Here is a 54,832-nt window from a genome sequence, read left to right on the forward strand (position 1 = left end):
AGATCGTCGACAACGGCGACGGCACGATCAGCGTCACCGTGCTGCTCACCGGAGGAGAGCGCCTCATCGGCAGCGACGGCAAGGTGCTCGCCAAGGGCGACGGCCAGGTCCGGCTGCTGCTCGTCATCGACGTCGCGACCGACCAGGTGCTGAGCGAGGAGGTCATCTTCGGCTCGACGGGCACGAACGACGACTTCTGCGCGGCGATGCTCGAGCACTGGGGCGTCTGACCGTCCGCCGGCACGACGAAGGCGGAGGCCCGGGGGCCTCCGCCTTCGGCTGCACCGCTGCGGCGCGGTCGACGTCCTAGCGGTCGACGACCTCGGCCTCGACGGTGTCGCCCTGCGTGCTCTGCTGCGAGCCGCCGATCGCGCCCTGCTGCGTGCCGCCGCCGACAGCCCGCTGCTGGTCGTGCTTGAGCGCGGCGAGGCGCGCCTCGATCTCGGTCTCGCGGCCGACGTCCTCGAGCGCCTCGAACTGCGCGTCGAGCGACGACGCGGCGAGCTCCTGCTGGCCGACGACCCGTGCCTCCTCGCGACGGATCTTCTCCTCGAAGCGGCCGATCTCGCTCGTCGGGTCCATGATGTCGATCGACTTCACGGCGTCGTGCACCTGCGTCTGCGCCTCCGCGACCTTCGCGCGGGCGATGAGCTCGGAGCGCTTCGACTTCAGCTGGTCGAGCTTGCCCTTCATGGTGTCGAGGCCGGTCTTCAGCTTGTCGACGACCTCGTTCTGCGACTGGATCGACGGCTCGGCGGCGCGTGCCTCCGACTCCGACTGCATCTGCTTGCCGATGGCGACCTTCGCGAGGTTGTCGAACTTCGCGGCGTCGGGGGAGCCGGTGGTGCGCAGCTCGTCGGCGCGCTGGCTGGCGGCGAGCGCCTTGCGGCCCCAGTCCTCGGCCGCGCGCACGTCCTCCTGGTAGTCCTGCTCCTGCAGGCGGAGGTTGCCGATCGTCTGCGCGATGGCCGACTCGGCCTCGGCGATCGAGTTCGTGTAGTCGCGAACCATCTGGTCGAGCATCTTCTGGGGGTCCTCGGCCTGGTCGAGGAGCGCGTTGATGTTGGCCTTCGCGAGCTGCGAGATGCGGCCGAGGATGGACTGCTTGGACATGGATGTTCCTTCCTGCTGTTGCCGCCGGAGCGGCCATGGGAATCGTGCTCTGGTCATGGGTCGGATGTCTACGTGTGAGTCGGTGGGATCGCTGGGCCGTGCACGGGTCGGGTCGTGTCAGTCGCCGAAGAATCCGCCTCCGCCGCCGAAGTCGCCGCCGCCGCCGGAGAAGCCGCCGCCGAAGAAGCCGCCGCCTCCTCCGCCGCCGAACGAGCCGCCGCCGCCGGAGAAGAGGTCACCGAGGCCGCCGCCGCCACCGCCGCCCTCGCCGCCGCCGCCGAAGGGGTCGGTGTAGCCGCCGGCGTGCCCGCCGATGCCGCCGCCGGGGCCGTTCAGCATGTCGCCGAGGATGTAGCCAAGCAGGCCACCGGTGAGCATGTCCTGCCCGCGCCCGCCGCCCATGCCGCCGCCGCGACCGCCGCGATAGTAGGGGTTCTGCGCCTGGCCGCCCCATCCGCCGACGTCGCCCGACGCGTCCTGCATCGCCTGCTCGGCGTGCTGCGACGCCGCCTGCGCGTACTGCGAGGCGGTGGCCGGGTCGGCCTCGCGCAGCCGCAGCGCCTGCGCGAGCTCCTGCTGCGCGGTGGCGAGCAGCTGCCGCGCGTGGGGGCCGACGCCCATGCGGCGGGTGCGGATGTAGTCCTCGGCGCGGTCGATGTTCGCCCGCGCGGAGTCGATCCAGCGGTCCAGGCCCACCTGCTGGCGCTGCAGCTGGGCGCCGCCCTCCCGCAGCTGCGCGGTCGCCTCGTCGAGGCGCTGGTTGGCGCGCTGCAGGTTGCTCAGCACCGTGAGCGTGTCGGTGGGTCGCTGCTGCGCGACCCGCACCTGCTCCTCGACGTGCTGGATGAGCGGCGCCAGGTCCACCGTGCTGGTGCTGCGCAGCGTCTTGGCGGCTGCGATGTCGCCGATCGAGTCCTGCACGAGCTCGTCGAGCTGCCTGCGGGAGGTGTCGAGGTCGCGCTCCGCGCGCTCGACCGCGGCGAGCAGGCCGGAGGCCTGCGCGAGCGCGGCCTCGGCGGCGTGCACGGCGAGCGCCGCGTTCGAGCCGTTGCCCTGCTGGCTCGCCTCGCGGCCGGCGGCGAGCGACTGGTCGATGTTCGGCAGCTGCCGCTCGGCACCCGCGATGTTCTCGCGGACCGGGTCGATGGATGCGCCGGCGTGCACGTCGTCGAGGCGGTCGAGGATCTGCCGCGCGTTCGCGATGCGCCCGTCGAGCTGCTGGCGGGACTGCACGAGCGACTCGAGCACCTGCGGCGCGGTGCGCTCGAGGTCGCGCAGCTGCTCGAACGAGGTCGCGTGGCTCGCGAGCTCGGTGCCCGCGCCGTTGGCGATCTGGAGGATGCGGCTCGACCACTCGTGCCGCTCCTGGTCGGAGTCGGGGAAGGCGTCGTCGAGCTGCTGCTGCAGCGCGAAGGCCTCGGTGAGGCCGGCCTTCGCCTTGTCGAGCGCCTCCCGGTAGGGCCGCACGGCCTCCTCGCCGAACTGCGCGTTCGCGAAGGCGAGCTCCTGCTCGCTCGCCTGCACGGTGTCGTCGAGCTGCACGAGCGCGATGTCGGCGCGCTGCTTGAGCTCCTCGAGGCTCAGCTGCTGCTGCTTGCGCTCGGCGACCTCGCCCTGCTTCTTGCGCCGCGAGCGCATGCCGCGGGTGACGAGGAACGCGCCCCCGCCGACCACCGCCGCGCCGCCGACGAGCAGCACGACCGGCCACGGGTCGATGTTGACCTCCGTGCCGCCCTCGGTGCCGCCCGTCGCGATCGCCTCGCCCACCGCGGTGGAGAAGCCCGTCACGCCGCCGGGGACGTCGCCGTTGTTGAGCGCCGGGAGCAGCGACTCCTGCGCGATCTGGTTGACCTCGGCCTCCGAGAGCGGGAAGCCCTGCGGGTAGCCGTAGCCCCACTGGCTGTCGTCCATCGCGATCGTGACGAGCAGGTCGTCCTGGCCGAGCCCGGAGGCCTCCGCCGACTGCACCGACCACTCGCCGCGGTCGATGCCGTCGTAGGAGTCGACCACGACGACGAACACGTCGCCGTCGGATGCGGCGTTCGCCTCCTCGAGCTGCGCCGTCACCTCGGCGTCGTCGGCCTGGTAGTCGCCGGTCGTGTCGACGAAGGGGTCGGTGCCGACGTCGACGGGATCCTCGGCGACGAGCGCTCCGGCCGAGAGCGCCAGCAGGCCTGCGGCCCACATCGCGACGACCGCGAACGGACGGACGATCCTGGCCTGCATCTGCGCTCCCCGCTGCCGGCACGTCTCGGGGGTGCCGACCTGGCGCGAGTCTAGCCAGCGGACGTGAGCGGGAGCCTGGGGGATGACCCCCGTCTGCGCCGCTCTCAGCGAACGCCCCAGGGGTCGCCGACGACGGTCGCGGTCGAGGTCTCGCCGTCGTGCACGAGCGTGACGAGCGCGAGCGGCGCGATGCCGACTGCCTCGCCGGCGACGCCGCAGTCCGAGCGCGGTCCCAGTTCGACCGGGGTCGATCCGGTGGCGCGAGCGACGAGGTCAAGGTGGAGCACCCGGCCCGCGTCCAGCGCCGCAGCCAGCGGGACGCCCTGCGCATCGACCGCGGCGCTGCCGGCCGCCTCGAGCGTGATGGTCGCACCGGCATCCAGGAGGCTCGAGACCGCGAGCTCCGACGCACCGTCGGCCGGGTCGTCGAGGAACCGCAGCTCGATGCCGAGGCCGGTCGCGGCGATGGCCGCGCACGCGTCGGCGAGCGCAGCGCCATCGGCGGGACCTGCCTCCGTGGCGCCGGTCTGCGACCCGGCGTCGCCGCCGCCGACCCCCTCCTCCTGCGCCGGCGCGCCGGCGTCCTCGGCCAGCCCCGGCGCGCTCGTCGGCTGGAACGACTGCAGCCCCGGTGCGACGAAGGGCGCGATGATGAGGATCCCCGCGCCCGCGGTGGCAGCGGTGACCGCTGCGACCTTCGGTCGCCGCGTGCGCCGCGCGCCCGCGAGCACCGCGTCCACGTCGATGCCCGACCGGGGGCCAGGGATGTCGTGCAGCCGCCGCCGCAGCTTGTCGTCGCTCATGTGCGCTCGCCCGTCGTCCGGTCCTGCTCCGCCGCGGTGCCGCCCGCCTCGCGGTCCGCCCGTCCCTGCTCCCGCTCGAGCATGCCGCGCAGCTTGCCGAGCGCGTCCGACAGGTACCGCTTCACGGCACCGGCGGAGATGCCGAGCTCGGTCGCGATCTGCTCGACGGTGCGGTCCTCGTCGTAGCGCAGCACGATGCAGGCGCGCTCGCGCGGGGAGAGCCGCTGCAGGCGGTGCGCCATGTCGAGCCGCTCGCCCGTGAGCGTCGCGCCCGAGTCGACGCCCTCGCGCTCGACGACGAGCGGGGCGATGCGGCGCCAGCGCTGGCCGCGGCGGGCGCGATCGAGGAACTTGTTCGCGATCGCCTTGCGCACGTAGGCCTCCGCCTGCTCGACCTCGAAGCCGTTGCGGAGTCGGCCGAACGTGGCCGCCAGGGCGTCCTGCACCATGTCGCGCGCCTCCTCCTCGTCGCCGCTCAGGAGCATCGCGTACCGCACGAGCGCCTCGCCCCGGTGGGCGACGAGCTCGGCGCAGACCTGCTCCCACCGGGCTGGCACGCGAGTCTCCTCCTACCCTCTAGGACGAACGAGCGACGTCGATGGTTGGGGCTCAGCCGGCGGCGCGCATGCGCGCGGCGAGTCGCGGGTGGGATGCCTCGAGCTGCGCGACCACGCTGGCGCGCGTCTCGGGCGACTTGTTCTGGCTCATCTTCGCCTTCGCGTCGAAGGCGCGGACGCGGAGGCGCAGGCCAACGGTGCCCATCGCCATGCCGCGGTTGCCCTCGTCGTCGATGTCGAGCCGGACGCCCCCATCCGACGCGTAGTGACCCTCGAAGTGCTCGACGAGGCGATGCAGCACGCGCAGGTTCTCGTCCGGGTCGAGCACCTCGACGTCGCACGTGAGCGTGGCCATCTCGAAGTTCCACGTGGGCACCTGCCCGCGGTCGTCGCCGAGGTACCAGCTGGGGGAGATGTAGCCGTGCTCGCCCTGCACCACGACGAGCATCTGCGGCGGCCCCTGCTCCGGCGTGCGCTCCGCGAGCAGGCCGTGGCTGCGCGCATCGGCGCGGCCGAGGTGCGTGACGAGCACGAGCCGGTCGTCCTGCGCGTCGGGGTGCTCGTCGTCGACGAGCACGGGCGACGGCGAGGCGACCATGCCGTCCGCCGGATGCGAGACGAGCAGCATCCAGGGCGCGCGCCGCGCGAGCGCGCGCACCTCGTCGATCCCGATGCGGTACTGCGGATTCGGCTGCATGCCCCCATCCTCCGCCGAACTTCCCTGAACCGCGGGATTTCGATCGCGAAACCCGCGGTTGAGAGAAGTTCGGCGAGGTCGCGCCGCGGCGGGTCAGGCGGCGACGGCCTGCTGCATGTGCTCGAGGCGCCACCGCACGTGGTTGAGCTGGCGCACGAGGCCGGTGGGCAGCGCGCGGCCGAACTGGCCGAAGAACGCCTCGACGTCGACCAGCTCGGTGAGCCACGCCTTCGCGTCGATCTCGAACAGCTCCTCCATCACGGCCGGGTCGATGTCGAGGCCGTCGAGGTTGAGCGCGTCGTCGGCCGGCATGACGCCGATCGCGGTGTCGACGCCACTCGCGGTGCCGGCGACGCGGCCCGCGATCCACTCGAGCACGCGGGCGTTCTCGCCGAACCCGGGCCACAGGAATCCGCCCTCGTCGTCGCGGCGGAACCAGTTGACCGAGAAGATCTTCGGCGCGCCGCGGCCGAGCCGGTGGCCCATGTCGATCCAGTGCGTGAAGTAGTCGCCCATGTTGTAGCCGCAGAACGGCAGCATCGCGAACGGGTCGCGGCGGATCTCGCCGACCGGGCCCTCCGCGGCAGCGGTCTGCTGGCTCGAGACGGTCGCGCCGACGTAGACGCCGTGCTCCCAGTCGCGCGCCTGCATCACGAGCGGCACCTGCGAGGGACGACGGCCGCCGAAGATGATGGCGTCGAGCGGCACGCCCGTCGGGGCATCCCAGTCGGGCGCGATCGACGGCGCCTGCTCGGCGCGCACCGTGAAGCGGGCGTTGGGGTGCGCGGCCGGGCCGTTGGCCGGGTCGTAGGGGCGACCCTGCCAGTCGATGAGGCCCTCGGGCGCCTCCTTCGTCATCCCCTCCCACCAGACGTCGCCGTCGGCGGTGAGCGCCACGTTCGTGAAGATCGTGTCGTGGTCCATCATCGCCATCGCGGTCGCGTTGGTCTTCTCGCTCGTGCCGGGGGCGACGCCGAAGAAGCCGTTCTCGGGGTTGATCGCCCACAGCCGGCCGTCGGGGCCGGGCCGCATCCAGACGATGTCGTCGCCGAGCGTCTCGACCGTCCAGCCGGGGATCGTCGGCTGCAGCATCGCGAGGTTCGTCTTGCCGCACGCCGACGGGAAGGCGCCCGCGAGGTGCAGCTGGCGGCCGTCCTCGTGCTTCATGCGCAGCAGCAGCATGTGCTCGGCGAGCCAGCCCTCGTCTCGCGCCTGCACCGACGCGATGCGGAGCGCGAAGCACTTCTTCGCCAGCAGCGCGTTGCCGCCGTAGGCCGAGCCGAACGACCAGATCTCGCGCGTCTCCGGGAAGTGCGAGATGTAGCGGGTCGGGTTGCACGGCCAGGCGACGTCCTGCTCGCCCTCGGCGAGCGGCGCGCCGACCGAGTGCACCGCGGGCACCCAGTCGTCGGTGCCGTGCATCGCCTCGAGGGCGGCGGTGCCGACGCGGGTCATGAAGTGCATGGATGCGACGACGTACGGCGAGTCGGTCAGCTCGATGCCCAGCTTCGAGATCGGGCCGCCGACCGGTCCCATCGAGAAGGGGATGACGTACATCGTGCGGCCGGCCATGGCGCCGTCGAAGAGGCCGCCGAGCACCTGCCGCATCGCCTGCGGGTCGCGCCAGTTGTTCGTGGGGCCGGCGTCGTCCGCGTCCTCCGCGCAGATGAACGTGCGGTCCTCCATGCGGGCGACGTCGCCGGGGTGGGAGCGGGCGAGGTAGCTGCCCGGTCGCGCGGGGACGGGCACGATCGTGCCGGCCTCGAGCATCACGTCGGTGACGCGCTGCAGCTCCTCGGCGGAGCCGTCGCACCAGACGATGTCACGGGGCTCGAGCAGGTTCGCGACGCTCGCGACCCAGGCGACGACGCCGGGGTCGGCGCCCTCGGGCGCGTGCACGGCCTTCGCCCGCACGGGCTTGGCAGCGGAGCGGGACGGAGCAGCGGGGAGGATCGTCATGCTCCGAGTCTGCGCGCCGTTCACGCTCTGAAGCCGTGTCGTCGAGGGAAGATTCGCTGTTTCCTTCGCAGCGGTGAAGCGACGCCGGGGTCGATGGTGGCCCAGTCGCCCGGAATCGAGCCATCGGCGGTCGCCGTCGGAGCGATCCGGGTACGCCACCGCGCTAGACCTTCATGGCGTGACCGGAGGGGAGACGCATGGCGGAAGGATCCGCAGAAGTTTCGTACACTGATGCCATGGTCGACGCAGCAATCCTCGGGCACCGCATCCGGCACTTCCGCACGACCGCCGGGCTGACGCTCGATGCGCTGGGGGAGCGGATCGGCCTGGCCGGCAGTCAGCTCTCGCTCATCGAGAACGGCCACCGCGAGCCGAAGCTCAGCCACCTGCAGGCCATCGCCGAGGTGCTCGGCGTCGGCACCGCCCAGCTGCTCGACCCCGAGCCCCCGAGCGAGCGCTCCCGCATGGAGCTCGACCTGCAGCGACTGCAGGAGGGCGCGAGCTACCGTCGCCTCGGGCTGCCGACCGTGCGCCCGACGCGCTCGATGGGCGACGACCTGCTCGCGGCCCTCGTCGGCATGCACCGCGAGCTCGATCGCCGGGCGCGCGAGGCCATCGCGACCCCCGAGCAGGCGCGCCGCGACGCCACCGCGCTGCGGCACCGGATGCGGGAGCAGTCGAACGCGCTGCCAGAGATCGAGGACCTCGCCGAGGAGCAGCTGCGCGCCGTCGGCTACGAGGGCGGCAGCCTCACGCACCGCACCGTCAGCGAGATGGCGGCGCGGCTGGGCTTCGAGCTCGTCTACGTCACCGACCTGCCGCACTCGACGCGCTCGGTCACCGACCTCGAGAACGGCCGCATCTACCTGCCGCCGGCGTCGATCCCCGGCGGTCACGGCCTCCGCTCGATGTCGCTGCAGGCGCTCGCGCACCGGCTGCTCGGCCACCACGAGCCGCAGGACTACAGCGAGTTCCTCCAGCAGCGGCTCGAGATCAACTACTTCGCCGCCGCGACGCTCATGCCGCGCTCGCGGGCCGTCGAGTACCTGCGGAAGGCGAAGAAGGAGCGCAACCTCGCGGTCGAGGACTTCCGCGACGCGTTCGGCGTGACGCACGAGACCGCGGCCATGCGCTTCACGAACCTCGCGACCACGCACCTCGACCTGCGCGTGCACTTCCTGCGGGTGCAGGAGGACGGCGCGCTGTCGCGCGTGTACGAGAACGACGGCATCCCCATCCCGGTCGACGCGTCCGGTCATGCGGAGGGCCAGCTCGTCTGCCGCAAGTTCGCCGCCCGCAGCGCGTTCGAGCGCACCTCGCGGACGACGGAGTTCTACCAGTACACCGACACCCCGAACGGGACGTACTGGTGCTCGACGCAGACCGGCTCCGGTGCCGACGGCGAGTTCTCGATCTCCTTCGGCGTGCGCTTCGACGACGCGAAGTACTTCCGCGGCGCCCAGACGGCGTTCCGCGAGGTCTCGACGTGCCCCGACGAGCGCTGCTGCGCCCGCCCGGACGGCGCGCTCGTGGAGCGCTGGCGCCGCAAGTCGTGGGCGTCTGCCCGCATGCACCAGCACACGCTCGCGCCGCTGCCGTCGGGCACCTACCCCGGCGTCGACGACGCCGAGCTCTACGGCTTCCTCGAGCGCCACGCGCCCGCGCTCTGACGCTTGGCTGGCGGTCCGCGCGCCCGTAGCCTGGATGCGCGGGGTGGACCGAAGGAGCCGACATGATCGAGTCCGACCAGGGCGGCAGCTCGCCGGATGCGGTGCTGCGCAGCGGCGCGAAGCGCCTCGCCGCGCGCCATCCCGACCTCGATCCGCAGCTCGTCGAGCGCGTGGTCTTCGAGTCGCACGCGACGCTCGCGCGCGGCGCGCGCGTCCGCGCGCACCTGCCGCCGCTCGCGCTGCAGTTCGCGGCGGATCGGCTGCAGGCGCTCGATCGTCGCGGCACCCGGGCCGAGGGCGCGCCGCTGCGCGTGCTCGTCGAGTCGATCCGCAACGACGGCATCTCGCAGATGGCCGCCGCCTACCTCAACGTGTTGGGGGAGGGCAGGATCGCGGCGCTCTCGGGGGCGCTCAACCCGGCCGACCAGGTGCTGCGCACCGTCGGCGACGTGATGGCGGAGGACGGCGTGCCGCTCTCCGACAGCTTCCCGAAGCCCGTCACCGACGACCTCGCGCGGGCCGCCGACGTCATCATCACCATGCTCATCGAGCACCCCTTCGACCTCGTCGACGGCCAGCGCATCGAGGTGTGGGACTTCGACGACCCGGCCGGGCTCAGCACCGACGAGGTGCGGCGCATCCGCGACCGCGTGCGCCGGCAGGTGACGGCGTTCGTCGAGGCCCTGCCCGGCTGAGCCCGCATCGGCGATGATGGGCCGATGGTCGACCTCGACGAGCTGCGCCGCCTCCGTCGCGCACGCGACCGGATGGACCGCGAGTTCGCGCGGCCGCTCGACGTCGCCGCGCTCGCGCGCACCGCGCTGATGTCGAGCGCGCACTTCAGCCGCCGCTTCCGCGACACCTACGGCGAGACGCCCTACGCCTACCTCATGACCCGGCGCATCGAGCGCGCCGCGGCGCTGCTGCGCGGCGGCGAGGTGAGCGTCACGGATGCGTGCATGCAGGTCGGGTGTACGAGCCTCGGCTCGTTCTCGGCGAGCTTCACGAAGCTGATGGGAGAGACCCCCAGCGCCTACCGGGCCCGCGACCACGAGGCGCTCGACGGCATGCCGGGCTGCCTGGCGATGGTGCTGACGCGACCGCGGAAGGGCGATCCGTCGGGCAGTTTCCGAGAAGCGCGACGGGCGGTGCCCGCCTAGTGTCGTGCGCATGAGCATCTCCATCAGCGCAGTGCATGTCATCGTCGACGACCCGGATGCCGCGGTCGCCTTCTACCGCGACGTCCTCGGGATGTCGGTGACGAGCGAGGTCGAGAACGAGGGGTTCCGCTGGGTGACCCTGTCGCCGCCGTCGCAGCCCGGCATCCAGCTCGTGCTGTCGCATCCGCGCGCAGGCCGGTCGGAGCAGGACGGCGAGGCGATCGCCGCGCTGCTCGCGAAGGGCGAGCTCGGGAGCGTCAACCTCCGGGCCGGCGACCTCGACGCGGTGTTCGAGCGCGCGACGAGCGCCGAGGGCGTCGAGATCGTGCAGGAGCCGACCGACCAGTTCTGGGGCGTGCGCGACATCGCGCTGCGCGATCCGGCGGGCAACCTCGTGCGGATCGAGCAGGCCGCGTAGCGCGCTGCCCGCGCCGCGTCGCCACCAGCGGCTAGGGGATGTCGGGCGCCGCTGCCGCGAGTGCGTCGGCGTACGCCCGCATGCCGCGGCTGTCGATGTGGAACCCGCGGTCGACCGTGGCGGTGCCCGAGATGACCCGGCTGATCCATGGGCTGCCCGAGTCGCAGAGGCCGTGGCCGTCGAAGGTCGCGGTGACGTCGACGTACGAGACGCCCTCGTCGCCGGTCGCGCTCATGTACCCGACGAGCCCGCCGAGGATCGCGGCGTTCACGAGCTCGATGCCGGCGTTGACGAACTTCGTGTCCGCGGCGCTGAAGACGACGTGCGTGCCCCGGTAGGTGCCGGCCCTGCAGACGCCGCTGGCGAGATCGCCGAACAGCAGCGGATAGCCGGTGACGAGGATCTGCGCGTTCGGCGCCTGGCTGCGCACGGCTGCCAGCATCTGCGCGATGTCGGTGGGCAGCGCGGCGATGGCGGCGAACGCGTCGGCCTTCGCCTGGCCGCAGGCCAGCGGATCGCCCCCGGCGCGGCACTCGAGCAGCACCCGCTGCCACGCCACGTTGTTGACGCCCGCGGTGATCGTGACGAGCCTCGTGCCGAAGCCGAGGTCGCCGAGCTGGCTCGTGATCACGTCCCGGGTGGTCGCGCCCGCGCACGCGCTCGAGGCGACCCCGGTGCCCAGCATCGATCCGAGCTGTGCCGGGTACGCCCTCCGCGAGCGCAGGCAGTCGCTGTCGACGTAGGGCAGGTTGCCCGTGCCGGCGGCCTCGGAGTCACCGAGGGCGACGTAGACGGCGCCGTCCGGCGGATCCGCCGCGGAGGCGGGGGTGGCCACGGCGAGGGCGGAGGCGCCCACGACCATGGCGGCGAGGATGGCGATCGAGCGACGCTGCATGATGACCCCTGACGACGGGATCCGAGCGCCGTGACCGCGGGGATCGGCACTGACACTAGACCCGCCCGGCGCCGTCCGCCAGGGGGCGCCCGAGCGTGGAGGTGCCGGCCCATGCGGCACCACGAGCAGAGCGCCGGCCCCCGAGGGGACCGGCGCTCGCGATGCTTCGGGTCGGCGCTGGGCTCAGCGCTCGGCTCAGGCCTCGACGAGCGTGTAGCCCGCCTCGCTGACGGCGGCGCGCACGTCATCGAGGCGCAGCGGTGCGTCGGCCGAGACGGTGACCGTGGAGCGGCCGCCGGCCACGAGCTGGACGTCGACGCCCTCGACGCCCGCGAGCCCGGAGAGCTCCTCGGTGACCGACGAGACGCAGTGGCCGCACGTCATGCCGTCGACCTCGAACGTCTGCGCGGTGGCAGACGGGGTCGCAGCCGACGAGACGCCACACGCGCCGCCGCCGCAGCAGCCGCCGGCCTGGGCCTGCGCGTCGGCCTGTGCCTCGGCGGGGGTGGACAGGATCTCGATGTTCTGGAGCATGGTGGTGCCTTCCTCGTGCGAATGGCTTGCGGGATCGATCAGGAGCGGACGAGGCGCGCGATCGCGGCGCTCGCCTCTGCGAGCTTCGCCTGCGCGACGGGGCCGCCGGACTCGGCCGCCTCGGCGACGCAGTGCGCGAGGTGGTCCTCGAGCAGCTGCAGCGCGACGGTCTCGAGCGCCTTCGTGGCGGCGGAGACCTGCGTCAGGATGTCGATGCAGTACGCATCCTCGTCGACCATCCGCGCGACGCCGCGCACCTGGCCCTCAGCGCGGCGCAGGCGCTTGAGGAGGGCGTCCTTGTCGGCGGTGTAGCCGTGCGTGGGGGCGGCGGTGGCGATGCTCATGATGCGTCCAGGATACCCCTGAGGGGTATGGGTGGCAATGCCTCAGGCGGCGACCGCGTCGACGTGCTCCGGCGTGGCCCAGCTGCGCCAGATGGCGGCCAGCTGCGCGTCGAAGAGCGCGTCCGCCTGCTCGGCGGGATACAGGCCGAGCAGCTCGAGCGTGATGAAGCCGTGGAGGCCCGCGAAGATCGTTCGGGTCGAGGTCTCGGGGTCGCCGTGCAGCACGCCCTGCTCGACCGCGGACCGGACAGCGCGCAGCAGCGGCTCGGTGGTGCTGTCGCGGGCCTCGTCGACCGCAGGGGTCGACTCGCCGCGACCGAAGACCACCTGGAACATCGACGCGTTGTCGGCCGCCCACTGGCGCCATGCGTGCGCGAGGCCAAGGATGCGCTGCACCGGGTCATCGACGTCTGCCTCGTTCTGCGCGTCGACGAGCGAGCTCGCGGCGCGGAGCGTGATCGCCTCCAGCAGCTCGCCGCGCGAGCCGAAGAGCGAGTAGACCGCCGACGTCGACGTGCCGATCGACGCGACGAGCGGGCGCAGCGAGAAGTCGGGCCCCTCGGTGGCCATCAGCTCCGTCGCGGCCTCGAGGAGGCGCTGGCGGAGGTGCTCGTCATGCAGGCGTGGTCTTCCCATGATGCAGAGCGTACGCGGTCACGGACGCTGTTTCGGGCGCAGGCGCGATCGATCCGCGTGTCGTGTACCCCAACGCCCTCTCGCATGTGCGTTGCGCACAACCGGGCGGCCATCGCCCGGGCAACGCTGTTATCATACGCGCGTCGGCAGACCGCGCGGCGCGTCCGGTCCGGCGCCACGGACAGGCGGGCTCATGTGGACACATCGGCAGGCGCGGCGTGTGAAGGCCTGGCTGATGCTGGGACTCGGCCTCGCGATCCTCGCGCTCGTCATCCCGCTCGTGCTGCGGGTCTACCAGCAGCGCTGGCCCGATCAGGGCACGCGGCCGCTCATCGTGGTCGCGACGCAGGGCGACGGTCGGCCGTACACGGTGCAGGTGCGCTCCGAGATCGACGACGCCGGCGAGTACCGCTTCCGCTTCGCGGTGGAGCTGGCTGAGAAGTCCGACTCGGGCGCCGAGCGGGCGCCCATCGACTTCCAGCTGACCCTCGTCGGTCGAGGCCTCGAGGGGGCCGTGTCGTGCGGCACCGACGCGGTCGCGCCGTCCGCGGTCGCCGCTGCCGAGCTCGATCCGTCGACGAGGCGGGCCTACGACATCGACCGCAGCTCCGACCTGCTCTCCGCGACCGGCGCGGACGTCGAGGAGTCGGAGCTCGCGTTCCTGCGGATCGAGGGCCAGCTGTCGACGATCTACGCAGGCGACGCCGTGCCGGCGCTCGATGCGAGCGACGGGGGCAGGCCGCTCGCGCACGGGTGCACGATCGCGTCGACGGTGCTGTGGGCCACGGGCGGCGGCAGCCCCATGGCGGCTGTTCGATCCACGCTCTTCGCGCCCCAGTACAACGCGACCACGATCGAGGGCGGCGACGACGAGCTGACCGGCCTGCAGGCGTACCTCTGGGTCGAGCGGGCGACCAGCGCGACGATCGAGGACTCGTATCCCGTCGCATCGCCAGATTCGACCGGGTGGAGCACCTGGTACACCCCGCGCTGGTTCGCGAGCGACTTCCTCTACACCGATCAGCCGACCTGGTTGTTCGAGAACCGCGATCAGGCGCGCTTCGAGCAGGCGCTGCTGCTGTTCGGCGGCATCCTGCTCGGCCTCGGGCTGTCGCTGTTCCAGGGAGGAATGAGCGACCTCATCGAGGCGCATGCACGGGAGGAGAGCGCGGAGCAGCGTGCGGGGGAGCGCGGGGGCTGAACGGCCGTCGTGCGTCGAGGCCGACACGGCCACGACGGGGCGCCGACGTCAGAGGAGCGAGAGCGGCTCAAGCGCGTCCGTCACTCAGGCCAGGACGGGCCGACGGGGCACGGACGTCGTTGCGACCGTCAGGCGGCGGGGGCTAGTCGCGGAACGACGCGCACATAGATCGCCATGCCGATCAGCTCCACCACGGTCTGCGTGACGATGGCGGCGGCGGCGAGGTGGAGCTCGGGCGGCAGCGCGAGCGCCAGAGGCAGCACGACGAGGGAATTGCGGGTTGCAACGCTGAAGATCAGCGCTCGGCTCTGCGGCACGTCGAGGCGTGCCAGACGGGCGACCACCAGTCCTGCGAAGGGCATGATGCAGAGGAACGCGATGTACAGCGGCACGACAGCCAGCAATGCCAGCGCTTGCAGCGCCACCGTCGGTGTCTGAGAGGCGACGACGACGAAGAGCACGAGCACCATGAGGGGCACCATCGCCGCGCTCGACCGCGAGGCGAAGGTCGCTACCCCTCGTTGCCGACGCGCGGCCCACTGGGTCGCGGCGGCCGCAGCGAGAGGAAGAAGGATGAGGACGACGAGTGCCTCGACGAACGGACCGGGATCCACGCTGGCGGCGGCTGCCTCTCCGGCGAAGAGGAGCAGGTAGAGCGGCAGCAAGAGCAGCTGCGCGATCATCAGCAACGGCGCGGCCGCAAGGAGGCGCTCGTGAGCACCGCCAGCGGCCGCAGCGAAGACGATCACGTAGTCGATGCACGGAGTCAGGAGCACGAGGAGCACGCCGACGAGCAGCGCGTCGTCCGTCGCGACGAAGCGTGAGAGCAAGAACGCGACCGCCGGCGCGACGAGGAAGTTCGCTCCGAGCAGCGCGACCAGGAAGCGCACGTCGCGAAAGCTGCGGCCGATCTCCACGAAGGGCACGCCGAGGAAGGTCACGTACAGGAGCAGCGCGATGGCAGGGTTGATCGCCACATGCAGATGTTCGACATCGGGCGCGAGCAGACCGACCACGACGCCCAGTGCGACGGTGGCCAGGTAGAGCGGGACTTGGTGGCGCTCCAGTCGCCGCACCGCGGAGGTCACCGTCGAGGCGACAGGGCTTCGAGGCCGGTCAGCTCTTCGAGCATCTCCAGGCCCGCGGGCGGGGTCCCGATCGTGAGATCGAAGGTCGCGCCGTGCAGCGAGATGTCGAACGAGAAGAACGGGCAGCAATCCTGCTCCGCGACCGCGAGTCGGACGACAGCGCTCGCGTCGTGGACCGGCAGCACGTAGCGCACGGCGTTCTCGAGACGCTGCACCGCGGCATCCTGCAAGACCTCCCGCCATCCCGCGATCTGCTCGCCGCGGTCGCTCCCGAGCGAGCAAGCGACCGGCGGAGCGTCACGCGAGAGTGGCATGCGTCGAGGGTAGACCGTCCGGTCCCGCGGCGTGGGCCGCTCCAGGGGAGCGGGGACGACGCAGCTCCTTGGCAACACCGAAGGCACGGTGAGGCACCGAGTAGGTACCAGCGGCGCGAGCACTGCCGACGAACCCGCTCAAGCACCGGTGCCCCCAGCAGGATTCGAACCTGCGGCCTTCTGCTCCGGAGGCAGACGCTCTATCCCCTGAGCTATGGGGGCCGGGCTGCCGAGGCAGCAGCGCCCAATCTAGCACCGGCGCCGACGGGGCGACGACCGCCTCGACGCGGCCCTGGGCTACGCGTCGGGGATGAGTCCTGCCTCGAGGTCGTGGAAGCCGTGCTCGACGAGCTCCGAGATGGCACGGCGGTCGCCGTCGGTGTTGACCCACACGCGGATCGCCGTCTTCACGACCGCGGTCGCGGCGCCGGCGATCAGCCGGGGGAACGGTGCGGTCTCGGGGTCGACGCCGCTGCGCTCGGCGATCACCTCGCGGATCGCGTCCTCCAGCTCGTCGTACTGCGCCATCCGGTACGGCAGCAGGGCGTGGAACCGCTCGACGAGCAGCTCCTTCTCGCGGATCGCGTGCAGCTGCTCGGGCGTCCATGCCCGCACGTTGGCCGCGAGCACCTCGCGCAGGGAGACGAGCGGCGGCTCGTCGGCCGGCCGGTCGGCGAGACCCTCGAGCAGCACGATCGGGGGCGTGTCGCCCGATGCGACGACGGCCGCCTCCTTGGACGAGAAGTAGTTCGAGACGGTGCGGGGCGAGACGAAGGCGCGGTCGGCGATCTGGTCGACCGTCACGTCGTCGAGGCCGCGGTCGAGCGCGAGCTCGAAGGCCGCGTCGGCGATCGTCTTGTGCGTGAGCGCCTTCTTGCGCTCGCGCAGGCCTGTCGGCGCGTGGAAGCCAGCGCCGTCGTGGTCAGTCATGGTCGAGCACCGACGTCCGGTCGGTAGGGGATGCGTGCATGGTGAGCGCCCTGTCGGATGGTGGGACGAGTCCCGAATCGTATGCCGCGGAGCCGCGGCGACCTGCTGCAAGTGTGCCCGATAACAGCGTTACTTCTACGGGACGGTGCACTTCCCTGCGAAATGCTGAGGAAGCATCCCCGCGCCTGAGTCAAACTTGAGTTCTGGAATTGTTGCGCAGTCGGTAACGGCGTGTGACACTCAACTCTTGTCGGGCCAAGCAGGTCCGACGACACGCTCAGCTCCGGAGTCCCCAGCCCCGGCCCTGTCACGAAGGACCCACTCCATGCTCGCACTCCACTGTGCGGTCGATGCGCCCTGCGCCGACCGCGCGCGGCGATAGAGGAAGCAGCCGCCATGGCATCGCTCACCTCTCTGCTGGTGCGCCAGGGGAACCTCTCCATGTCCCGTCGGGACGAGCTGCTCGCGGCCGGCGTCGACGACGACGCGGCCGTCCGCACCCTCATCGACGAGGGCGTCATCACGAACACCCAGGCGGCGCAGGTGCGCGCCGCGCAGGCCGGCGTGCCGTTCGTCGTCCTCACCGAGCTCGCCGTCGACCACGCCGCGGTCGCGAGAGTGCCGAGCTCCACCGCCCGCCGGCACACGGTCCTGCCGATCGCGATCGAGGGCCGCTACCTCGTCGTCGCGATGACCGACCCCGCCGACGTGCTCGCCATCGACGACGTGCGCCAGGCATCCGGCATGGCCGTGCAGCCCGTCGTCGCCGAGCGCCCCGACCTGCTGAACGCCATCGACCGGTTCCACCGCGCCGACAGCGAGCTCAACGACATCACGTCGGTCGTCGAGGAGGAGGAGCGCGCCGTCGAGGCGAGCACCTTCGGCATGGCCGACGCGGCCGACGAGGACGCGCCGATCGTGCGCTTCGTCAACCTGCTCGTCAGCCAGGCCGTGCAGGACCGTGCGAGCGACATCCACATCGAGCCGGGGGAGCGCTCGGTGCGCGTGCGCTTCCGCGTCGACGGCGTGCTGCACGAGATGACCGGCGCCCCGAAGGGCATGCAGCAGGGCATCATCTCGCGCCTCAAGATCATGAGCGACATCGACATCGCCGAGCGTCGCCGCCCGCAGGACGGCCGCATGTCGGTCATGCACGACGGCCGCAAGATCGACCTCCGCGTCGCGACGCTGCCGACGGTGTGGGGCGAGAAGATCGTCATGCGCATCCTCGACTCGGGCGGCACGAAGCTCGACCTCGCCGACCTGGGCCTGCTGCAGCACAACTTCGAGCGCTACGAGGCCTCCTACCGCAAGCCCTACGGCATGATCCTCGTCACGGGCCCCACGGGCTCGGGCAAGTCGACCACGCTCTACACGACGCTCCACGCCGTCTCCCGCGCCGAGGTCAACGTGATCACGGTCGAGGACCCGGTGGAGTACCGGATGCCCGGCGTCAACCAGGTGCAGGTGCACCCGAAGGCCGGCCTCACGTTCGCCGCCGCGCTGCGCTCGATCCTCCGATCCGACCCCGACGTCGTGCTCATCGGTGAGATCCGCGACCACGAGACGGCGCAGATCGCCATCGAGGCGTCGCTCACCGGCCACCTCGTGCTCTCGACGCTGCACACGAACGACGCGCCGAGCGCGATCACCCGACTGACGGAGATGGGCATCGAGCCCTTCCTCGTCGGCTCCGCGCTCGACTGCGTGGTCGCCCAGCGACTGGCGCGGCGCCTCTGCGACCGCTGCAAGCAGCCCGACACCCGCGAGACGCACCACTTCCAGGCGCTCGGCTTCGACACGTCGACCGCCGGCGGCGTGCACCGCGCGGTCGGCTGCACCCACTGCTCGGGCACCGGCTACCGCGGGCGCATCGCGATCCACGAGGTCATGACCGTCACCGAGGAGATCGAGCGGATGACCGTGGCACGCGAGTCGACCTCCGAGATCGCGCGCGTCGCGGCCTCGCAGGGCATGCGCACGCTGCGCCAGGACGCCTGGCTCAAGGCGTGCGCCGGCCTCACGTCGGTCGACGAGATCGTGCGGGTGATCGTATGAGCGGCATCTCGATGACCGGCGTCCTCGGCGAGCCGCAGGGGCTGTCGACGCGGGCGAGCCTGCGGCAGCGCGCGCAGTCGGTGGAGCCGGAGGCGGCCGCCCCCGCGCAGATCATGCCGCGCGGCGACGACAGCGACCTGCTGCTCGCGCTCGAGTGGGTCGTCCGGGTCGGCGCCTCCGACCTCCACGTGACTGCCGACACGGCGCCGACGATGCGCCTCGACGGCATGCTCGTGCCGCTCGAGGAGTTCGGCATCTGGTCGACCGCGCGCGTCGCGTCGGCGCTCAGCTCGATCATGACGGCGGACCACCGCGAGACGTTCGAGCGCGAGCTCGAGCTCGACTTCGCCTACCAGCTGTCGGAGGCCGCGCGCTTCCGCGTGAACATCTACCAGCAGCGCTCCGCGCAGGGCGCGGCGTTCCGCCTCATCCCCACGCGCATCCGCACGATCGACGAGCTCGACCTGCCGCCGGCCATCACCCGCTTCGCCACCCTCCCGCGCGGCCTCGTGCTCGTGACCGGACCGACGGGCTCCGGCAAGTCGACGACGCTCGCGGCGCTCATCGACCTGATCAACCGCACCCGCGCGGAGCACATCGTGACGGTCGAGGACCCGATCGAGTTCATGCACCCGCGCAAGAAGGCGGTCATCAACCAGCGCGAGGTCGGCCACGACACGCACAGCTTCTCGAAGGCGCTCAAGCACGTGCTGCGCCAGGACCCCGACGTCATCCTCGTCGGCGAGATGCGCGACCTCGAGACGATCTCGGTCGCCCTCACCGCCGCCGAGACCGGCCACCTCGTCTTCGCGACGCTCCACACGCAGAGCGCCGCGCAGACCATCGACCGCATCATCGACGTCTACCCGCCCTACCAGCAGAGCCAGGTGCGCGCGCAGCTCGCGGCGACGCTGCAGGGCGTCGTCTGCCAGACCCTCGTGCCCCGCGCGGGCGGCCGCGGCCGCATCGCCGCGAGCGAGGTGCTCGTGGCGACCTCGGCCATCTCGAACCTCATCCGGGAGGGCCAGACCCACCAGATCGCGAGCGCGCTGCAGTCCGGCGCGTCGCAGGGCATGCGCACGCTCGACCAGCACCTCGCCGAGCTCGTGAACCGCGGTCTCATCCGCGAGGACGCGGCCCGCGACAAGGCGCAGAACGTCGATGACTTCCGCGGCATGCTCGCCACCTCCGGCGGCCCCAAGCTCGATGCCGGCGTCGACTTCGGCGACACCTTCTCGAAGGGTCAGCGCGCATGACGAGCACGAAGACGTGGCAGTACAAGGGCCGTGACACGACCGGCAAGGTCGTCAAGGGCAAGCTCGACGCCGCAAGCCAGGTCGCCGTCGTCTCGCGGATGCGCGAGCTGGGGCTCTCTCCGGTGAGCGTCGCCGAGACCGGCACCGGCACGGGCCTGCAGCGCGAGATCGAGCTGCCCTTCAACAAGGGCGTGAAGCTCAAGGACCTCGCGGTGATGAGCCGCCAGATGGCGACGATGATCGGCGCCGGCCTCTCGATCCTGCGCACGCTCAAGATCCTCGCGGAGCAGACCGAGAACTCGACGCTGCGCAAGACGCTCGACGAGGTGCGCATCGAGATCGAGGGCGGCGGATCGCTCTCGAGCTCGTTCGGCCGCCACACGACGGTCTTCCCGCCGCTCATGATCCACCTCATCGGTGCGGGCGAGACCGGCGGCTTCCTCGACGGTGCGCTCAACGCGGTCGCCGACTCCTTCGAGAAGGAGGTCAAGCTGCGCGGCACCGTGCAGTCGGCGATGGCCTACCCCGTCGTGGTGGTCGGCATGGCACTGCTCGCCGTCGTGGGCATGGTGTGGTTCATCGTCCCGATCTTCGAGGGGATGTTCGCCGACCTCGGCGGCGAGCTGCCGCTGGCGACGCAGATCCTCGTGACCCTCTCGGGCAACATGGTCTGGCTCGGCCCGCTGCTCATCGTCGCGGCCGTGGTGTTCTCGGTGTGGTGGCGACGCAACAAGAACGCGCCAGAGGTGCGCGCCTTCCTCGACCCGCTGCTGCTCAAGCTCCCGGTGTTCGGCGAGCTCATCGGCAAGATCGCACTCGCGCGCTTCACCCGCAACTTCGCGGCACTGCTCGGCGCGGGCGTGCCCATCGTGCTCGCGCTCAACGTCGTGGGCGAGGTCTCGGGCAACAGCGTGATCCAGCAGGCGAGCGCCCGCATCGCGACCGCGGTCCGCGAGGGACGCCCGGTCGCCGAGCAGCTCGCGCACGAGCCTGTGTTCCCGCCGATGGTCGTGCAGATGATCGCGGTCGGAGAGGACGCCGGCTCGATGGAGACGATGCTCGCGAAGATCGCCGACGCGTACGACAACGAGGTCGAGGCGACGACCGCACAGATGACCTCGATCATCGAGCCGATCCTCATCGCCGGCGTCGGCGCGCTCATCGGCGCGATGATCGTCGCCCTCTACATGCCGGTCTTCACCATCTTCGAGCAGATCAACTGATCGCTCGTTTCCACACGTACCCCTTGCCCCAACCCCAACCCCAGAAGGACAGAACCATGCAGAACCTCCTCCGCGCTCTCGGCGACCGCCGCATCGCGCTCAAGGACGGCAAGCAGTCGCAGCGAGGCTTCACCCTCGTCGAGCTGCTCGTCGTGGTCATCATCATCGGCATCCTCGCCGGCATCGCCATCCCGGTCTTCCTCAACCAGCGGGAGAGCGCCTGGCGTGCCGAGGTCGAGTCCGACCTCAAGAACGCCGCGCTCGCAGCGGAGACTGTCGCCGTGTCCAACGGCGGCAGCTACGCCACCGTCACGGACGCGACGCTCACCGCGGAGGGCTTCCAGGAGTCGAGCGCCGCTTCGACGCTGGTGGTCACCTCGGCAGACGTCGATGGCTTCGTCCTCACCATCACGAACACGGACCTCGGTCAGAGCCTGGCCTACAACAGCGAGGCCGGCGGCATCCAGACGTGGTCGGCAGTGACTCCGTAGTTCCCGCACTCGGACGTGGCCGCGGCGGTTCCCCGCCGCGGCCACATCCCGTCAGAGCAGAGAGGAGAACATCATGCGCAGCATTCGCGCGCGACTTCGCGTCGCCAGCGGCGACGAGGGCATGACGCTCATCGAGGTCATGGTCGCGATGTTCGTGTTCGCGATCCTCTCGACCATGGTGCTCTCCTCCATGCTCCAGATCATCACCGTCAACCGCAGCTCCGAGGCGCAGCACGTCGCCGCGAACCTCGCGGCCGCCGAGGTCGAGCTGGCGCACGACAGCCCCGACCTCTTCACCCTCCTCGACGGCTCGCGGACTGTGGCCGTCAACGGCACGACGTTCACCGTCACGCGCGACACCGGCTGGGTCAGCGACGCCGCCGACGCCACCGCGTGCGGCACGGGCGGTGGCAGCCTCCGCTTCAAGCGCGTGAACGTCACCGTGACGTGGAGCGGGATGCCCGCGACCATGGACCCCGTGCGCGCCGACACCCTCGTCGACCCCGCCCAGCGGCTCAACGACCCGGCCAAGGGCACGGTGCTCGTCTCGATCCGAGACGCCCAGGGCAACGGTGTCGCAGGCGCCACGGTCGCCCTCACGCCGACGGCCGAGGGGGCGGCGACGCCCAGCAGGACCACCGACGCCGAGGGCTGCGCGTACTTCCTGCAGGTGACGCGCGGCACCTACGAGGTCAGCGTCTCGAAGACCAACTACATCGGCGTCACCCTCGACCCCACGCCCCGGCAGCGCGACGTCAGCGTCGCGGCCGGCACCACCTCGAGCATCGGGTTCCAGTACGACGAGCGCGCCACGCTCACCGCGACCGTCGCGGGCAGCGCCAACCCCGTGCGGCTACCGCGGAACCTGCCGCTGACGCTCATCAGCACCTATGGCGTCACCCCCGTGACGCTCACCGGCACGACGTCGTTCACGACGACGGCGTCGACGACCTTCACCGTGCGGGTGCACCCACGGGTGACGTACCGCCTGCTCGCCGGCAACTACGGCCGCGAGACCGGTGCCGACTGCACCTCCGCCGATCCCACGGCGTGGCCGGAGGAGACGGTGCTGGGCATCGGCCTCGCCGCGGGCGTCGCGCCGGAGCTCAGCATGGACCCGGGTGGCACGGCGACCGTCGACATCCCGATGGGCCTCGTGCGCATCAGTGCTCGCGCCACGGACCTCCGCGCGACGCCCGCACCGGGCGTCGGCACTCCGCTGTGCGCCGCGACCTTCGTCCACACCTTCGGCGATGTCGCGGCCAACGGCACGATCGCCCTGCCCTTCGGCACCTGGAAGCTCACGAACGGCGCGACCGGCGCCGTCGTCGCGACCGTCGTCTCGCGCGGCACGGCCGTCGGCAACACTGTCACGCTCGATCCCCGGCAGGTCGCGGGATGACCGCGATCTCCGACCGCGAGCGCGGCCTCACGCTCATCGAGATGCTCGTCGCCATCTCCCTGTTCGCGATCGTCTCCACGCTCATCACGACGCTCGTCGTCACGGTCTCCCAGAGCTTCTCGCGCGAAGCCTCGGAGCAGGACAGCACGCGCACGGCGGTGCTCGGCATGCAGCAGATCAGCCGGGTCATCCGCAGCGGCACGGAGGTGCCGGTCTCGACGAGCTGGCAGGCGCTGCCCGCCTTCGAGAGCGCCCGCGCCGACTCCATGATCCTCAACGGATACCTCGACACCCCGTCCACGGCGACCGGCCCCACCCGCGTCTCGCTCGCGGTCAACGCTGCCGGCGAGCTGGTCGAGACCCGCTTCCCGTCGACTCGATCGGGCGGCGACTGGGTGTTCGCGACGACGCCGAACCGCACCCGTGTCGTCGTGCGCGATGTCGCGCCCCGCGGCACGCCGCTCGCGACCGGCACGTCGCCCGCCCTCTTCACCTACCTCAAGGCCGACGGCACCGCGCTCACGATCCCCTCTACCGGCGCGCTCACCGAGACGCAGCGGCGCGAGATCGTCGCCGTCCGCGTCTCGCTCGTCGTCCAGACCGCGGCCAGCGACGATGCGGCACCGGCGCAGCTGCTGAGCACCGTCGGCATCCCCAACCTCAACCTCACGAGAGGCGGGCTGTGATGCGCCGGCACCTGCGCACCATGATCGAGCAGCGCGATCGCGGCGCCGCCCTCATCCTCGTGATCGGCATCGGCGCGCTCGTCACCGCGTTGCTCACCACCGCGATCGTGATCGCGGTCTCGGGTGCACGGCACGCGCGCGACGACGCGGACTGGCAGGGCGCGCTCTCGGCCGCCTACGCCGGGGTCGAAGAGTACCAGAGCCGCCTCGCCGCCGACCCGGGCTACCTGCGCTACGGCAACGCATCCTCGCCCTTCACCGCCAGCAGCACGGTCATCGCCGACGCGACGAACGCCGCGTTCGGCATCGGCGCCGCCGGCACGTGGGCGAGCGTCCCGGGCAGCGCCGGCACGGCGGAGTTCCGGTACGAGATCGACATCAGCACCTTCGACAGCGACGGCACCATCCGTCTGCGCTCCACCGGCCGCGTCGGCGACGAGACTCGCACGGTCGTCGCCGACCTCCGGCAGGCGGGCTTCCTCAACTACCTCTACTTCACCGACTACGAGATCGAGGATCCGGCGCTCAACGGGCAGCCGGACTCGTGCGTGCGCTACGCGTGGGCGGGCCGCCTGGCGAGCTGCGGCGCGACGATCGTCTTCTCGGGCGGCGACCAGATCCGCGGCCAGGTGCACTCGAACGACGTGATCCACGCGTGCGACGCGACGTTCTACGGGCCGGTCTCGACGGCGTACAACCCGCCCACCGGTGAGCGGTACGTGCGCTCGGGCAGCGGCTGCAACCCCGACTTCCGGGTGAAGGATCCCGCGCGCGGCAACTCGCCGGCGCTGCTCGGCGTGCTCGGGATGCCGGAGACGAACTCCGAGATCCGCACGGACGCGCTCGACGGCGGCTGCCTCTACACCGGTCCGACGACGGTCACGCTCAACTCGAACGGCACCATGACGGTGCGGTCGCCGTGGACGAAGGTCACGCGGCCCGGCGCCGCGGTGCCGGTGCCGACCGCGTGCGGCCGCGTGGGGACCGCGTCGGGCCAGCTCGGCCACAGCGCCGGTGCCACGATCCCCGTCCCCAACGGCGGCGCGGTCTTCGTGCAGAACGTGCCCACCTCGACGACCGATCCGAACGGCTGGCGGTCGAACCAGGCGCCCCACACCTGCCCGACCAACGGCAACGGCGTCGGGTACCCGACCTCGGGCGAGACGGTGCCCGCCGCCATCGACGGCACCGCCGCGTACGGCTGCCGCAACGGCGACCTCTTCATCCAGGGCCGGCTGCAGGGCCAGGTCACGTTCGCCACCGAGAACTACCTCTACGTGGTCGGCAACACGACCTACGTCGACCGCGACCGCGACATGCTCGGCCTCATCGGCCAGGGGATGGTGTGGGTGCGCAACCCGCGCATCAACAGCTACGTCGACTCGCCGAACCGGACGATCGACGCGGCGATCCTGTCGCTGCACAGCTTCGCCGTGCAGAACACCGACAAGACGGGCGACCGCAACGGCACGCTGACGGTGCGCGGGTCGATCGCGCAGAGCTTCCGCGGCATCGTCGCCCAGAGCAGCGGCTACATCAAGGACTACCAGTACGACGCGCGCCTGCGGTTCCGCTCCCCGCCGCACTTCCTCTCGCCGGTGACGACGGCCTACGGCGTGACGACGTGGATCGAGACGTCTCCGGCGATGGACGCGACCGGGGGGTACCGATGATGGCCGCGGTCGCCGGGTCGCTCGTCGGCGGCTTCGGGCTGCTCATCGGCTCGTTCCTCAACGTGGTGATCTTCCGGGTGCCGGCCGGTCGCTCGATCGTCAGCCCGCCGAGCGCGTGCGGCGGCTGCGGTGCGCGCATCCGCCCGATCGACAACGTGCCCGTGCTCAGCTGGCTGTGGCTCGGCGGCCGGTGCCGCGACTGCAAGGTGCGCATCTCGGCGCGCTACCCGTTCGTCGAGCTGCTCACCGGCGTCGTCTTCGCCGCCATCGTGCTGCGCTTCGCGCCGTGGGAGGCGCTCGACGGCTCGGTACCGCAGATCGTGGGCGCCCTCGCCGAGACCGTCGCCTTCCTCGTGCTCGCCGCGGTGGGCGTGGCGCTCGCCTGGATCGACCTCGACACCCAGCGACTGCCCGATGCGATCGTGCTGCCGGCCTACCCGGTCGTCGGCGCGCTGCTGCTCGTGGCGGCGGCGACGACGGGGGAGTGGGGATCGCTCCTGCGCGCGGCTGCCGGCGGCGCCATCCTCTTCGCCGCGTACTTCGCGATGGCCTTCGCCTACCCGCAGGGCATGGGCCTCGGCGACGTCAAGCTCGCCGGGGTGCTCGGCATGGCGCTCGGCTGGCTGGGCTGGGGCGAGCTCGCGGTCGGCGCGTTCGGCGCCTTCCTGCTCGGCGGCCTCTTCGCGATCGCCCTCGTGGTCGCGCGGCGCGCAGGACGGGGCAGCGGCATCCCGTTCGGCCCCTGGATGCTCGGGGGCGCGGCGCTCGCCGTGCTCGCCGGCGAACCCATCTGGCACAGCTACCTGCGCCTCGTGGGACTGGAGTGAGGATCGACTGATGGCAAGCATCGTGGGACTGGACATCGGCGCGACCGCCGTGCGGGCCGCCGAGGTGATCGTCACGCGCAAGGGCACGACCCTCACGCGGTACCACTCGGTCGCGCTGCCGCCCGGCGCGATGCAGCGCGGCGAGGTCGTCGAGCCGCATCACGTGACGGCGGCGCTGAAGACGCTGTGGAAGCGTGGACGGTTCTCGACCCGCAAGGTCGTGCTCGGCATCGGCAACGACCGCGTGCTCGCGCGTGAGCTGACCGTGCCGAACGCGCCGCTCGCGATGATCCGCGAGGCGCTGCCGTTCCAGGTGCACGACATGCTCCCGGTGCCCACGCCCGAGGCGATCCTCGACTTCTACCCGGTCGCCGACGCCGGGCACGGCCAGGTGCAGGGGCTGCTCGTCGCCGCCGTCAAGGAGGGCGTGCTCGCGACCATCGACGCCGTGCGCAAGGCGCGGCTCGAGCCCATCACGGTCGACTTCATCCCGTTCGCCCTCAGCCGCGCGCTGCTGCGACGGGGTCAGGAGCAGGGCGCGACCGCGGTCGTCGACGTCGGTGCGCACACCACCACGGTCGTGATCGCCTGGGAGGGGGTGCCGCACTTCGTGCGCATCATCCCGTCGGGCGGCGATGAGATCACCCACACGCTGCACTCGCGGCTCGGCATCGAGCGGCATGTCGCCGAGGACGCCAAGCGCGCGCTCGGGCTCGGCTTCGGCGGCTTCCCGGCGAACGACGAGCCGATCATCGAGATCATCCGCGAGGTGACCGGCGAGCTCGTCACCGGCGTGCGCAACACGGTGACGTACTTCGAGACCTCGCGGCCTGACCTGCCGGTGCGGCGCGTGCTGCTCACCGGTGACGGCGCGACCCTCGGCGGCCTCTCCGGGGCGCTCAGCGAGGTGCTGCGGCTGCCCGTCGAGTGGGGCGACCCGTTCGGCACCGTCACGGTGCGGCCGCGCGAGCGCGAGCGCGCCTCCAACGAGGGCAACCGAGCAGTCGTGGCCGTCGGCCTGGCGATGCGGAGGGCAGCATGAAGGTCTTCGGGATCACGGTCGGCGGCAGCACCGACAGCGCGCCGCTCGAGCTCGGCGCGCATCCCGCCGTCGACCTCCTCCCCCCGGAGGTGGGCCTCGCGCGGCGGAGCCGGGGCATCCGACGCGGCGTCGTCGCGATCGCCGTGCTGGTCATCGTGGGCGTCGTCGCCGGTGGCGCGGGCGCGAAGGTGCAGGCGATCGCCGCAGAGGTGGACCTGCTCATCGCGCAGGACCGCACCGCCGCGCTCATCGACCGGCAGGCGGAGTTCGCCGGTGTGCTGGCCGTGCAGGCCGAGATCGAGGAGCGCGAGGCGGCCCGCCAGGTGATCGCCAGCACCGAGATCGACTGGCAGTCGACCCTCGCGGCGATCGCCGGCACGCTGCCGGAGGATGCGACGCTCACGAGCGTCGCCGTCGAGGGCAGCTCGCCGATGCTGGCCTACGCGCAGCCCGTCGTGCCGCTGCAGGGGGCTCGCGTGGCCATGGTCACCTTCACGGTGCGCAGCCCGGCGCTGCTCTCGGTGCCCGGCATCGAGGACCAGCTCGCGAGCGTGCCCGGCTTCGTCGACGTGCAGGTGCCGAGCTCGGCCGTCGACCAGGAGGGCGTCTTCGAGACGACGTTCATCGTGCACCTCGACGAGGGCGCGTACTCGGGCCGCTACCCGGCCGACCCGGCGACGTCGGGCGAGCAGGCGACGACGGACGGGCAGTCCGCCGACGCCGACGCCGAAGGGGAGGAGAGCCGATGAACGCGAAGGACCGCCTGTGGAGCCTCGGCGCCGGACTGATCGCCATCGGTGTCGCCGCCGGTGCCTGGTTCGGCTCCATCTCGCCCGACCTGACCGCGGCCTCGACCGCTCGCGGCGACCTCGAGGTCGTCGAGCAGCAGAACCGGCTGCACGAGCTGCGCATCGTCGAGCTCGAGGAGGCGGCCGCGGGGATGAGCGAGTTCGAGGCGTCGCGCGACGAGCTGTCGCAGGGCGTGCCGGGCGAGCTGCAGTACGCCGAGTTCATCCGCCAGCTCGACGCGCTCGCGCTCGAGACCGGGGTCACGATCGTCGGTGTCACGGCCGCGGAGGCCGTCGCCTACCTCCCGCCGGTCGAGCCGGAGGGCGTGGTCGAGCCGGCGCCGGCGGAGGAGGCCGCGGCGGAGACCGACGGGTCGACCGAGTCGGAGGCGCCGACAGCATCGGATCCCGCTGCGGCTCCCGCCGAGGGCACGGTGCCCGACGTGCCGATGCCCCACACCGACCCGCTCATCGGACCCGAGAACCTCGCGGCGGTGCCCATCACGATCTCCACGACGGGCGTCGGCCCGGCCGAGCTGCAGGCCTTCCTGCAGCGGCTGCAGCTGGGCACCCGGCTCGTCTCGGTGAGCTCGGCGACCTTCGCGGCGGGCGTCGAGCCCGAGCCCTGGACATCGGACATCAGCGGCTACCTCTACGTGCTCCAGCCGGAGGCGCTGACGCCGTAGTCGGGGGACGGACTGTGGGAGGATCGAACCAAATGCGCACCGCCCATGCAGCCTTCACGATGAACCTCGTGGGCGACACCGACGTCATCCTTCTCGTGCTGCCGGCCGCCGACTACGCGTCCGACGATCGCATCTCGGTCACGGTCGACGGAGCGCCCGTCGACTGGCGCATCCTGCCCGCCGCACACGACACGAGGGAGCTCGTCTTCACCGCGCCCGCGGGCACGCTCGCCGTCGACGTGCAGACGAGCGTCGGCGGCTCGCAGCGCTCGGTCGACGAGGGCGATGCCGCGCGCTACCTCGAGGACTCGCGTTACGTCGAGGCGAGCGCGCTGCGGGGCTTCGTCGAGGAGCGGTTCGGCCGCGCGACCGGCTTCGACGCGATCGCCGCCATGCGGCAGTGGATCGCGCGCGGCTTCACCTACTCACCGTCGCTCTCGGCGATGGACGACTCCGCCGTCACGACGCTCGAGAAGCGCGGCGGCATGTGCCGCGACTACGCGCACGTCATGATCGCGCTTGCACGCGCGGCCGGCATCCCGGCGCGCTACGTCGGCGTCTACGCGCCGGGGCTGCGGCCGCCGGACTTCCACGCGGTGGCCGAGGTGCACATCGACGGGCAGTGGTGGGTCGTCGACGCGACGGGCCTCGCGCCGCGCGGCAGCCTGATCCGCATCGCGACGGGCGCGGATGCGCTCGAGACGGCGTGGGCGACGACGAGCGGCAATCCCGTGCTTCTGCAGTCGCTCACGGTCGAGGCGGCCGACGACGACCTCGCGCCGGATGCGGTCGACGACCCGGCGCAGCGCATCCAGATCGCCTAGCCCGCACCCGCGCCGAGCTCGTCGAGCGGGGGAGGTGCAGGTCAGTCGAGGTTGTCGGCGACCTGGTCGATGACGGGCTGCGCGTCCTGCGCCTGGTCGAAGTACTGCGAGGCCACCGCGACGATCGCGCCGTCCTGCGGCGAGGTCGCGACGCCCATGTCGCCGACCGCCTCGAAGGCTGGGGCCGCGAAGCCCGCGGCGTCGGTGAGCACGCCGATGAGCAGGCGGTCCATGCCGGTCACGTGCTGGTAGGCGCACACGGTGCCGCCGGCATCCGCGACGTCGTCGATCGCGCCGGGCAGCGAGCCCTCGTCGCTCGACGGCGCGAAGTTCGGGTTGAACTCGTACAGCTGGTCGGCGGTGTAGACCTCGCTGCAGTCGAGGTCGCCCGCGACCGGCGGCGTCGTCGGCAGCGCGGTGCCGGTGGGCGCGGGCGTCGGGGTCGGCGACTCGGGCTCGGACCCGGGCGTCGTCTCGGACGCGCTCGGCGTCGGCGTCGGCTGCTCGGAGGCGCTCGACGACGGCTCGGGGGCGTCGGAGGACTCGATCGGCGCGAGCGCGCCGGGCTGGCAGCCGGTGAGCGCGAGGGCCGTCGCCGCCGCCACCACGGCGACCGGGAGGAGACGGCGGAAGCGCAGGCTGGAGCTCGACATGGGGCCAGGGTACGGGCCGCCACCGGCGTCGTGGCGACGCCGCGCGGACTACGATCGACCCCATGCAGCCTTCCGATCTCTCGCTCGCCGTGCTCGCCGCCGTCCGCTCCGCGGTCGCTCGACGCACGGCCGACGTGGAGGTCGCCGAGGGCGACATCGTGCTCGAGCGCCCCCGCAACCGCGACCACGGCGACTGGGCGACGAACGCGGCGATGCGCTTCGCGAAGCGCGTCGGCGTCGCACCCCGCGAGCTCGCCGACGACGTCGCCGCGACGCTCGCCGAGGTCGACGGCATCGAGCGCGCCGACGTCGCCGGCCCCGGCTTCATCAACCTGACCATCTCGGCGGGCGCCGCGGGCGAGCTCGCCCGCACGATCGTCGAGGCTGGCGACGCCTACGGCGCCGGCACCGCGCTCGCGGGCGTGCGGATCAACCTCGAGTTCGTCTCGGCGAACCCGACCGGCCCCATCCACATGGGCGGCACCCGCTGGGCCGCGGTGGGCGACAGCCTCGGCCGCGTGCTCGAGCGCCAGGGCGCCGAGGTCACCCGCGAGTACTACTTCAACGACCACGGCGCGCAGATCGACCGATTCGCGAAGAGCCTCGTCGCCGCGTTCAAGGGCGAGCCGACGCCGGAGGACGGCTACGGCGGCGCCTACATCGCCGACATCGCCCGCCGCGTCGACGACTCCTACGACGGCGACCTGCTCGATCTCGACGACCAGACCCTGCAGGAGACGTTCCGCGAGCACGGCGTGAAGCTGATGTTCGACGAGATCCGCCACGACCTGCACGAGTTCGGGGTCGACTTCGACGTCTACTTCCACGAGCACCAGGTGCAGTCCGACGGCTCCGTCGATCGCGCGATCGAGGTGCTCCGCGAGCGCGGCCACGTCTTCGAGGAGGACGGCGCGATCTGGCTGCGCACCACGACCTTCGGCGACGACCGCGACCGCGTCGTGATCCGCTCGAACGGCCAGCCCGCGTACTTCTCCGGCGACCTCGGGTACTACCAGAACAAGCGCGACCGCGGCTTCGACGAGTGCATCATCATGCTCGGCGCCGACCACCACGGCTACGTCGGCCGCATGATGGCGATGTGCGCCGCGTTCGGCGACACCCCGCACGTGCACCTCGAGCTGATGATCGGCCAGATGGTCAACCTCATCCGCGGCGGGCAGCCGGTGCGGATGTCGAAGCGCGCCGGCACCATCGTCACGATGGAGGACCTGGTCGAGGCGGTCGGCGTCGACGCCGCCCGCTACTCGCTCGTGCGGTCGAGCGCAGACACGCCGCTCGACATCGACCTCGAGCTGCTGACGCAGCGCACGAACGACAACCCCGTCTACTACGTGCAGTACGCGCACGCGCGGATGTCGGCAGTCGCCCGGAACGCCGAGGCCGCTGGCGTCGACCGGAGCGAGTTCGACCCGTCGCTGCTGTCGCACGAGACGGAGTCGGCGCTGCTCGGCGCGCTGGCCGACTTCCCGCGCGTGCTCGCGCAGGCGGCGGAGCTGCGCGAGCCGCACCGCGTCGCGCGGTTCGCAGAGGAGCTCGCCGGGCTGTACCACCGCTGGTACGACGCGTGCCGGGTCGCGCCGCAGGGCGACGAGCCCGTCGGTGCGCTGAACCGCACGCGCCTGTGGCTGAACGACGCGACCGGCCAGGTGCTGCGCACGGCGCTCACGACGGTCGGCGTCTCGGCCCCGGAGCGGATGTAGCCGCCCTCTCACGCTGATCGAGCAGCACCGCTTCCTCTCTGCTGATCGAGCAGCACCGTCTCTTGACACGCTGATCGAGTAGCACCGCGAAGCGGCGCGTATCGAGATCAGGATGCGCTCGGCCGGGGTGGAGTCGATACGCGCGGGCCTCCGGCCCGTGCTACTCGACCAGCAGCGGATGGGGATCGAGCAGCACCGCCTCTTGACACGCTGATCGAGTAGCACCGCGGAGCGGCGCGTATCGAGATCATGACTCGCACAGTCCGGGGGTGGTCTCGATGCGCGCGGGCCTCCGGCCCGTGCTACTCGACCAGCGGCGAATGGTGATCGAGTAGCACCGCGAAGCGGCGCGTATCGAGATCAGGTCTCCGCTCGGTCAGGGTGGTCTCGATAAGCGCGGGCCTTCGGCCCGTGCTACTCGACCAGCGGCGAATGGTGATCGAGTAGCACCGCGAAGCGGCGCGTATCGAGATCATGATGCGCTCGGCCGGGGTGGTCTCGATACGCGCGGGCCTTCGGCCCGTGCTCCTCGACCAGCGCGGGTCAGCCGCCCGCGATCGGGCCGAGGTGCTTGTGCACCGACGAGATGACCACCGAGCCCTCGCCGACCGCCGAGGCGACGCGCTTCACGGAGCCGCGCCGCGCATCCCCGACGGCGAAGCAGCCCGGCACCGACGTCTCGAGCAGCGTCGGCTCCGTGCCGGGCGCCCCGAGCCACGCGCGCCGGCCGCCCTCGGCGAGCACCTCCGGCCCGGTGATCACGGAGCCCCACTGATCGCGCAGCACCTCGGGCGGCAGCCACTCGGTGTGCGGCCTGGCGCCGATGGTGATGAACACCGCGTGCGCCGGCACCTCGAACCGCTCGCGCGACCCGGTTCGCTCGAGCACCACGCGCTCGAGCCGGTCCGCGGAGGCGGCGCTCGCGTCGACCACGCGCGCGCCGGTGACGAGCCGCACGCCGGCGGCCTCGAGCTGGTCGATGAGGTAGCGCGACATGCTCGCGGCGAGCCCCTCGCCGCGCACGACGATCGAGACCGAGCCCGCGTACCGAGCGAGGTGCAGCGCCGCCTGGCCCGCGGAGTTCCCGCCGCCCACGACGAGCACGTCGCGGCCCGCCTGCGCCCGCGCCTCCACCGACGAGGCGCCGTAGAAGACGGAGGCGCCGACGAACGGCTCGAGCCCCGGCGCCGCGAGCCGCCTGTACGTGACGCCGGTGGCGAGCACGACCGACCGCGCGCGCACGGTCTCGTCGGGTGCGACGTCGAGCTCGAAGACGTCGCGGACGCGCATCCCCGTCACGCGCCGGGTGTGGCCGAACCGCGCACCGAACACCCACGCCTGCTGGTACGCCCGCTGGGCGAGCTCGGCGCCCGAGACGCCGCGCGAGAAGCCGAGGTAATTGCGGATCAGCGAGCTCGACCCCGCCTGCCCACCGATCGACTCCACCTCGAGCACGAGCGTCTCGAGCCCCTCGGACGCGGCGTAGACGGCGGCCGCGAGCCCGGCTGGCCCGGCGCCGATGACGGCCACGTCGACGACCCCCGACGGCAGCGCCGTGGTGAGCCCGTGCGCGCGAGCGAGCTCGGCATCGCTCGGATCGACCAGGATGTGCCCGGCCGGGGTGCGCACGAGCGGCACGTCGGCGGTGCCGGGCGCCGTGGCCTCCATGCCGGCCTCCGCCAGCAGTGCGATCGCGTCGGGGGAGTCGGCGGCGAGGTGGTCGGCCGGCACGCCGCTGCGGTGGAGCAGGCGGCGCAGCTCGTGCGTGCGGGGCCTCGCGCCGTCGCCGATGACCGTGAAAGCGCGATGGCGCTTGCCGACCGACGCCTCCCACTCGCGCAGGAAGTCGGTGACGGCGCGGTGGAACGACTCGTCGGGGGAGTGCGTGGGCCGCACGACGTAGTAGTCGATCTGCAGGTGCGTCATGAGCTGCAGCACCGCATCGGCGGTGCGCCGGTCGGCCCACGAGCCCCACTCGATCACGTAGCCGCGGCGCACGTCGGGGAACGCCCGCCTGGCCGCCGCGAAGACGTTGTCGTGGTCGCCTACCGGTGATGCGTCATCGGCGAGCACGAGCGCGACGTCGCCCCCGGCCGCGCGCAGCTCGTCGAGCGCGGCGACGCCGTCCGCCGGCCCCTCCGCGCTCACGATCAGGTAGTCCTGCGCGTAGCGCCGCTCGAGCGGCTCGAGGAGCGCCTCGCGCACGTCGTCATCGGCGGCGACGACCAGGATCGCGGTCGACGGGCTGGACGGGCTGGCCTCCATGGGCGCTCCTCGGGATCCGCACGCGCGCGGCGGCCGGGCCGCCTCGCGGCGAGCATAGCCCCGGCACTCCGGGCCCCTCAAGGCATGGCTTGCGGGGCTACGCGCGCCGTCGCGGCGTCGCGGGGCGGTACGCCGAGACGCTCGGCTCGCCCGGCATCCAGTAGCGCCACGGGTGGGCGATCGCGTCGCCGCCCGGGCCGCTGACGCCGACGCGCGGTCCGGTGGCATGCGGCACGGACGCGGTGGCGGGCTCGAAGGACCACGCGCCTCGCTCGGCGGGCGGAGCCGGCGGCGCATCCGAGAGCGGCGCGCCGTCGTCGGCGAGCGTCGCGCCGAGCGCCTGCGCGACGTTGCCCGGACCTCGGGCGAGCTCGCCCGTCGGCGGCGACGCGCGCCGCGCCGAGCGCCGCTCGAGGGCGAGCTCGCGCCCCTCCACGACCTCCCCGGCACGGACGAGCACACCCCAGCCGGAGCCTGCGGGCCCGGCCACGATGTTCACGGCGTGGTGCATGCCGTAGGTGAAGTAGCAGTAGACGTGCCCGCCCGGCCCGAACATCGTCGCGTTGCGCTGCGTCATCCCTCGGAAGCTGTGCGCACCGGGATCGTCGGCACCGCGGTAGGCCTCGACCTCGGTGACGCGCAGCGCCACCGCTCCCGCGGCGTCCGCGCGGCGCAGCACGCCGCCGAGCAGCAGCGGCGCGAGCTCGAGCGGGTCGCGCTCGAACCACGACGGGGGAGGAGTCGGCACGCACGCCACGGTAGGGCACGGCGCTCACAGGTCCGCCCGGGGTCGGACGGGCCGGCCGTGGCGGCAGAGCGGCCATGCGCGGCCTCATAGGATGGGGAGCAGCGCCACAAGCGCCGTCGCCGCCAGCGCTCCGAGCCCACCGGAGCGCGAGCCCCATGAACCACACACGGACGGAGTCCCGTGCCGCATCCGCTCGCCCCCCAGCTGCTCGACGCGGGCGACCCGAACGCGCTCGCCGACGGCGTCTGGCCGGCCGGCGCGGAGCGCGTCGACGGCGCTGTGCGGATCGGCGGGGCCGACCTCCGCGAGGTGGCGCAGGCGCACGGCACCCCGTTCCTGCTCGTCGACGAGGCCGTCGCGCGCGGCCGCGCACGGCGCATCCGCGAGGCGTTCGAGGCCGCGTTCGACCAGCAGGGCGTCGACGTCTACTACGCCGGCAAGGCGCTGCTGACGGCCGACGTCGCCCGCTGGATGCGCGCCGAGGGCCTGCGCATCGACGTGTGCACGGGCGGCGAGCTCGCGATCGCGCTGCGCGCCGGCGTCGAGCCCGAGGCGATCGGCTTCCACGGCAACAACAAGGGCCTCGCCGAGATCGAGGCGGGCGTCGCCGCGGGTGTCGGCACCTTCGTGCTCGACTCCGAGATCGAGGCGGAGCGCGTCGCGGCCGCCGCCGAGCGCGCGGGCCGCGTGCAGCGCGTGCGGCTCCGGATCTCCGTCGGCGTGCACGCCTCGACCCACGAGTTCCTCGCCACGAGCCACGAGGACCAGAAGTTCGGCGTGCCCGTCAGCGAGGCGCCGGCGCTCGTCGCGCGCATCCGCGAGCTGCCGAGCCTCGAGCTCGTCGGCCTCCACACGCACATCGGCTCGCAGATCTTCGACGCGAGCGGCTTCGCCGAGTCGGCGCGCCGCATGCTCGCGCTCCACGCCGAGCTGGGCGCCGACGCGCCGCTGCCCGAGCTCAACCTCGGTGGCGGCTTCGGCATCGCCTACACGGGCGCCGACCGCCCGGAGCCGATCGAGCAGATCGCGCAGTCGCTCGCGGATGCCGTGCGCGCCGCCGCCGACGAGCTCGGCGTGCCGGTGCCGCGGATCGCGATCGAGCCGGGCCGCTGGATCGTCGGCCCCGCTGGCATCACCGTGTACACGGTCGGCACCGTCAAGCCGGTGCACCTCGACGGCGGCGTCCGCACCTACGTCTCGGTCGACGGCGGGATGGGCGACAACCCGCGGCCCGCGCTCTACGGCGCGCACTACTCGGCGCGGATCGCGGATCGCGCCTCCGACGCCGCCCCGGCGCTCACCCGCGTCGCCGGCCACCACTGCGAGTCCGGCGACATCGTCGTCGACGCCGAGTGGCTGCCCGCCGACGTCGCGCCCGGCGACCTGCTCGCCGTCGCCGCGACCGGCGCCTACTGCCACTCGCTCGCCTCCAACTACAACGCGACGCCCCGCCCGCCGGTGCTCGCCGTGCGGGACGGCGCCGTGCGCGTGCTCGTGCGCCGCGAGTCGATCGACGACCTGCTCGCCCGCGACGCGGGACTCGACGCAGCGACCCCAGGAGACGCATGAACTCGTACCGCAGCCTCCGCATCGCGCTGCTCGGCGCCGGCAGCGTCGGCTCGCAGGTCGCCCGCCTGCTGCTCGAGCACGCCGACGAGCTCGCGGCCCGCGTGGGCGCGCCGCTCGAGCTCGTCGGCATCGGCGTGCGCGACGTCGACGCCCAGCGCGACGTCGACCTGCCGCGCGAGCTCATGACGAGCGACCTCGGCACGCTCGTCGCGAGCGCCGACATCGTGGTCGAGCTGCTCGGCGGCATCGAGCCGGCTCGCACCCTGCTCCTCGATGCGCTCGCCTCCGGCGCCGACGTCGTCACCGCGAACAAGGCGCTCGTCGCCGCGCACGGCCCCGAGCTCTTCCACGCCGCCGAGATCCTCGGCGCGCAGGTCGCCTACGAGGCGGCGGTCGGCGGCGCGATCCCGATCATCCGCCCGCTCGAGCAGTCGCTCGCCGGAGACCGCGTGACGCGCGTGATGGGCATCGTCAACGGCACCACGAACTTCATCCTCGACCGCATGCACACCGAGGGCTCGTCGCTCGCCGACGCGCTCCGGGTCGCGACCGAGCTCGGCTACGCCGAGGCCGACCCGACCGCCGACATCGAGGGCTTCGACGCCGCCTCGAAGGCGACGATCCTGGCGTCGCTCGCCTTCCACACCGCCGTGCCGGGCGCGCTCGTGCATCGCGAGGGCATCACCGGCATCACGGATGCGATGGTCGCCCAGGCGGAGCGCACCGGCCGGGTGCTGAAGCTCGTCGCCATCTGCGAGCGCCTGCCCGGCGAGGGCGGCGATCGCGTGTCGGCCCGCGTGCATCCCGTCTCGCTGCCCGCGACGCATCCGCTCGCCGCCGTGCGCGAGGCGAAGAACGCGATCTTCGTCACCGCGGAGGCCGCGGGCGACCTCATGTTCTACGGCGCGGGCGCCGGTGGGCCCGAGACGGCCTCCGCCGTGCTCGGCGACCTCGTCTCGATCGCCCGCCGCCACGTGCTGGGCGGACCCGGCGCGGCGTCGTCGACGCACGCCGACCTGCCGATCGCGCCCTTCGGCGACGTGCTGGCGCGCCACGAGCTCGCGCTCACCGTCGCCGACAGGCCCGGCGTGCTCGCCGCGGTCGCGGGGCTCTTCGCCGAGCACGGCGTCTCGGTCGAGTCCGTGCGGCAGGACGCCCGCGAGGCGCACGCCTCGCTCGTGCTCGGCACCCATACCGCGAGCGAGGCGCGCATCGCGTCCGTGCTCGACGCGCTCGAGGCGCACACCGACGTGGAGCGGATCGACAGCGTGATCCGACTCATCGACTAGGAGGCAGACATGGCGAACCAGTGGCAGGGCGTGCTCCGCGAGTGGGCCGACACGCTCGGCGTGACGGATGCGTCGACGGTCGTGACGCTCGGCGAGGGCGGCACCCCGCTCATCGAGTCGAGGGCGCTGTCGACCATGACCGACGCCCGCGTGCTCGTGAAGTTCGAGGGGCTCAACCCCACCGGCTCCTTCAAGGACCGCGGCATGACGGTCGCGGTCTCCCGGGCCGTCGAGCGCGGCGCGAAGGCCGTCGCGTGCGCGTCGACCGGCAACACCTCGGCGGCGGCCGCCGCCTACGCGGCCGCGGCCGGCATCCAGGCGATCGTGCTCGTGCCCGAGGGCCGCATCTCGATGGGCAAGCTCGCCCAGTCGGTCGTGCACGGCGCGCGCATCGTGCAGATCCGCGGCAACTTCGACGACTGCCTCGAGATCTCGAAGGAGCTCGCCGACCGCTACCCCGTGCACCTCGTCAACTCCGTGAACGACGACCGCATCGAGGGCCAGAAGACGGCGGCGCTCGAGATCATCGACGTGCTCGGCGACGCGCCCGACATCCACATCATGCCGGTCGGCAACGCCGGCAACATCACGAGCTACTGGCGCGGCTTCTCCGAGGCCGAGACGGCCGGCACCGCCACGCGGCGCCCGCGCATGATCGGCTTCCAGGCCGCCGGCGCCGCGCCGATCGTGCGCGGCGAGGTCGTTCGCGAGCCCGATACCGTCGCGACCGCCATCCGCATCGGCAACCCGGCCTCGTGGCAGCAGGCGCTCGCCGCCCGCGACGAGTCCGGCGGCTACATCGGCGCCATCGAGGACGCCGACATCCTGCGCGCCCAGCGGCTGCTCGCATCCTCCACCGGAGTCTTCGTCGAGCCGGCCTCGGCCATCTCGGTCGCGGGCCTGCTCGAGCGGCACGCCGCCGGCGAGATCCCCGCGGGCTCGACCGTGACGCTCACCGTCACGGGCCACGGCCTGAAGGATGCCGCGTGGGGCCTGCGGCTCGAGGACGGCTCGGACGCCACGCCCGAGTCGGCCGACGCCGACACCGCGCAGGTCGCGCAGATGCTGGGCCTCGCGTGACGGCCGCCGACGCGACCGGCGCGAACCCGGCCGGCGTGCCGGTCGGCCGTCGCGTGCACGTGCGCGTGCCGGCGACGAGCGCGAACCTCGGCCCAGGCTTCGACACGCTGGGCCTCGCGCTCAACGTGCACGACGAGCTCGAGGTCGAGGCGACCGAGTCGGGCGTGCGGGTCGACGTCACCGGCGTCGGCGCTGGCGAGGTGCCGACGGATGAGACGAACCTCGTCGCGCGCGCGCTCCTGCACGTCTTCGACCGGGTGGGCGTCGTGCCTCCGGGCATCGCCATCACGGCGACGAACAGCATCCCCCACGGCCGCGGCATGGGCTCCTCCGGCGCCGCGATCGTCGAGGGCGTGCTCGCGGCGAAGGGTCTGCTCGAGGGCGTCGTCGACGTCAGCGACGAGGACGTGCTGCGCTACGCGACCGAGCTCGAGGGCCACCCCGACAACGTCGCCCCCGCGATCTTCGGCGGCCTCACCATCGCGTGGGTCGACGAGACGGGCCCGCGCCACAAGCAGCTCGCCGTGCACCGCGGCGTCTCGCTGCTCGTCGCCGTGCCCGAGGCGACGATGTCGACCACGCTCGCTCGTAGCCTGCAGCCGACCGAGGTGCCGCACGCCGACGCCGTCTTCAACCTGTCGCGATCGGCGCTGCTCGTGGCGGCGCTGACGCAGAGCCCCGAGCTGCTGCTCGACGCCACCGAGGACCGGCTCCACCAGATCTACCGGGCGAGCGCGATGCCCGAGACGAGCGCCCTCGTCGCGGCGCTGCGAGCCGCCGGCCACGCGGCCGTCGTGTCGGGCGCCGGCCCCTCGGTGCTCGTGCTCGCGAGCGATCCGGCCGCCCGGCTGGAGGCCGCCCGCATCGTCGAGGATCGGCCCGAGGCGTGGCACGCGCGCCTGCTGGCCGTCGACATCCGCGGTGGTACAGTGGAGCCCGTCCCCAGCACTGCTGCGGCCTAGCCGCGCGAGGGGACATTCTGACTCCTCTCTCCGCATTCTGAATGCGCCCGACGTCCGCACCGCGGCCGTGAGCGCAGCGGGAGACGTGGTCCCACGCCCGCGAGCATCGCGCGCGGGCCGACATCGAAGGAGCACTCGCCCATGACGAGCGAGATCATCGACAGCATCCCGACGTCTGACGACGCCGCTGTCGCGCAGACCACCAGCCCCGACGCCTCGACGTCCGCACAGGCCGAGGCGCCCGCGCAGACCGCGCCGAAGCGCCGCTCGCGCCGCGCGACGTCGTCGTCCGTGGCCGAGCAGGCCGAGGCGCCCGCCCAGGCCGAGGCGCCCGCAGAGCCCGCCCAGGCCCAGGCTGAGCAGGCCCAGGCCGAGCAGGCTCCGGCCGACGCGCCCGCCGCGGCCCCGGCCGAGGAGGCCGCCCCCAAGCGCCGCGCACCGCGCCGGTCGAAGACCGCCGCCGCTGCCGAGGCACCTGCCGCTGAGGCGCCCGCCGCCGAGGCGGCCGAGGCACCCGCCGAGGCCGACGCCGCGCCGACCGAGGTCGCAGCGACCGACGAGGCCCCCGCTGACGAGGCGCCCGCCAAGCGCGCGCCCCGCGCCCGCTCGAGCCGCTCGCGCGCCAAGTCGGGCGCGCCGTCCGACGACCAGCCGGCACCGCAGCCCGACGCCCCGGTCGCCGAGACGACCGGTGCAGAGGCGACGGACGCGCGCGACGGCGACCGCGCCTCCGACGACCGCGCCGCCCGTGCGCGCGCCGCCGTCGTCGAGGTCACCGCCGACGAGCGCTCCGACGACCGCGACGGCGCCGATGAGCGCGGTCAGGACCAGGGCCAGGGCGACGCCCAGGGCGAGGGCCAGCGCGAGGGCGGCTCGCGCCGCCGCCGCAGCCGCGGCAAGGGCAGCCAGCAGGGCCAGGACGACCAGCCGCAGCAGGACGACGACGAGAACCGCCGCGGCCGTGGCCGCGGCCGCGGTCAGCAGGGCCAGCCGGGCAACCAGCCCCAGCAGCAGCCGCAGGCCGACGCCGACGGCTCGCGCCGCAGCCGCGGTCGCGACCGCACCCGCGGGCGCGTGCAGGGCGACGAGTTCGAGGTGCACGAGGACGACGTGCTGCTGCCCGTCGCCGGCATCCTCGACCTGCTCGACAACTACGCCTTCGTGCGCACCTCCGGCTACCTGCCCGGCTCGAACGACGTCTACGTCTCGCTCGCGCAGGTCAAGAAGCACGGCCTCCGCAAGGGCGACGCCGTCGTCGGCGCGATCAAGCAGCCGCGCGAGGGCGAGCAGCAGCAGTCGAACCGCCAGAAGTTCAACGCGCTCGTGCGCGTCGACTCGGTGAACGGCCAGTCGGTCGAGGACGCGCTCACGCGCGTCGAGTTCTCGAAGCTCACGCCGCTCTACCCGCAGGAGCGACTCCGCCTCGAGACGACGCCCAACAAGCTCTCGACCCGAGTCATCGACCTCGTGTCGCCGATCGGCAAGGGCCAGCGCGGCCTCATCGTGTCGCCGCCCAAGGCCGGCAAGACGCTCGTGATGCAGGCCATCGCGAACGCGATCGCCGAGAACAACCCCGAGGTCCACCTCATGATCGTGCTCGTCGACGAGCGCCCTGAGGAGGTCACCGACTTCCAGCGCACCGTCAAGGGCGAGGTCATCGCGTCGACCTTCGACCGGCCCGCCGAGGACCACACGATCGTCGCGGAGCTCGCGATCGAGCGTGCGAAGCGCCTCGTCGAGCTCGGCCACGACGTCGTCGTGCTGCTCGACGGCATCACCCGCCTCGGTCGCGCCTACAACCTGTCGGCACCGCCGTCGGGCCGCATCCTCTCGGGCGGCGTCGACTCGAGCGCGCTCTACCCGCCGAAGAAGTTCTTCGGCGCCGCGCGCAACATCGAGCACGGCGGCTCGCTCACGATCCTCGCGACCGCGCTCGTCGAGACCGGCTCCAAGATGGACGAGGTCATCTTCGAGGAGTTCAAGGGCACGGGCAACATGGAGCTGCGCCTCTCGCGCAACATGGCCGACAAGCGGATCTTCCCCGCCGTCGACGTCAACGCCTCCGGCACGCGCCGCGAGGAGATGCTCATGGGCGTCGAGGAGACGAAGGTCATGTGGAAGCTCCGCAGGGCGCTCGCGGGCCTCGACACCCAGCAGGCGCTCGAGCTCGTGCTCAAGCAGCTCAAGGAGACGCAGTCGAACGTCGAGTTCCTCATGAAGGTCTCGAAGTCGGTGCCCGGCCAGCACGACAAGGACTGACATGTTCGAGTCGGTCTCGGGCCTGCTTGCCGAGCACGCCGACCTCGAGCTGCAGCTCGCCGACCCGGCGCTGCACGCCGACGCTGGTCGTGCGCGCCGGGTGAACCGGCGGTACGCCGAGCTGAGCCAGATCAAGGTCGCGCACGAGCGCTGGCGCGCGGCGGTCGACGACCTCGCCGCCGCGCGCGAGCTCGCCCGCGAGGACGAGGCGTTCGCCGAGGAGGTGCCGTCGCTCGAGGCGGCGGCCCACGAGACCGAGGAGCGGCTCCGGCGGCTGCTCATCCCGCGCGACCCGGATGACGGCCGCGACGTGATCATGGAGGTCAAGGGCGGCGAGGGCGGCGAGGAGTCGGCGCTGTTCGCGGCCGACCTCGTGCGGATGTACTCGCACTACGCCTCCGCCCGCGGCTGGAAGATCGAGATGCTCGAGTCGACCGCGAGCGACATGGGCGGGTTCAAGGACGTGCAGATCGCGTTCAAGGGCTCCTCGAGCGACCCGTCCGAGGGCGTCTGGGCGTCGCTGAAGTACGAGGGCGGCGTGCACCGCGTGCAGCGCGTGCCGGCGACCGAGACGCAGGGCCGCATCCACACCTCCACCACCGGCGTGCTCGTCTTCCCCGAGGTCGACGAGCCCGAGGAGGTCGCGATCGATCAGAACGACCTCAAGATCGATGTCTACCGCTCGTCGGGCCCCGGTGGCCAGAGCGTGAACACGACCGACTCGGCGGTGCGCATCACGCACATCCCGACCGGCATCACGGTGTCGATGCAGAACGAGAAGAGCCAGCTGCAGAACCGGGAGGCCGGCATGCGCGTGCTGCGCGCCCGCCTGCTCGCGAGGCAGCAGGAGGAGCGGGATGCCGCGGCGTCCGACGCGCGGCGCAGCCAGATCCGCGGGATGGACCGGTCGGAGCGCATCCGCACCTACAACTTCCCCGAGAACCGCATCGCCGACCACCGCACGGGCTACAAGGCGTACAACCTCGACGCCGTGCTCGACGGCGCCCTGCAGCCGGTGATCGACTCGTGCATCCAGGCCGACGAGGAGGCGCAGCTCGCTGCCCTCGCGGGCGACGCCTGACCGGATGACCGACGCCGCCCGGGACCGACGCGGTCTCGGCGCGGCGTTCTGGCGCTTCTGGAGCGTCGAGGTCGCGACCGAGACGGCGATCGGGCTCGCGGTGATCGCGCTGCAGACGATGGTCGTGCTCGACCTCGGCGGCGGCGCCACCGAGGTCGGCTGGCTGTCGTCCGCGCGCTTCCTGCCCTACGTGGTGCTCGGCCTGCTGGTGGGCGCGATCGTCGAGGGGATGCGGCGCCGCACGGTGATGCTCGTGAGCGACGTGCTGCGGGCGCTCGTGCTGGGTGGCCTCGCCATCGCCTGGCTGTCCGGCGGCGGCTCGCTCTGGGTGCTGCTGCTCGCGGCCGTGCTGCTCGGCGGCGCGAGCCTCGTCAACGACGCCGCATCGCAGGCGTTCGTGCCGCGGCTCGTCGCCCGCGAGCGGCTGCTGCCCGCGCACCAGCGGCTCGATGCGGGGTCGAACGCCGCGCAATCGGCGGGACCGGCGATCTCGGGCGTCGTCATCGCATGGCTCGGCGCACCCGTCTCGCTGCTGCTCGCGGCGGGCGCGCACCTCGTCTCGGCGGTCGTGCTCGCGACGCTGCCGCCCGATGCGCGCGCACCGCGGCGCGAGCGCGGCCTCGCGCGCTCGATCCTGGACGGGCTCCGCTTCGTCCACCGGCATCCGCGGCTCGGGCCGCAGGCCCGGTGGACCCACGTGTGGTTCCTCTGCAACGGCGCCGCGATGACGCTGCTCGTGCCGCTCGTGCTCGTCGACCTCGACGCGGGGCCCGGCGGCCTGGGGCTCGCGCTCGGCGTGCTCGGCGCGGCCACGCTCGTGGGCACCGCGCTCGCCGGCGTCGTCGCCGGGCGGCTGGGCTTCGCGCGCACGATCATCCTCGAGCGGTCGCTGCTGCCCTTCGCCTGGGGGGTGGTCGCGACGGCAGCGCTGCTCGCGCTGCCGGAGGGGGGCGGGCTCGCGCTCGTGCTGACGGGTCTCGCCGCGGCCGGCGTGGCGATGGGCCTGTCGAACCCGAGCGAGATGGCGCTCCGCCAGCGCGCGACCCCTGACCGCATGCAGGCGCGCATGAACGCGACGATGCGCACCGTCAACCGCGCGATGGTCGTCGTCGCCGCCCCGCTCGCGGGCGTGCTCGGCGACGCGATCGGCGTCGGGCCGGCCCTCGCGATCGTCTGCGGCGGCTTCGCGATCGCGGCGATCGGCCTCGCGGCGTCGCCGATCGCCCGCGGTCGCACGGCACGCTAGCAGGTGGTGCGGCTCGACCGGCCCCCGTTCCGCAGAGATGGGGGCTTGTCGTGCCGCCGGGTCAGGCGGACGCTGGTGCGCGGCGGCATCCCGCCGCTCCCGTGCGTGATGAAGAGGAGCCCCCATGTCTCGCAACCTCCGATCCAGGGCGACGGCGGCGGCGGCCGCCGCGGTCCTGGGTCTCAGCCTGATCGCCGTCGCCGGCGCTCCCGCCTACGCCGGCGGCCACTCCGATGACGACGTCGTCACGGTGGCGACCGGGCTCGACAACCCCAGGCAGCTCTCGCTCGGGCGGGGCGGCAGCCTCTACATCGCGGAGGCCGGCGTCCCTGACGCCTGCGCCGCCATCCCGGGCGTCGACCCGGCCTTCCAGGTCTGCGGCCTGACGGGCGGCGTCACCGAGGTGCGGCGGCCCGACCACCGGCGCGCCGAGCAGCGGCAGGTCGTCACCGGGTTGCCGACCATGACCTTCAACGGCGAGGTGGTCGGCGCATCCGACGTCGCCGTGCGCGGCAACCGCATCGAGGTGCTGATCGGCGGGATGACCGGGGCAGCGACGGCGCGCGCCGACCTGCCCGCCGAGTACGCGTCCTTCGGCACCCTGCGCTCCGCGCGGCTGCGGTGGGCGCCGCTCACCGGCGCCGATCTGAACCTCGTGGCCGACATCAACGCCTTCGAGGTCGCGAACAACCCCGACGGGAACGTGCCGCCGGACAGCAACGCGACCGGGTTCGTCTCGCTCGGCCACGGACGCTGGGCGGTCACGGATGCCGGCGGCAACGCGCTGCTGCGGGTGGGCCGTGGCGGCGAGCGCGCGGTCGCGGTGTTCCCGAACGGCGACCCGGTGCCCAACCCGTTCGGGCCGGGTGAGGTGAGCCCGCAGGCGGTGACGACCGACGTCGCCGTGGGTCCCGACGGCGCCTACTACGTGTCGCAGCTGACGGGCTTCCCGTTCCCGACCGGCGGCTCGACGATCTGGCGCGTGACGCGCGACGGGCAGGTGTCGGCGTACGCGACGGGCCTCACGATGGTGACGAGCCTGGCGTGGAAGGGCGACACCCTGTATGCCGTGCAGCTCGACGACGAGAACTTCTTCGACGGGCACGTCGGGTCGCTGCGCGCGGTGACCCCGGGCGGATCCGTCCACGAGGCGGTCGTCGACGGCCTGTCGGCGCCGTACGGGCTCGCCATCCGCGGGCACTCGGCGTACCTGACGATCGACTCGGTCTCGCCGGGTGAGGGCTCCGCCATCCGCGTCGACCTGCGCTGAGCCGCGCGGCGGCGAGCGCACCGCGAGGTACGCTCGCCGCATGCTCCTCGAGGTGGTGAACCCGCTGCTGTCCACGGGCTACGACGTCATCTGGACGGTCGCGGCCCTGGTGCTGCTCGCGCTCGCGGCCGTCGCGATCGTGCAGGTGCTGCGCGAGCCGACGCTCTCGGGGCTCGGCGCCGTGCTGTGGCTGCTCGTCATCCTGGCGCTGCCGGTGCTGGGCGCCGTCGCGTGGTTCGTGCTGCGTCCGCGCCGGGCGGCCGGCCAGCTGCCGAGCCTCTAGGGTCGCGCGCATGCCGCAGGTGACGCTCCTCTGCGGGCCCGCGGGCGCCGGCAAGACGACGATCGCGAGAGAGCTCGAGGCGGGTGGCGCGCTCGTGCTCTCGTTCGATCGCGAGGCCTGGGCCCGCGGCGTGCACGACGGTGGCTTCACGCCCGAGCTGATGGCTGCGATCGATGCCGACCTGCACGGCCGGCTCGTGCGCGCGGTGCAGGCGGGGGAGCGGGTGGTCGTCGACGGCTCGCTCTCGGCGCGCTGGGTGCGCGACGCCTGGCGCGAGCGCTGCGACGCGATCGGCGCGGAGCACGAGCTCGTCGTCGTGCGCGCATCGATGGCGTCGCTCGCCGCGCGCGTCGCAGGGCGCGAGGCGGGGCCGGAGTCGGTGCTGCTCGAGCAGGACGCGCTCGCGGCCTTCGTGGCCGGCTTCGACTGGCCGGGCGACGACGAGCCGCACCGCGAGGTCCGCACGGACTGAGCGCCGACACGACCGGCGCGCCTGGACGCCGCAGCGGTCCCCGGCTAGCGTGACGCGCATCCGGTGCGATCGAGGAGGTCCGTCATGGGCACAGGGGGCTTCCTGGCAGAGCCCGAGCCGAGCGACGCGGTCGAGGCGAAGTACGCCGCCGACCGCGCCGACGACGGCTACGTCATGAACCTCACCCGCGTGTGGGCGCAGGCCCCGCCGGTGGACGACGCGTGGACGGCGTTCGCGGGCGCCGCAGCCGAGGCCGCGGGGCTCACCTTCCGGCAGAAGGGCATCGTCGTCACCGCGCTCGCCGCCGCGATGGGCGACGCGTACTGCTCGCTCGCGTGGGGCGCGCGCCTCGCGAGGGCGAGCGACGCGCCGACCGCGCGCGCCGTGCTCGACGGCACGGATGAGGGCCTCGACGACGACGAGCGCACGATCGCCGCCTGGGCGCGGCAGCTCGTGCGCGACCCCAACGGGACGACCGCCGCCGACGTCGACGCCCTGCGCCGGGCGGGATTCGACGATCGGGCCATCCTCGGCCTGACCGCCTACATCGCGGCGCGCATCGCGTTCTCGACGGTCAACGATGCGCTCGGCGCGATCCCGGACGCGGAGCTGCGTGCCGCCGCGCCGCCGGCGGTCCTGGATGCCGTCACCTACGGACGGGCCGCGCCCGCCTGATCCGCCCGTGCCAGGATGGCGCCATGGACGTGATCCTCACGTGGCTCGGCTCCGCGCTGCTGGCTGCCGGAGCCGTCGCGATCGCGGTCGTCGTCCACGCGATCGGCCTCGGGCGCATCGCGCCGTCGCCCGCGCTCGGCCTGCCCGGCAGGCGGCTGCGCGCGGATGCGTCGACCTACCGGCGCACGCACCGCGCGGCGACGCCGCTCACCTGGCTCACCGCATCCGTCGCCGCGATCGCGGCGCTCGGCGCGCTCGCCGCGGGTGCGGCCGCGGGCATCGAGGAGTGGGCGATCCTCGCGGTGCTCGCCGCCGTCGTGCTCGTGGTCGGCCTCGCGCTCGCCACGTGGCGAGCGCACTCGGCGCTCGCCGACGACGCCCCCGGCGACGACCGCCCAGTCGACTGAGCCGGACTCCGCGCCGGCTCGGCGCGGGCCCCTACGCGGGTGCCGCGGCGGTCAGGCCCGCAGCGTCCAGGGGAACGCGCGCGCCTGGGGGCTGAGCGCGCCGCCGCGCACGCGCGCGCGGTCCGGCTCGTCGAGCGCGCCGGTGATCTCCTCGCCGAGCCGCACGAGCGCGGCGAAGGAGTCGGGGCTCGACCAGGCGGGCCGGAGCGTGAAGGCGAGGTCCTCGGTCGAGGTGTTGCCGGAGGCACCGGGCGCGAAGGGGCAGCCGCCGAGGCCGCCCAGCGCGCCGTCGACGACATCCGCCCCCGCGTCGACGGCTGCGAGCGCGTTCGCGACGCCCGCGCCCCAGGTGTCGTGGCCGTGGAAGACGAGGCCTGCCTCCGGGCGCCGGGCCGCCGCGAGCCCGACCCGCTCGCGCACCACGGCAGGGTGCGCCTGCCCGAGCGTGTCGCAGATGACGACGTCGCTCGCGCCGGCCGTGCGATCGTCGCCGAGGATGCGCTCGATGCGATCGAGCGGCACCTCGCCCTCGAAGGGGCACGTGAACGTCGTCGCGATGCAGAGCTGCAGCTCGCCGTCGACCGCGCGAGCTGCGGCGAGCGCATCGGGCATCGCGGCGATCGACGCCTCGGTGTCGCGGCCGATGTTCGCTCGGTTGTGGCTGTCGCTCGCCGAGAAGCAGTACTGGAAGCGCGTGACCCCGGCCGCTGCGGCCCGCTCGACGTGGCGCGGCGTCGCCACCCACACCCAGCAGTGCGCGAGCTCGTCGGGCGTGAGGGCCGCGACGACGTCGAGCGTGTCGGCCATCGCCGGCACGAGGTCGGGCCGCGCCATCGAGCCGATCTCGACGTGCTCGACACCGAGCGCGAGCAGCTCGCGCACGAGGCGCACCTTGCGCTCCGTGGGCAGCGGCTTGCCGGCGAGCTGCAGCCCGTCGCGGAGCGTCACGTCGCGGATCCCGACCGTCATGCTGCCTCCTCCTGCACGAGTGCGTCCGCTCGCGTCGCGTCCCAGCCGAGCCACTCGGCCAGCACCTCGCGGGTGTCGGCGCCGAGGTCCGGCCCCGGCTGCGTGATGGGCAGGCTCCGCCCGCCGACCACCGGCACGATGCCGGGCATCGCGACGCCCTCGCGCATCCCCGCGCCGTCGTCGATGTCGAAGCGCTGGATCATCTCGCGCGCCGCGTACTGCTCGTCGGCGATGACATCCTCGGCCGTGTAGATGGGGCCGGCGGGCACGCCCGCCGCATCGAGTGCGTCGAGCGCGTCGCCGCTCGAGCGGGCCGCCGTCCATGCGCCGATCGCGTCGTCGAGCTCGTCGCGGCGCGCCCAGCGCAGCTCGTTCGACGCGAGCGCCGGGTCGGCGCCGAGGTCGGGCCGGCCGATCGCCTCCATGTAGCGCCGGAAGATGCCGTCGCCGTTGCCGGCGACGACGATGCTCCTGCCGTCGCCGCAGAGGTAGGCGTTCGACGGCGCGATGCCCTCCATCCGGCCGCCGGTGCGCTCGCGGCGCTGCCCGTAGGCCGAGAACTCCGGCACGAGCGACTCCGTCACCGACAGCATCGCCTCGTTGAGCGCGACGTCGATCGCGCGCGCGTCGAGCGGGATGCGCGGCGCCGTGCCCTCGGCGGCGGCGCGGGCGCGCTCGCGCTCGAGCAGCCGCATGACGGCGCCGAACGCCGCGTAGAGGCCGGCGATCGAGTCGCCGATCGAGAAGCCGGTGCGGCTCGGCGGCCTGCCGGGCTCGCCGACCAGCTCTCGGAAGCCGCCGTACGCCTCCGCGACGGCCGCGAAGCCGGGCCGCGCCGACATCGGGCCGGTCTGGCCGAAGGCCGAGATGCGCACGAGCACGAGGTCGGGGTTGACGGCCTCGAGCTCGGCCGGGCCGATGCCCCAGCGCTCGAGCGTGCCGGGGCGGAAGTTCTCGAGCACGACGTCGGCCTCCGCCGCGAGCGCGAGCACCGCCGCGCGGCCCTCATCGCTGCGGAGGTCGAGCACGACCGAGCGCTTGCCCCGGTTGATGGTGCGGAACAGCATCGAGGTGTCGCCCGCGTGCAGCCGCCAGCGCCGCAGCTCGTCGCCGGTGCCGGGCCGCTCGACCTTGACGACGTCGGCGCCGAAGTCGGCGAGCAGCCGCCCGGCGGTGGGCGCCGCGATGTAGTTGCCGAGCTCGAGCACCCGGATGCCCTGCAGCGGCCGGTCCTGCACGACGCCGCTCACAGCACGGCCGACAGCAGCAGCACCATGCCGAGCGCGACGATGCTCGCGACCGAGACGCCGACGGTCACCGACTTGAGCGCGCCCCGCACCGACTGGCCGAGGAACGACTGCAGCAGCCAGAAGGTGTTGGAAGTGACGTGGATGCAGAAGAGGGCGCCCGCGCCGGCCGCGAGGCCGATGAGGATCGGGTTGAGCCCGAGGCTCGCGGCGACCGGTGCGAGGATGCCCGCCGCCGTCATCGCCGAGAGCGTCACGGAGCCGACCGCGATGTGGAGCACCGCGGCGAAGACCCAGACGAGCACGATCGGCGCGAACGCCGAGGCGCCGAGGTAGCCGGTGAGCAGGTCGCCGAGCTCGCCCGCGGCGATCACGGCCGCGAGCGCGCCGCCGACGCCGGTGAGGGCGAAGATCTGGCCGGCGTCCTTGAAGCCGTGGACGAGCGCGCGCTCGAGCTCGGTGCGGCCGAGCGCTCGACGGGCGATGAGCGCGGTGCCGATGACGCCGATGAGGAGGGCGATGGCGGGGGAGCCGAGGAACTGCATCGCCGGCACCTCGGCCTCGGCGATGTCGAGGAGCGCGCCGCCGGCGATGAGCACGAGCGAGAGCAGCAGCGGCGCGAACAGCACGATGAGCGGCAGGCGACGGGCCTCATCCTCGTGCTCCGCGACGGCGACGGTCGAGCGCTGCGCGCCGTCGCCCGCGACCGGGATCGACCGCGTCGCGCCCGAGACGGAGCGGGGCGCGTCGGCGCCGGACCGGGCCTCGGCATCCGCACCGCCCGGCTCGTCGCCGTCGTGGATGATCTCCTGCTCGTCGCCCTCGGGGTTCCAGAAGCCGGCGCGGAACGCGATGGTCATGATGAGGATCGAGACGATCACGGTGGGCACGACCACGACGAAGCCCCACAGCAGCATCTGCCCGATCGGGATGCCGAGGCTCGCCGCGATCATGACGGCGCCGATGCCGGGCACCATGAGCGCGATGCCCGTCTCGAGGCTGATGGCGAAGGTCGCGGCCATGATGCCGACGCCCGCCTTGCCGAGCCGCGGCGCGATGCGGCGGGCGAGCGGCGCGGCGAGCACGATCATCACGTCGACGAAGATCGTCTGCAGGTAGGTGGCGAACGAGACGCCGATCGCGAAGGGCACGCCCTTCGGACCGAAGAGCTTGAGGAGCGACTCGACCAGCCGGGTGATCGCGCCCATCCGGTTGAGCAGCGAGCCGATGAGCACACCCCAGGCGATGAGGAGCCCCGCCTCGGCCATCGTGTCGCCGAAGCCGGTGGCCATGGTCTCGACGGTGCCGAGCGCGCCGAGGCCGCTCATGAGGCCGATCGCGGCGGCGCCGATCGCGAGCGCGATGACGGGGTTGACGTGCAGCCGCACGATCATGATCACGACCGCGACGATGACGACCGCGACGATCGCGAGGATGGTCCATTCGGGCATGGGATCCCTCTCCGTTGAGGGTGGCGCTCGGCGCCACGGATTCCCACATCGTAGGACAGATGCCACATGGCGGGTATCCCGGCGTGTCGCACGGCCGTAGGATCGCGCCATGACCGAAGCGCCGCTGCTCGTGCTCGCGAAGATCACCGCGATCCTCGACGCCTTCACGCTCGAGCGTCCGAGCATGACCGCCACCGACATCCGCAGGGCGACGGGCATCCCTGCGTCGACCGCGCACCGGCTGCTCGGCAACCTCGTCGAGCACGGCTTCCTCGACCGCTCCGGCGACGCGTACGCGATCGGTGCGCGCATGGCGTTCTGGGCGGGCCCGGCGGTGCGCGCGAGGGCGCTCGGCGACCTGCTGCCGCCGCAGCTCGCGGCGCTGCGCGACGCCACCGGCGAGACGGCGTGCTTCTTCATCCCGGAGCGTGGCGCTCGCGTGTGCGTCGGCGTCGCCGAGACGCTGCACGGGCTCAAGCGCGCGATGTACGTCGGGCGCATCCAGCCGCTGCACGTGGGCAGCGCGGGCCGGGTCATCCTCGCCTGGCGCGACGACCTGCTCGAGGAGGTCCTCGCGACGCCGCTCGCGGCCCTGACCGGCTCGACGATCACCGATCCGGATGCGCTGCGCGCGGTCGTCGCGCGCACGCGGGCCGACGGCTACGCGATCACGGCGGGGGAGCGGGTGGAGGCGGCGAGCGGCGTCTCGGCGCCGGTGTTCGACGCGCACGGCGAGCTCGCCGGCGCGCTCACCGTGATGGGGCCGACGCTGCGGCTCACCGACGAGCGGTGCGCCGCGCTCATCGACGACGTGGTCGGCGCCGCCGACCGGCTGACGGCCTCGATCGGCGGCCGGCGAGTAGCCTGAGGGCAGGCTCGCCGCAGAGCCGCGGACGAGGGAGCCGTACCCGCACAGCGACAAGACGGCCGGAAGGGCTCGTCATGGCATGGGTGATCCTGATCGCCGCCGGCCTCCTGGAGGCGGTGTGGGCGACCGCGATGGAGGCGTCGAAGGGCTTCCGCCGCTGGCGGCCGACGGTGCTGTTCGTCGTCGCGATGCTCGCGTCGATGGGCGGCCTCGCGTGGGCGATGCTCGAGATCCCGACCGGCACCGCCTACGCGGTGTGGGTGGGCGTCGGCGCGGTCGCGACCGTGGCGCTGCAGGCCGCGCGCGGCAAGGAGCGGCTCACGGTCGTGCGCTCGCTGCTGCTCGTGCTGCTCGTCGGCTGCCTCGTCGGCCTGAAGCTGGTGAGCTGACGTGCGCGCCCGCACCGCCTGGCTCGTGCTGCTCGCGAGCGCCGTCCTCGAGGCCGTCTGGGCGACGGCGCTCGGGGCCTCCGCCGGCTTCTCGCAGCCTGTCCCGACGATCGTCTTCGCCGTGACCGCCGTGCTGAGCTTCATCGGCCTCGAGCGAGCCGTGCAGACGGTGCCGCTCGCGACCGGCTACGCGGTCTGGACCGGGGTCGGCGGCGCGCTCACCGTCATCTGGGCGCTCGTCACGGGCGTGCAGCCCTGGAACCCGCTCATGCTGCTGTTCCTGGCGGGCATCCTCGTGGCCGTCGCGGGTCTCGCCCTGACCGAGCGCCCGCACGGCTCGCCCGCCGAGGCCACCGCATCCACCCCCGACTGACCCGCCGAGCGGCTGCTCCCGCGCGTGGTCACGTCGCCCCCTGAGTGGTCACTTCCGCGCCCGAGTGGTCAGCTCGGCACGTGAGTGGTCAGCTCCGCACGTGAGTGGTCAACCTGGCGTGTGAGTGGTCATCTCGGTACGTGAGCGGTCAACTTGGCGCGTGAGTGGTCAGTTCGGCGCTCGAGCGGTCACTTGCTCGTCCGAGCGCGCTTCGGGGCGCGTGACCGGCGCCTTAGGCAACGTCGGCCGCTCGACGGGGCGCTGACCGTTCACGCGCGGAAGTGACCGCTGACCCGCGGGAGTGACCGCTCGGGCGCGGGAGTGACCGCTCGAGTACGGAAGTGACCGCTCGGGCGCGGGAGTGACCGCTCGGGCGCGGAAGTGACCGGTCGGGCGCGGGAGTGACCGCTCGTGCGCGGGAGTGACCACTCGGGCGCGGGAGTGACCGCTCGGGGAGCGGCGGCGGGTCAGATCGAGTACTCGATGTGGGGCAGCTCGGCGGGCGCGGTGCTCGCGACCGGCTTCGCCGGCACGCCGACGAGCGTCGCACCCGAGGGCGCATCGTGCAGCACGACCGCGTTCGCCCCGACCTTGACGTCGTCGCCGAGCGCGATCGGCCCGAGGATCTTCGCCCCGGCGCCCACGAGCACGCGGTGGCCGAGCGTCGGGTGGCGCTTCACGGCGGCGTTCGCCGTGCCGCCGAGCGTGACCCCGTGGTAGAGCATCACGTCGTCGCCGACCTCAGCGGTCTCGCCGATCACGACGCCCATGCCGTGGTCGATGAAGAAGCGGCGGCCGAGCCGCGCACCCGGGTGGATCTCGACGCCCGTCATGAAGCGCGTCCACTGGCTGCCGGCGCGCGCGAGCGAGCGCGCGCCCGCGTGCCAGAGGCGGTGCTGGATGCGGTGGGCCCAGACCGCGTGCAGGGTCGAGTAGGTGAGCGCGATCGTCACCGCGCCGCGCGCGGCCGGGTCGTGCCGCTTCGCGTTCTCGATGTCCTCCCGGACGTTGAGCAGGCCCATCCGCTCGCCCCTCAGGCCAGGTCGGCGTAGATCGGCATCGAGAGGTAGCGCTCGCCGGTGTCGCAGACGATCGCCACGATCGTCTTGCCGGCCGACTCGGGCCGCCGCGCGATCTCGAGCGCGGCCCAGACGATGGCGCCGGACGAGATGCCGGCGAAGATGCCGTCCTTCGCCGCGAGCTCGCGGCCCACGCGCACCGCGTCGTCGAGCTGCACGTCGACGACCTCGTCGTAGATGTCGGTGTCGAGGATGGCCGGCACGAAGTTGGCGCCGAGCCCCTGGATCTTGTGCGGCCCGGCCTTGCCCTCGGTCAGCAGCGGCGAGTCCGCGGGCTCGACGACCACGAGGTGCAGCTCGGGCTTGAGCTCCTTGAGGCGGCCGCCTGCTCCGGTGATCGTGCCGCCCGTGCCGACGCCGGCCACGAACACGTCGACCTCGCCGTCGGTGTCGGCCCAGACCTCCTCCGCGGTGGTCTCGCGGTGCACGCGGATGTTCGCCTCGTTCTCGAACTGGCGGGCGAGGATCGCGCCGGGCGTCTCCTCGACGATCTGCTGCGCCCGCTCGACCGCGCCGCGCATGCCGTCGGGGCCGGGGGTGAGCACGAGCTCGGCGCCGTAGGCCTTGAGGATCGCGCGCCGCTCGACCGACATCGTCTCGGGCATCGACAGGATGACCTTGTAGCCGCGCGCGGCGCCGACCATCGCGAGCGCGATGCCGGTGTTGCCGCTCGTGCCCTCGACGATCGTGCCGCCGGGCTGCAGCGACCCATCGGCCTCCGCCGCGTCGATGATGGCCCGGCCGATGCGGTCCTTCACCGATGCGCCGGGGTTGAAGGACTCCACCTTGACGAGCACCGTCGCGTGCGTGTCGTTCGTGCGCTGGAGGCGCACGAGGGGAGTGCCGCCGATGGTGGCGGTGATGTCGTCGAAGATGCGCGCCATGCGTTGTCCTTTCACCCGATGGAAGCGTTGCTTTCAGTGTAGAGGCGCTCGGCTGGGCGCCCGGTGCCTGCACGCTTGGGGGACACGCCGT

General features: G+C 72.9%; 55 protein-coding genes, 1 tRNA gene and 1 riboswitch (1 of these 57 running past the window's edge). Of the genes, 34 read left to right on the forward strand and 22 right to left on the reverse strand.

Going from position 1 to position 54,832, the window contains the following annotated elements:
* Positions 1 to 230, forward strand: partial view of a hypothetical protein gene (locus ACVWW9_RS09285; protein ID WP_456515258.1) — the end only. It extends 322 nt beyond the left edge of the window; 230 of the gene's 552 nt are visible here — the last part of the coding sequence; the start codon falls outside the window, past its left edge; it ends in the stop codon at positions 228 to 230.
* A gap of 76 nt (positions 231 to 306) precedes the next feature.
* Here the strand turns inward: ACVWW9_RS09285 and ACVWW9_RS09290 are convergent, their stop codons facing one another.
* The 6 genes from ACVWW9_RS09290 to ACVWW9_RS09315 all read right to left on the reverse strand — a co-directional run bounded on the left by ACVWW9_RS09290 (position 307) and on the right by ACVWW9_RS09315 (position 7,355).
* Positions 307 to 1,113 (reverse strand): PspA/IM30 family protein, encoded by an 807-nt coding sequence (locus ACVWW9_RS09290; RefSeq protein WP_123697397.1) that lies wholly within the window; start codon positions 1,111 to 1,113, stop codon positions 307 to 309.
* A gap of 117 nt (positions 1,114 to 1,230) precedes the next feature.
* Positions 1,231 to 3,339 carry a TPM domain-containing protein gene (locus ACVWW9_RS09295; RefSeq protein WP_456515259.1) on the reverse strand — a complete coding sequence of 703 codons (2,109 nt, stop codon included), beginning with the start codon at positions 3,337 to 3,339 and terminating at the stop codon, positions 1,231 to 1,233.
* A gap of 104 nt (positions 3,340 to 3,443) precedes the next feature.
* Entirely contained in the window at positions 3,444 to 4,142 is a 699-nt protein-coding gene (locus ACVWW9_RS09300) for a hypothetical protein (protein ID WP_456515260.1), read from the reverse strand.
* Positions 4,139 to 4,699, reverse strand: a complete 561-nt coding sequence (locus tag ACVWW9_RS09305; protein ID WP_456515261.1) for a sigma-70 family RNA polymerase sigma factor — start codon at positions 4,697 to 4,699, stop codon at positions 4,139 to 4,141. Before ACVWW9_RS09305 ends, ACVWW9_RS09300 begins: the two co-directional genes overlap by 4 nt.
* A 52-nt stretch (positions 4,700 to 4,751) precedes the next feature.
* The gene (locus ACVWW9_RS09310; RefSeq protein ID WP_456515262.1) at positions 4,752 to 5,396 is read right to left on the reverse strand and encodes an FMN-binding negative transcriptional regulator; all 645 of its coding nucleotides are present in this window, start codon (positions 5,394 to 5,396) and stop codon (positions 4,752 to 4,754) included.
* A gap of 93 nt (positions 5,397 to 5,489) precedes the next feature.
* Positions 5,490 to 7,355, reverse strand: a complete 1,866-nt coding sequence (locus ACVWW9_RS09315) for a phosphoenolpyruvate carboxykinase (GTP) (protein WP_456515263.1) — start codon at positions 7,353 to 7,355, stop codon at positions 5,490 to 5,492.
* Positions 7,356 to 7,591: 236 nt separating this feature from the next.
* On the opposite strand from ACVWW9_RS09315, the gene ACVWW9_RS09320 reads away from it, so the two are divergent.
* From ACVWW9_RS09320 to ACVWW9_RS09335, 4 genes are all read left to right on the forward strand, one after another.
* Positions 7,592 to 9,025 (forward strand): helix-turn-helix domain-containing protein, encoded by a 1,434-nt coding sequence (locus ACVWW9_RS09320; protein WP_456515264.1) that lies wholly within the window; start codon positions 7,592 to 7,594, stop codon positions 9,023 to 9,025.
* A 62-nt stretch (positions 9,026 to 9,087) separates the two neighbouring features.
* Positions 9,088 to 9,720 (forward strand): arsenate-mycothiol transferase ArsC, encoded by a 633-nt coding sequence (locus ACVWW9_RS09325; RefSeq protein WP_456515265.1) that lies wholly within the window; start codon positions 9,088 to 9,090, stop codon positions 9,718 to 9,720.
* A 24-nt stretch (positions 9,721 to 9,744) separates the two neighbouring features.
* Positions 9,745 to 10,185, forward strand: coding sequence for a helix-turn-helix transcriptional regulator (locus ACVWW9_RS09330; RefSeq protein ID WP_456515266.1), 441 nt, complete (start codon positions 9,745 to 9,747; stop codon positions 10,183 to 10,185).
* A 10-nt stretch (positions 10,186 to 10,195) separates the two neighbouring features.
* A complete protein-coding gene (locus ACVWW9_RS09335) occupies positions 10,196 to 10,603 on the forward strand; it encodes a VOC family protein (protein WP_354255527.1) in 408 nt (135 codons plus the stop codon).
* A 31-nt stretch (positions 10,604 to 10,634) separates the two neighbouring features.
* Here the strand turns inward: ACVWW9_RS09335 and ACVWW9_RS09340 are convergent, their stop codons facing one another.
* From ACVWW9_RS09340 to ACVWW9_RS09355, 4 genes are all read right to left on the reverse strand, one after another.
* A complete protein-coding gene (locus ACVWW9_RS09340; protein ID WP_456515267.1) occupies positions 10,635 to 11,498 on the reverse strand; it encodes an SGNH/GDSL hydrolase family protein in 864 nt (287 codons plus the stop codon).
* A 195-nt stretch (positions 11,499 to 11,693) separates the two neighbouring features.
* Positions 11,694 to 12,032 (reverse strand): heavy-metal-associated domain-containing protein, encoded by a 339-nt coding sequence (locus ACVWW9_RS09345; protein ID WP_456515268.1) that lies wholly within the window; start codon positions 12,030 to 12,032, stop codon positions 11,694 to 11,696.
* 38 nt (positions 12,033 to 12,070) lie between these two features.
* Positions 12,071 to 12,376 carry a metal-sensitive transcriptional regulator gene (locus ACVWW9_RS09350; RefSeq protein ID WP_123697409.1) on the reverse strand — a complete coding sequence of 102 codons (306 nt, stop codon included), beginning with the start codon at positions 12,374 to 12,376 and terminating at the stop codon, positions 12,071 to 12,073.
* 42 nt (positions 12,377 to 12,418) lie between these two features.
* The gene (locus ACVWW9_RS09355) at positions 12,419 to 13,012 is read right to left on the reverse strand and encodes a TetR/AcrR family transcriptional regulator (protein ID WP_456515269.1); all 594 of its coding nucleotides are present in this window, start codon (positions 13,010 to 13,012) and stop codon (positions 12,419 to 12,421) included.
* 220 nt (positions 13,013 to 13,232) lie between these two features.
* Between ACVWW9_RS09355 and ACVWW9_RS09360 the strand changes: the two genes are divergently transcribed.
* Entirely contained in the window at positions 13,233 to 14,213 is a 981-nt protein-coding gene (locus tag ACVWW9_RS09360) for a hypothetical protein (protein ID WP_456515270.1), read from the forward strand.
* 128 nt (positions 14,214 to 14,341) lie between these two features.
* On the opposite strand, the gene ACVWW9_RS09365 is transcribed toward ACVWW9_RS09360, so the two are convergent.
* The 4 genes from ACVWW9_RS09365 to ACVWW9_RS09380 form a co-directional block, all read right to left on the reverse strand.
* Positions 14,342 to 15,301, reverse strand: a complete 960-nt coding sequence (locus ACVWW9_RS09365) for an arsenic resistance protein (RefSeq protein ID WP_456515271.1) — start codon at positions 15,299 to 15,301, stop codon at positions 14,342 to 14,344.
* Positions 15,298 to 15,516: a hypothetical protein gene (locus ACVWW9_RS09370; protein ID WP_456515272.1), complete on the reverse strand. Its 219-nt coding sequence runs from the start codon at positions 15,514 to 15,516 to the stop codon at positions 15,298 to 15,300. The genes ACVWW9_RS09365 and ACVWW9_RS09370 overlap by 4 nt, the downstream gene beginning before the upstream one ends.
* 248 nt (positions 15,517 to 15,764) lie before the next feature.
* Positions 15,765 to 15,837, reverse strand: a tRNA-Arg gene (locus ACVWW9_RS09375).
* 75 nt (positions 15,838 to 15,912) lie between these two features.
* Positions 15,913 to 16,545, reverse strand: coding sequence for a TetR/AcrR family transcriptional regulator (locus tag ACVWW9_RS09380; protein ID WP_456515273.1), 633 nt, complete (start codon positions 16,543 to 16,545; stop codon positions 15,913 to 15,915).
* 396 nt (positions 16,546 to 16,941) lie between these two features.
* On the opposite strand from ACVWW9_RS09380, the gene ACVWW9_RS09385 reads away from it, so the two are divergent.
* From ACVWW9_RS09385 to ACVWW9_RS09440, 12 genes are all read left to right on the forward strand, one after another.
* A complete protein-coding gene (locus ACVWW9_RS09385; RefSeq protein WP_456515274.1) occupies positions 16,942 to 18,603 on the forward strand; it encodes a GspE/PulE family protein in 1,662 nt (553 codons plus the stop codon).
* Entirely contained in the window at positions 18,600 to 19,859 is a 1,260-nt protein-coding gene (locus ACVWW9_RS09390; protein WP_354255509.1) for a type IV pilus twitching motility protein PilT, read from the forward strand. Before ACVWW9_RS09385 ends, ACVWW9_RS09390 begins: the two co-directional genes overlap by 4 nt.
* Entirely contained in the window at positions 19,856 to 21,082 is a 1,227-nt protein-coding gene (locus ACVWW9_RS09395) for a type II secretion system F family protein (protein ID WP_456515275.1), read from the forward strand. Before ACVWW9_RS09390 ends, ACVWW9_RS09395 begins: the two co-directional genes overlap by 4 nt.
* A gap of 56 nt (positions 21,083 to 21,138) precedes the next feature.
* A complete protein-coding gene (locus tag ACVWW9_RS09400) occupies positions 21,139 to 21,573 on the forward strand; it encodes a type IV pilin protein (RefSeq protein ID WP_456515276.1) in 435 nt (144 codons plus the stop codon).
* Positions 21,574 to 21,646: 73 nt separating this feature from the next.
* Positions 21,647 to 22,975: a carboxypeptidase regulatory-like domain-containing protein gene (locus ACVWW9_RS09405; protein ID WP_456515277.1), complete on the forward strand. Its 1,329-nt coding sequence runs from the start codon at positions 21,647 to 21,649 to the stop codon at positions 22,973 to 22,975.
* Positions 22,972 to 23,661, forward strand: a complete 690-nt coding sequence (locus ACVWW9_RS09410; RefSeq protein ID WP_456515278.1) for a PulJ/GspJ family protein — start codon at positions 22,972 to 22,974, stop codon at positions 23,659 to 23,661. Before ACVWW9_RS09405 ends, ACVWW9_RS09410 begins: the two co-directional genes overlap by 4 nt.
* The gene (locus ACVWW9_RS09415; protein ID WP_456515279.1) at positions 23,661 to 25,334 is read left to right on the forward strand and encodes a hypothetical protein; all 1,674 of its coding nucleotides are present in this window, start codon (positions 23,661 to 23,663) and stop codon (positions 25,332 to 25,334) included. Before ACVWW9_RS09410 ends, ACVWW9_RS09415 begins: the two co-directional genes overlap by 1 nt.
* Entirely contained in the window at positions 25,331 to 26,161 is an 831-nt protein-coding gene (locus tag ACVWW9_RS09420; RefSeq protein ID WP_456515280.1) for a prepilin peptidase, read from the forward strand. Before ACVWW9_RS09415 ends, ACVWW9_RS09420 begins: the two co-directional genes overlap by 4 nt.
* A 10-nt stretch (positions 26,162 to 26,171) precedes the next feature.
* Complete coding sequence (pilM, locus tag ACVWW9_RS09425; protein ID WP_456515281.1) at positions 26,172 to 27,203, forward strand: type IV pilus assembly protein PilM; 1,032 nt, start codon at positions 26,172 to 26,174, stop codon at positions 27,201 to 27,203.
* Positions 27,200 to 27,952 carry a hypothetical protein gene (locus ACVWW9_RS09430; protein WP_456515282.1) on the forward strand — a complete coding sequence of 251 codons (753 nt, stop codon included), beginning with the start codon at positions 27,200 to 27,202 and terminating at the stop codon, positions 27,950 to 27,952. Before pilM ends, ACVWW9_RS09430 begins: the two co-directional genes overlap by 4 nt.
* Positions 27,949 to 28,677, forward strand: a complete 729-nt coding sequence (locus tag ACVWW9_RS09435) for a hypothetical protein (protein WP_456515283.1) — start codon at positions 27,949 to 27,951, stop codon at positions 28,675 to 28,677. Before ACVWW9_RS09430 ends, ACVWW9_RS09435 begins: the two co-directional genes overlap by 4 nt.
* 32 nt (positions 28,678 to 28,709) lie before the next feature.
* On the forward strand, positions 28,710 to 29,501 hold the full coding sequence (locus ACVWW9_RS09440) for a transglutaminase-like domain-containing protein (RefSeq protein WP_456515284.1): 792 nt from the start codon (positions 28,710 to 28,712) through the stop codon (positions 29,499 to 29,501).
* A gap of 41 nt (positions 29,502 to 29,542) precedes the next feature.
* Here the strand turns inward: ACVWW9_RS09440 and ACVWW9_RS09445 are convergent, their stop codons facing one another.
* The gene (locus tag ACVWW9_RS09445) at positions 29,543 to 30,154 is read right to left on the reverse strand and encodes a hypothetical protein (RefSeq protein ID WP_354255481.1); all 612 of its coding nucleotides are present in this window, start codon (positions 30,152 to 30,154) and stop codon (positions 29,543 to 29,545) included.
* A gap of 62 nt (positions 30,155 to 30,216) precedes the next feature.
* On the opposite strand from ACVWW9_RS09445, the gene argS reads away from it, so the two are divergent.
* A complete protein-coding gene (gene argS, locus ACVWW9_RS09450) occupies positions 30,217 to 31,875 on the forward strand; it encodes an arginine--tRNA ligase (protein ID WP_456515285.1) in 1,659 nt (552 codons plus the stop codon).
* A 543-nt stretch (positions 31,876 to 32,418) separates the two neighbouring features.
* On the opposite strand, the gene ACVWW9_RS09455 is transcribed toward argS, so the two are convergent.
* Positions 32,419 to 34,140: an FAD-dependent oxidoreductase gene (locus tag ACVWW9_RS09455; protein WP_456515286.1), complete on the reverse strand. Its 1,722-nt coding sequence runs from the start codon at positions 34,138 to 34,140 to the stop codon at positions 32,419 to 32,421.
* Between the two features lie 97 nt (positions 34,141 to 34,237).
* The gene (locus ACVWW9_RS09460) at positions 34,238 to 34,888 is read right to left on the reverse strand and encodes a DNA-3-methyladenine glycosylase (RefSeq protein WP_354255473.1); all 651 of its coding nucleotides are present in this window, start codon (positions 34,886 to 34,888) and stop codon (positions 34,238 to 34,240) included.
* A 180-nt stretch (positions 34,889 to 35,068) separates the two neighbouring features.
* Here ACVWW9_RS09460 and lysA point away from each other — a divergent pair, with 180 nt between their 5' ends.
* The 12 genes from lysA to ACVWW9_RS09520 all read left to right on the forward strand — a co-directional run bounded on the left by lysA (position 35,069) and on the right by ACVWW9_RS09520 (position 47,481).
* Positions 35,069 to 36,457 (forward strand): diaminopimelate decarboxylase, encoded by a 1,389-nt coding sequence (lysA, locus tag ACVWW9_RS09465; RefSeq protein WP_456515287.1) that lies wholly within the window; start codon positions 35,069 to 35,071, stop codon positions 36,455 to 36,457.
* Positions 36,454 to 37,746 (forward strand): homoserine dehydrogenase, encoded by a 1,293-nt coding sequence (locus tag ACVWW9_RS09470; RefSeq protein ID WP_354255467.1) that lies wholly within the window; start codon positions 36,454 to 36,456, stop codon positions 37,744 to 37,746. Before lysA ends, ACVWW9_RS09470 begins: the two co-directional genes overlap by 4 nt.
* A 9-nt stretch (positions 37,747 to 37,755) precedes the next feature.
* On the forward strand, positions 37,756 to 38,826 hold the full coding sequence (gene thrC, locus ACVWW9_RS09475) for a threonine synthase (RefSeq protein WP_456515288.1): 1,071 nt from the start codon (positions 37,756 to 37,758) through the stop codon (positions 38,824 to 38,826).
* Positions 38,823 to 39,788 (forward strand): homoserine kinase, encoded by a 966-nt coding sequence (thrB, locus tag ACVWW9_RS09480; RefSeq protein WP_456515289.1) that lies wholly within the window; start codon positions 38,823 to 38,825, stop codon positions 39,786 to 39,788. Before thrC ends, thrB begins: the two co-directional genes overlap by 4 nt.
* 141 nt (positions 39,789 to 39,929) lie before the next feature.
* Positions 39,930 to 42,047, forward strand: coding sequence for a transcription termination factor Rho (gene rho / locus ACVWW9_RS09485; protein ID WP_456515290.1), 2,118 nt, complete (start codon positions 39,930 to 39,932; stop codon positions 42,045 to 42,047).
* Position 42,048: 1 nt separating this feature from the next.
* On the forward strand, positions 42,049 to 43,128 hold the full coding sequence (gene prfA, locus ACVWW9_RS09490; protein ID WP_123697430.1) for a peptide chain release factor 1: 1,080 nt from the start codon (positions 42,049 to 42,051) through the stop codon (positions 43,126 to 43,128).
* 4 nt (positions 43,129 to 43,132) lie between these two features.
* Positions 43,133 to 44,374 carry an MFS transporter gene (locus tag ACVWW9_RS09495; RefSeq protein WP_456515291.1) on the forward strand — a complete coding sequence of 414 codons (1,242 nt, stop codon included), beginning with the start codon at positions 43,133 to 43,135 and terminating at the stop codon, positions 44,372 to 44,374.
* Between the two features lie 124 nt (positions 44,375 to 44,498).
* A complete protein-coding gene (locus ACVWW9_RS09500; protein WP_456515292.1) occupies positions 44,499 to 45,644 on the forward strand; it encodes a ScyD/ScyE family protein in 1,146 nt (381 codons plus the stop codon).
* A 40-nt stretch (positions 45,645 to 45,684) separates the two neighbouring features.
* Positions 45,685 to 45,927, forward strand: coding sequence for a PLDc N-terminal domain-containing protein (locus ACVWW9_RS09505; RefSeq protein ID WP_456515293.1), 243 nt, complete (start codon positions 45,685 to 45,687; stop codon positions 45,925 to 45,927).
* Between the two features lie 10 nt (positions 45,928 to 45,937).
* The gene (locus tag ACVWW9_RS09510; protein WP_456515294.1) at positions 45,938 to 46,399 is read left to right on the forward strand and encodes an AAA family ATPase; all 462 of its coding nucleotides are present in this window, start codon (positions 45,938 to 45,940) and stop codon (positions 46,397 to 46,399) included.
* Between the two features lie 84 nt (positions 46,400 to 46,483).
* Positions 46,484 to 47,074, forward strand: a complete 591-nt coding sequence (locus tag ACVWW9_RS09515; protein WP_456515295.1) for a carboxymuconolactone decarboxylase family protein — start codon at positions 46,484 to 46,486, stop codon at positions 47,072 to 47,074.
* A 23-nt stretch (positions 47,075 to 47,097) separates the two neighbouring features.
* Positions 47,098 to 47,481, forward strand: a complete 384-nt coding sequence (locus ACVWW9_RS09520) for a hypothetical protein (protein ID WP_456515296.1) — start codon at positions 47,098 to 47,100, stop codon at positions 47,479 to 47,481.
* Positions 47,482 to 47,532: 51 nt separating this feature from the next.
* Here the strand turns inward: ACVWW9_RS09520 and ACVWW9_RS09525 are convergent, their stop codons facing one another.
* Genes ACVWW9_RS09525 through ACVWW9_RS09535 form a run of 3 tightly spaced genes read right to left on the reverse strand, consistent with a single transcriptional unit; the run spans position 47,533 to position 51,148 of the window.
* A complete protein-coding gene (locus ACVWW9_RS09525) occupies positions 47,533 to 48,450 on the reverse strand; it encodes a hydroxymethylglutaryl-CoA lyase (RefSeq protein WP_456515297.1) in 918 nt (305 codons plus the stop codon).
* Positions 48,447 to 49,700 (reverse strand): CaiB/BaiF CoA transferase family protein, encoded by a 1,254-nt coding sequence (locus ACVWW9_RS09530; RefSeq protein WP_456515298.1) that lies wholly within the window; start codon positions 49,698 to 49,700, stop codon positions 48,447 to 48,449. Before ACVWW9_RS09530 ends, ACVWW9_RS09525 begins: the two co-directional genes overlap by 4 nt.
* The gene (locus tag ACVWW9_RS09535; RefSeq protein WP_456515299.1) at positions 49,697 to 51,148 is read right to left on the reverse strand and encodes a GntP family permease; all 1,452 of its coding nucleotides are present in this window, start codon (positions 51,146 to 51,148) and stop codon (positions 49,697 to 49,699) included. Before ACVWW9_RS09535 ends, ACVWW9_RS09530 begins: the two co-directional genes overlap by 4 nt.
* A 109-nt stretch (positions 51,149 to 51,257) precedes the next feature.
* Here ACVWW9_RS09535 and ACVWW9_RS09540 point away from each other — a divergent pair, with 109 nt between their 5' ends.
* The 3 genes from ACVWW9_RS09540 (at position 51,258) to ACVWW9_RS09550 (ending at position 52,778) form a co-directional block, all read left to right on the forward strand.
* Positions 51,258 to 52,016, forward strand: a complete 759-nt coding sequence (locus ACVWW9_RS09540) for an IclR family transcriptional regulator (protein WP_354255432.1) — start codon at positions 51,258 to 51,260, stop codon at positions 52,014 to 52,016.
* Position 52,017: 1 nt separating this feature from the next.
* Positions 52,018 to 52,080, forward strand: a riboswitch (guanidine-III (ykkC-III) riboswitch).
* 10 nt (positions 52,081 to 52,090) lie between these two features.
* The gene (locus ACVWW9_RS09545) at positions 52,091 to 52,405 is read left to right on the forward strand and encodes a DMT family transporter (RefSeq protein ID WP_456515300.1); all 315 of its coding nucleotides are present in this window, start codon (positions 52,091 to 52,093) and stop codon (positions 52,403 to 52,405) included.
* Position 52,406: 1 nt separating this feature from the next.
* Positions 52,407 to 52,778: a DMT family transporter gene (locus ACVWW9_RS09550; protein ID WP_456515301.1), complete on the forward strand. Its 372-nt coding sequence runs from the start codon at positions 52,407 to 52,409 to the stop codon at positions 52,776 to 52,778.
* Positions 52,779 to 53,245: 467 nt separating this feature from the next.
* Here ACVWW9_RS09550 and epsC read toward each other — a convergent pair whose 3' ends face one another.
* Together epsC and cysK are read right to left on the reverse strand one after the other, a co-directional pair.
* The gene (epsC, locus tag ACVWW9_RS09555; protein ID WP_456515302.1) at positions 53,246 to 53,800 is read right to left on the reverse strand and encodes a serine O-acetyltransferase EpsC; all 555 of its coding nucleotides are present in this window, start codon (positions 53,798 to 53,800) and stop codon (positions 53,246 to 53,248) included.
* A gap of 11 nt (positions 53,801 to 53,811) precedes the next feature.
* A complete protein-coding gene (gene cysK, locus ACVWW9_RS09560) occupies positions 53,812 to 54,741 on the reverse strand; it encodes a cysteine synthase A (RefSeq protein WP_456515303.1) in 930 nt (309 codons plus the stop codon).
* Positions 54,742 to 54,832: the final 91 nt, after the last annotated feature.

It is taken from the genome of Agrococcus sp. UYP33, from assembly GCF_054060915.1.

Coding starts and splice junctions, on each gene's coding strand:
- ACVWW9_RS09290 (WP_123697397.1), bottom strand. CDS start 1,113: ATGTCCAAGCAGTCCATCCTCGGCCGCATCTCGCAGCTCGCGAAGGCC.
- ACVWW9_RS09295 (WP_456515259.1), bottom strand. CDS start 3,339: ATGCAGGCCAGGATCGTCCGTCCGTTCGCGGTCGTCGCGATGTGGGCC.
- ACVWW9_RS09300 (WP_456515260.1), bottom strand. CDS start 4,142: ATGAGCGACGACAAGCTGCGGCGGCGGCTGCACGACATCCCTGGCCCC.
- ACVWW9_RS09310 (WP_456515262.1), bottom strand. CDS start 5,396: ATGCAGCCGAATCCGCAGTACCGCATCGGGATCGACGAGGTGCGCGCG.
- ACVWW9_RS09315 (WP_456515263.1), bottom strand. CDS start 7,355: ATGACGATCCTCCCCGCTGCTCCGTCCCGCTCCGCTGCCAAGCCCGTG.
- ACVWW9_RS09320 (WP_456515264.1), top strand. CDS start 7,592: ATGGTCGACGCAGCAATCCTCGGGCACCGCATCCGGCACTTCCGCACG.
- ACVWW9_RS09325 (WP_456515265.1), top strand. CDS start 9,088: ATGATCGAGTCCGACCAGGGCGGCAGCTCGCCGGATGCGGTGCTGCGC.
- ACVWW9_RS09330 (WP_456515266.1), top strand. CDS start 9,745: ATGGTCGACCTCGACGAGCTGCGCCGCCTCCGTCGCGCACGCGACCGG.
- ACVWW9_RS09335 (WP_354255527.1), top strand. CDS start 10,196: ATGAGCATCTCCATCAGCGCAGTGCATGTCATCGTCGACGACCCGGAT.
- ACVWW9_RS09340 (WP_456515267.1), bottom strand. CDS start 11,498: ATGCAGCGTCGCTCGATCGCCATCCTCGCCGCCATGGTCGTGGGCGCC.
- ACVWW9_RS09345 (WP_456515268.1), bottom strand. CDS start 12,032: ATGCTCCAGAACATCGAGATCCTGTCCACCCCCGCCGAGGCACAGGCC.
- ACVWW9_RS09350 (WP_123697409.1), bottom strand. CDS start 12,376: ATGAGCATCGCCACCGCCGCCCCCACGCACGGCTACACCGCCGACAAG.
- ACVWW9_RS09355 (WP_456515269.1), bottom strand. CDS start 13,012: ATGGGAAGACCACGCCTGCATGACGAGCACCTCCGCCAGCGCCTCCTC.
- ACVWW9_RS09380 (WP_456515273.1), bottom strand. CDS start 16,545: ATGACTGACCACGACGGCGCTGGCTTCCACGCGCCGACAGGCCTGCGC.
- ACVWW9_RS09385 (WP_456515274.1), top strand. CDS start 16,942: ATGGCATCGCTCACCTCTCTGCTGGTGCGCCAGGGGAACCTCTCCATG.
- ACVWW9_RS09390 (WP_354255509.1), top strand. CDS start 18,600: ATGAGCGGCATCTCGATGACCGGCGTCCTCGGCGAGCCGCAGGGGCTG.
- ACVWW9_RS09395 (WP_456515275.1), top strand. CDS start 19,856: ATGACGAGCACGAAGACGTGGCAGTACAAGGGCCGTGACACGACCGGC.
- ACVWW9_RS09400 (WP_456515276.1), top strand. CDS start 21,139: ATGCAGAACCTCCTCCGCGCTCTCGGCGACCGCCGCATCGCGCTCAAG.
- ACVWW9_RS09405 (WP_456515277.1), top strand. CDS start 21,647: ATGCGCAGCATTCGCGCGCGACTTCGCGTCGCCAGCGGCGACGAGGGC.
- ACVWW9_RS09410 (WP_456515278.1), top strand. CDS start 22,972: ATGACCGCGATCTCCGACCGCGAGCGCGGCCTCACGCTCATCGAGATG.
- ACVWW9_RS09415 (WP_456515279.1), top strand. CDS start 23,661: ATGCGCCGGCACCTGCGCACCATGATCGAGCAGCGCGATCGCGGCGCC.
- ACVWW9_RS09420 (WP_456515280.1), top strand. CDS start 25,331: ATGATGGCCGCGGTCGCCGGGTCGCTCGTCGGCGGCTTCGGGCTGCTC.
- pilM (WP_456515281.1), top strand. CDS start 26,172: ATGGCAAGCATCGTGGGACTGGACATCGGCGCGACCGCCGTGCGGGCC.
- ACVWW9_RS09430 (WP_456515282.1), top strand. CDS start 27,200: ATGAAGGTCTTCGGGATCACGGTCGGCGGCAGCACCGACAGCGCGCCG.
- ACVWW9_RS09435 (WP_456515283.1), top strand. CDS start 27,949: ATGAACGCGAAGGACCGCCTGTGGAGCCTCGGCGCCGGACTGATCGCC.
- ACVWW9_RS09440 (WP_456515284.1), top strand. CDS start 28,710: ATGCGCACCGCCCATGCAGCCTTCACGATGAACCTCGTGGGCGACACC.
- ACVWW9_RS09445 (WP_354255481.1), bottom strand. CDS start 30,154: ATGTCGAGCTCCAGCCTGCGCTTCCGCCGTCTCCTCCCGGTCGCCGTG.
- argS (WP_456515285.1), top strand. CDS start 30,217: ATGCAGCCTTCCGATCTCTCGCTCGCCGTGCTCGCCGCCGTCCGCTCC.
- ACVWW9_RS09455 (WP_456515286.1), bottom strand. CDS start 34,140: ATGGAGGCCAGCCCGTCCAGCCCGTCGACCGCGATCCTGGTCGTCGCC.
- ACVWW9_RS09470 (WP_354255467.1), top strand. CDS start 36,454: ATGAACTCGTACCGCAGCCTCCGCATCGCGCTGCTCGGCGCCGGCAGC.
- thrC (WP_456515288.1), top strand. CDS start 37,756: ATGGCGAACCAGTGGCAGGGCGTGCTCCGCGAGTGGGCCGACACGCTC.
- rho (WP_456515290.1), top strand. CDS start 39,930: ATGACGAGCGAGATCATCGACAGCATCCCGACGTCTGACGACGCCGCT.
- prfA (WP_123697430.1), top strand. CDS start 42,049: ATGTTCGAGTCGGTCTCGGGCCTGCTTGCCGAGCACGCCGACCTCGAG.
- ACVWW9_RS09495 (WP_456515291.1), top strand. CDS start 43,133: ATGACCGACGCCGCCCGGGACCGACGCGGTCTCGGCGCGGCGTTCTGG.
- ACVWW9_RS09500 (WP_456515292.1), top strand. CDS start 44,499: ATGTCTCGCAACCTCCGATCCAGGGCGACGGCGGCGGCGGCCGCCGCG.
- ACVWW9_RS09505 (WP_456515293.1), top strand. CDS start 45,685: ATGCTCCTCGAGGTGGTGAACCCGCTGCTGTCCACGGGCTACGACGTC.
- ACVWW9_RS09510 (WP_456515294.1), top strand. CDS start 45,938: ATGCCGCAGGTGACGCTCCTCTGCGGGCCCGCGGGCGCCGGCAAGACG.
- ACVWW9_RS09515 (WP_456515295.1), top strand. CDS start 46,484: ATGGGCACAGGGGGCTTCCTGGCAGAGCCCGAGCCGAGCGACGCGGTC.
- ACVWW9_RS09520 (WP_456515296.1), top strand. CDS start 47,098: ATGGACGTGATCCTCACGTGGCTCGGCTCCGCGCTGCTGGCTGCCGGA.
- ACVWW9_RS09525 (WP_456515297.1), bottom strand. CDS start 48,450: ATGACGGTCGGGATCCGCGACGTGACGCTCCGCGACGGGCTGCAGCTC.
- ACVWW9_RS09535 (WP_456515299.1), bottom strand. CDS start 51,148: ATGCCCGAATGGACCATCCTCGCGATCGTCGCGGTCGTCATCGTCGCG.
- ACVWW9_RS09540 (WP_354255432.1), top strand. CDS start 51,258: ATGACCGAAGCGCCGCTGCTCGTGCTCGCGAAGATCACCGCGATCCTC.
- ACVWW9_RS09545 (WP_456515300.1), top strand. CDS start 52,091: ATGGCATGGGTGATCCTGATCGCCGCCGGCCTCCTGGAGGCGGTGTGG.
- epsC (WP_456515302.1), bottom strand. CDS start 53,800: ATGGGCCTGCTCAACGTCCGGGAGGACATCGAGAACGCGAAGCGGCAC.
- cysK (WP_456515303.1), bottom strand. CDS start 54,741: ATGGCGCGCATCTTCGACGACATCACCGCCACCATCGGCGGCACTCCC.